The 57671-nt window shown below is 43.8% G+C and carries 55 protein-coding genes and 5 pseudogenes (1 of these 60 running past the window's edge); 44 read left to right on the top strand and 16 right to left on the bottom strand.

The window, feature by feature from the left end; all coding sequences use genetic code 11:
• The 8 genes from OO184_RS15515 to OO184_RS15480 all read right to left on the bottom strand — a co-directional run.
• Positions 1 to 413, bottom strand: the 5' portion of a protein-coding gene (locus OO184_RS15515) for a hypothetical protein (RefSeq protein WP_265379953.1). Its footprint begins 154 nt before the window's first position; 413 of the gene's 567 nt are visible here — the first part of the coding sequence; the start codon lies at positions 411 to 413; its stop codon lies off the left edge, out of view.
• 89 nt (positions 414 to 502) lie between these two features.
• The gene (locus tag OO184_RS15510; protein ID WP_265379952.1) at positions 503 to 1102 is read right to left on the bottom strand and encodes a hypothetical protein; all 600 of its coding nucleotides are present in this window, start codon (positions 1100 to 1102) and stop codon (positions 503 to 505) included.
• A gap of 11 nt (positions 1103 to 1113) precedes the next feature.
• Complete coding sequence (locus OO184_RS15505) at positions 1114 to 3222, bottom strand: peptidoglycan DD-metalloendopeptidase family protein (RefSeq protein ID WP_265379951.1); 2109 nt, start codon at positions 3220 to 3222, stop codon at positions 1114 to 1116.
• A 44-nt stretch (positions 3223 to 3266) separates the two neighbouring features.
• Positions 3267 to 5642 carry a type VI secretion system Vgr family protein gene (locus OO184_RS15500; RefSeq protein ID WP_265379950.1) on the bottom strand — a complete coding sequence of 792 codons (2376 nt, stop codon included), beginning with the start codon at positions 5640 to 5642 and terminating at the stop codon, positions 3267 to 3269.
• A gap of 178 nt (positions 5643 to 5820) precedes the next feature.
• Positions 5821 to 6273, bottom strand: a complete 453-nt coding sequence (gene tssD, locus OO184_RS15495; protein WP_265379949.1) for a type VI secretion system tube protein TssD — start codon at positions 6271 to 6273, stop codon at positions 5821 to 5823.
• A complete protein-coding gene (gene tssL, locus OO184_RS15490; RefSeq protein WP_265379948.1) occupies positions 6270 to 6926 on the bottom strand; it encodes a type VI secretion system protein TssL, short form in 657 nt (218 codons plus the stop codon). Before tssL ends, tssD begins: the two co-directional genes overlap by 4 nt.
• A gap of 3 nt (positions 6927 to 6929) precedes the next feature.
• Positions 6930 to 8201, bottom strand: a complete 1272-nt coding sequence (gene tssK / locus OO184_RS15485; protein WP_265379947.1) for a type VI secretion system baseplate subunit TssK — start codon at positions 8199 to 8201, stop codon at positions 6930 to 6932.
• A 36-nt stretch (positions 8202 to 8237) separates the two neighbouring features.
• Positions 8238 to 8363, bottom strand: a complete 126-nt coding sequence (locus OO184_RS15480; RefSeq protein ID WP_240042996.1) for a type VI secretion system contractile sheath small subunit — start codon at positions 8361 to 8363, stop codon at positions 8238 to 8240.
• 1068 nt (positions 8364 to 9431) lie between these two features.
• On the opposite strand from OO184_RS15480, the pseudogene OO184_RS25240 reads away from it, so the two are divergent.
• The 12 genes and pseudogenes from OO184_RS25240 to OO184_RS15420 all read left to right on the top strand — a co-directional run bounded on the left by OO184_RS25240 (position 9432) and on the right by OO184_RS15420 (position 19393).
• A pseudogene (locus tag OO184_RS25240) lies at positions 9432 to 10148 on the top strand (transposase).
• Positions 10149 to 11473: 1325 nt separating this feature from the next.
• Positions 11474 to 11959 carry a hypothetical protein gene (locus OO184_RS15470; RefSeq protein WP_265379946.1) on the top strand — a complete coding sequence of 162 codons (486 nt, stop codon included), beginning with the start codon at positions 11474 to 11476 and terminating at the stop codon, positions 11957 to 11959.
• 58 nt (positions 11960 to 12017) lie between these two features.
• Positions 12018 to 12320, top strand: a complete 303-nt coding sequence (locus OO184_RS15465; protein ID WP_265379945.1) for an N-6 DNA methylase — start codon at positions 12018 to 12020, stop codon at positions 12318 to 12320.
• A gap of 283 nt (positions 12321 to 12603) precedes the next feature.
• The gene (locus OO184_RS15460) at positions 12604 to 13494 is read left to right on the top strand and encodes a hypothetical protein (protein ID WP_265379944.1); all 891 of its coding nucleotides are present in this window, start codon (positions 12604 to 12606) and stop codon (positions 13492 to 13494) included.
• 476 nt (positions 13495 to 13970) lie between these two features.
• On the top strand, positions 13971 to 14159 hold the full coding sequence (locus tag OO184_RS15455) for a hypothetical protein (protein ID WP_132346976.1): 189 nt from the start codon (positions 13971 to 13973) through the stop codon (positions 14157 to 14159).
• Positions 14160 to 14346: 187 nt separating this feature from the next.
• Complete coding sequence (locus OO184_RS15450; protein ID WP_265379943.1) at positions 14347 to 14769, top strand: hypothetical protein; 423 nt, start codon at positions 14347 to 14349, stop codon at positions 14767 to 14769.
• Positions 14766 to 15512, top strand: coding sequence for a signal peptidase I (gene lepB / locus OO184_RS15445; RefSeq protein ID WP_265379942.1), 747 nt, complete (start codon positions 14766 to 14768; stop codon positions 15510 to 15512). Before OO184_RS15450 ends, lepB begins: the two co-directional genes overlap by 4 nt.
• Positions 15513 to 15714: 202 nt before the next feature.
• Positions 15715 to 16143, top strand: a complete 429-nt coding sequence (locus tag OO184_RS15440; protein ID WP_265379941.1) for a hypothetical protein — start codon at positions 15715 to 15717, stop codon at positions 16141 to 16143.
• Entirely contained in the window at positions 16143 to 16550 is a 408-nt protein-coding gene (locus OO184_RS15435) for a hypothetical protein (RefSeq protein WP_265379940.1), read from the top strand. Before OO184_RS15440 ends, OO184_RS15435 begins: the two co-directional genes overlap by 1 nt.
• Positions 16551 to 16586: 36 nt before the next feature.
• Positions 16587 to 16946, top strand: a complete 360-nt coding sequence (locus OO184_RS15430) for a hypothetical protein (RefSeq protein ID WP_265379939.1) — start codon at positions 16587 to 16589, stop codon at positions 16944 to 16946.
• A gap of 441 nt (positions 16947 to 17387) precedes the next feature.
• Positions 17388 to 18623: a hypothetical protein gene (locus OO184_RS15425; RefSeq protein ID WP_265379938.1), complete on the top strand. Its 1236-nt coding sequence runs from the start codon at positions 17388 to 17390 to the stop codon at positions 18621 to 18623.
• A 74-nt stretch (positions 18624 to 18697) separates the two neighbouring features.
• Positions 18698 to 19393, top strand: a complete 696-nt coding sequence (locus tag OO184_RS15420) for a hypothetical protein (protein WP_265379937.1) — start codon at positions 18698 to 18700, stop codon at positions 19391 to 19393.
• Between the two features lie 79 nt (positions 19394 to 19472).
• Here the strand turns inward: OO184_RS15420 and OO184_RS15415 are convergent, their stop codons facing one another.
• Positions 19473 to 19967 (bottom strand): phospholipase D-like domain-containing protein, encoded by a 495-nt coding sequence (locus OO184_RS15415; protein WP_265379936.1) that lies wholly within the window; start codon positions 19965 to 19967, stop codon positions 19473 to 19475.
• Positions 19968 to 20318: 351 nt separating this feature from the next.
• Here OO184_RS15415 and traA point away from each other — a divergent pair, with 351 nt between their 5' ends.
• Together traA and OO184_RS15405 are read left to right on the top strand one after the other, a co-directional pair.
• Entirely contained in the window at positions 20319 to 20654 is a 336-nt protein-coding gene (traA, locus tag OO184_RS15410) for a TraA family conjugative transfer protein (protein WP_265379935.1), read from the top strand.
• Positions 20655 to 21331: 677 nt separating this feature from the next.
• The gene (locus tag OO184_RS15405; RefSeq protein ID WP_132346956.1) at positions 21332 to 22807 is read left to right on the top strand and encodes a 3'-5' exonuclease; all 1476 of its coding nucleotides are present in this window, start codon (positions 21332 to 21334) and stop codon (positions 22805 to 22807) included.
• Positions 22808 to 22871: 64 nt separating this feature from the next.
• Here the strand turns inward: OO184_RS15405 and OO184_RS15400 are convergent, their stop codons facing one another.
• Positions 22872 to 23765, bottom strand: a complete 894-nt coding sequence (locus tag OO184_RS15400) for a DsbA family protein (protein ID WP_265379934.1) — start codon at positions 23763 to 23765, stop codon at positions 22872 to 22874.
• Positions 23766 to 23789: 24 nt separating this feature from the next.
• Positions 23790 to 24350 (bottom strand): hypothetical protein, encoded by a 561-nt coding sequence (locus OO184_RS15395; protein WP_265379933.1) that lies wholly within the window; start codon positions 24348 to 24350, stop codon positions 23790 to 23792.
• A 148-nt stretch (positions 24351 to 24498) separates the two neighbouring features.
• Between OO184_RS15395 and mobH the strand changes: the two genes are divergently transcribed.
• The 23 genes and pseudogenes from mobH (at position 24499) to OO184_RS15280 (ending at position 46787) form a co-directional block, all read left to right on the top strand.
• On the top strand, positions 24499 to 27165 hold the full coding sequence (gene mobH / locus OO184_RS15390; protein ID WP_265379932.1) for a MobH family relaxase: 2667 nt from the start codon (positions 24499 to 24501) through the stop codon (positions 27163 to 27165).
• Positions 27158 to 29122, top strand: coding sequence for a conjugative transfer system coupling protein TraD (traD, locus tag OO184_RS15385; protein ID WP_265379931.1), 1965 nt, complete (start codon positions 27158 to 27160; stop codon positions 29120 to 29122). The genes mobH and traD overlap by 8 nt, the downstream gene beginning before the upstream one ends.
• 3 nt (positions 29123 to 29125) lie before the next feature.
• Positions 29126 to 29332, top strand: coding sequence for a hypothetical protein (locus tag OO184_RS15380; protein ID WP_132346946.1), 207 nt, complete (start codon positions 29126 to 29128; stop codon positions 29330 to 29332).
• A gap of 12 nt (positions 29333 to 29344) precedes the next feature.
• Positions 29345 to 29488, top strand: coding sequence for a hypothetical protein (locus OO184_RS15375; RefSeq protein ID WP_192900858.1), 144 nt, complete (start codon positions 29345 to 29347; stop codon positions 29486 to 29488).
• A complete protein-coding gene (locus OO184_RS15370; RefSeq protein WP_265379930.1) occupies positions 29488 to 30138 on the top strand; it encodes an IncC plasmid conjugative DNA transfer DtrJ family protein in 651 nt (216 codons plus the stop codon). Before OO184_RS15375 ends, OO184_RS15370 begins: the two co-directional genes overlap by 1 nt.
• An 87-nt stretch (positions 30139 to 30225) precedes the next feature.
• Positions 30226 to 30516 (top strand): hypothetical protein, encoded by a 291-nt coding sequence (locus tag OO184_RS15365; RefSeq protein WP_132346942.1) that lies wholly within the window; start codon positions 30226 to 30228, stop codon positions 30514 to 30516.
• 83 nt (positions 30517 to 30599) lie between these two features.
• Positions 30600 to 31361, top strand: coding sequence for a DsbA family protein (locus tag OO184_RS15360; protein ID WP_265379929.1), 762 nt, complete (start codon positions 30600 to 30602; stop codon positions 31359 to 31361).
• Between the two features lie 73 nt (positions 31362 to 31434).
• The gene (gene traL, locus OO184_RS15355) at positions 31435 to 31722 is read left to right on the top strand and encodes a type IV conjugative transfer system protein TraL (RefSeq protein ID WP_265379928.1); all 288 of its coding nucleotides are present in this window, start codon (positions 31435 to 31437) and stop codon (positions 31720 to 31722) included.
• On the top strand, positions 31698 to 32345 hold the full coding sequence (locus OO184_RS15350) for a TraE/TraK family type IV conjugative transfer system protein (RefSeq protein WP_312023706.1): 648 nt from the start codon (positions 31698 to 31700) through the stop codon (positions 32343 to 32345). Before traL ends, OO184_RS15350 begins: the two co-directional genes overlap by 25 nt.
• A 222-nt stretch (positions 32346 to 32567) precedes the next feature.
• Positions 32568 to 33635, top strand: coding sequence for a type-F conjugative transfer system secretin TraK (locus OO184_RS15345; RefSeq protein ID WP_265379927.1), 1068 nt, complete (start codon positions 32568 to 32570; stop codon positions 33633 to 33635).
• A 5-nt stretch (positions 33636 to 33640) separates the two neighbouring features.
• Complete coding sequence (locus OO184_RS15340; protein ID WP_265379926.1) at positions 33641 to 35017, top strand: TraB/VirB10 family protein; 1377 nt, start codon at positions 33641 to 33643, stop codon at positions 35015 to 35017.
• Complete coding sequence (gene traV / locus OO184_RS15335; RefSeq protein WP_265379925.1) at positions 35014 to 35559, top strand: type IV conjugative transfer system lipoprotein TraV; 546 nt, start codon at positions 35014 to 35016, stop codon at positions 35557 to 35559. Before OO184_RS15340 ends, traV begins: the two co-directional genes overlap by 4 nt.
• Before the next feature lie 472 nt (positions 35560 to 36031).
• The gene (locus OO184_RS15330; RefSeq protein WP_265379924.1) at positions 36032 to 36214 is read left to right on the top strand and encodes a hypothetical protein; all 183 of its coding nucleotides are present in this window, start codon (positions 36032 to 36034) and stop codon (positions 36212 to 36214) included.
• Between the two features lie 678 nt (positions 36215 to 36892).
• Complete coding sequence (locus tag OO184_RS15325; protein ID WP_265379923.1) at positions 36893 to 37642, top strand: DsbC family protein; 750 nt, start codon at positions 36893 to 36895, stop codon at positions 37640 to 37642.
• A 36-nt stretch (positions 37643 to 37678) separates the two neighbouring features.
• A complete protein-coding gene (gene traC / locus OO184_RS15320; protein ID WP_265379922.1) occupies positions 37679 to 40162 on the top strand; it encodes a type IV secretion system protein TraC in 2484 nt (827 codons plus the stop codon).
• A complete protein-coding gene (locus tag OO184_RS15315; protein ID WP_265379921.1) occupies positions 40159 to 40434 on the top strand; it encodes a hypothetical protein in 276 nt (91 codons plus the stop codon). Before traC ends, OO184_RS15315 begins: the two co-directional genes overlap by 4 nt.
• On the top strand, positions 40343 to 40975 hold the full coding sequence (locus OO184_RS15310; RefSeq protein ID WP_265379920.1) for a S26 family signal peptidase: 633 nt from the start codon (positions 40343 to 40345) through the stop codon (positions 40973 to 40975). Before OO184_RS15315 ends, OO184_RS15310 begins: the two co-directional genes overlap by 92 nt.
• Complete coding sequence (locus OO184_RS15305) at positions 40969 to 42273, top strand: TrbC family F-type conjugative pilus assembly protein (protein WP_265379919.1); 1305 nt, start codon at positions 40969 to 40971, stop codon at positions 42271 to 42273. The genes OO184_RS15310 and OO184_RS15305 overlap by 7 nt, the downstream gene beginning before the upstream one ends.
• The gene (locus tag OO184_RS15300) at positions 42270 to 43349 is read left to right on the top strand and encodes a TraU family protein (protein WP_265379918.1); all 1080 of its coding nucleotides are present in this window, start codon (positions 42270 to 42272) and stop codon (positions 43347 to 43349) included. Before OO184_RS15305 ends, OO184_RS15300 begins: the two co-directional genes overlap by 4 nt.
• 118 nt (positions 43350 to 43467) lie before the next feature.
• Positions 43468 to 44358: pseudogene (locus OO184_RS15295) on the top strand (IS4 family transposase).
• A gap of 500 nt (positions 44359 to 44858) precedes the next feature.
• Positions 44859 to 45854, top strand: a complete 996-nt coding sequence (locus OO184_RS15290; RefSeq protein WP_265379917.1) for a DNA-methyltransferase — start codon at positions 44859 to 44861, stop codon at positions 45852 to 45854.
• Positions 45851 to 46222 carry a hypothetical protein gene (locus OO184_RS15285; protein ID WP_265379916.1) on the top strand — a complete coding sequence of 124 codons (372 nt, stop codon included), beginning with the start codon at positions 45851 to 45853 and terminating at the stop codon, positions 46220 to 46222. Before OO184_RS15290 ends, OO184_RS15285 begins: the two co-directional genes overlap by 4 nt.
• Positions 46200 to 46787, top strand: coding sequence for a hypothetical protein (locus tag OO184_RS15280; protein WP_265379915.1), 588 nt, complete (start codon positions 46200 to 46202; stop codon positions 46785 to 46787). Before OO184_RS15285 ends, OO184_RS15280 begins: the two co-directional genes overlap by 23 nt.
• A 145-nt stretch (positions 46788 to 46932) precedes the next feature.
• On the opposite strand, the pseudogene OO184_RS15275 reads toward OO184_RS15280, so the two are convergent.
• Positions 46933 to 47325: pseudogene (locus tag OO184_RS15275) on the bottom strand (IS5/IS1182 family transposase); the annotation flags it as partial.
• Positions 47326 to 47353: 28 nt separating this feature from the next.
• On the opposite strand from OO184_RS15275, the pseudogene OO184_RS15270 reads away from it, so the two are divergent.
• Positions 47354 to 47491 (top strand): annotated as a pseudogene (locus tag OO184_RS15270) (IS110 family transposase); the annotation flags it as partial.
• A 192-nt stretch (positions 47492 to 47683) separates the two neighbouring features.
• Here the strand turns inward: OO184_RS15270 and OO184_RS15265 are convergent.
• Positions 47684 to 48406: a hypothetical protein gene (locus tag OO184_RS15265; protein WP_265379914.1), complete on the bottom strand. Its 723-nt coding sequence runs from the start codon at positions 48404 to 48406 to the stop codon at positions 47684 to 47686.
• 502 nt (positions 48407 to 48908) lie between these two features.
• On the opposite strand from OO184_RS15265, the gene OO184_RS15260 reads away from it, so the two are divergent.
• From OO184_RS15260 to OO184_RS15240, 4 genes are all read left to right on the top strand, one after another.
• Entirely contained in the window at positions 48909 to 49505 is a 597-nt protein-coding gene (locus OO184_RS15260) for a nickase (RefSeq protein WP_265379913.1), read from the top strand.
• 89 nt (positions 49506 to 49594) lie between these two features.
• Positions 49595 to 50035 carry a hypothetical protein gene (locus OO184_RS15255; RefSeq protein WP_265379912.1) on the top strand — a complete coding sequence of 147 codons (441 nt, stop codon included), beginning with the start codon at positions 49595 to 49597 and terminating at the stop codon, positions 50033 to 50035.
• A 707-nt stretch (positions 50036 to 50742) separates the two neighbouring features.
• Positions 50743 to 51003: a type II toxin-antitoxin system ParD family antitoxin gene (locus tag OO184_RS15245; RefSeq protein WP_240043078.1), complete on the top strand. Its 261-nt coding sequence runs from the start codon at positions 50743 to 50745 to the stop codon at positions 51001 to 51003.
• Positions 50993 to 51292, top strand: a complete 300-nt coding sequence (locus OO184_RS15240) for a type II toxin-antitoxin system RelE/ParE family toxin (RefSeq protein ID WP_132348752.1) — start codon at positions 50993 to 50995, stop codon at positions 51290 to 51292. Before OO184_RS15245 ends, OO184_RS15240 begins: the two co-directional genes overlap by 11 nt.
• 309 nt (positions 51293 to 51601) lie before the next feature.
• Here OO184_RS15240 and OO184_RS15235 read toward each other — a convergent pair whose 3' ends face one another.
• The 3 genes and pseudogenes from OO184_RS15235 to OO184_RS15225 form a co-directional block, all read right to left on the bottom strand.
• On the bottom strand, positions 51602 to 51871 hold the full coding sequence (locus OO184_RS15235) for a group II intron maturase-specific domain-containing protein (RefSeq protein ID WP_265379911.1): 270 nt from the start codon (positions 51869 to 51871) through the stop codon (positions 51602 to 51604).
• A gap of 179 nt (positions 51872 to 52050) precedes the next feature.
• Positions 52051 to 52476, bottom strand: a complete 426-nt coding sequence (locus tag OO184_RS15230) for a hypothetical protein (protein ID WP_265379910.1) — start codon at positions 52474 to 52476, stop codon at positions 52051 to 52053.
• Positions 52477 to 52941: 465 nt separating this feature from the next.
• Positions 52942 to 53393: pseudogene (locus OO184_RS15225) on the bottom strand (IS982 family transposase); the annotation flags it as partial.
• Between the two features lie 566 nt (positions 53394 to 53959).
• Between OO184_RS15225 and OO184_RS15220 the strand changes: the two are divergent.
• Positions 53960 to 55624 carry a ShlB/FhaC/HecB family hemolysin secretion/activation protein gene (locus OO184_RS15220; RefSeq protein WP_265379909.1) on the top strand — a complete coding sequence of 555 codons (1665 nt, stop codon included), beginning with the start codon at positions 53960 to 53962 and terminating at the stop codon, positions 55622 to 55624.
• 58 nt (positions 55625 to 55682) lie between these two features.
• Positions 55683 to 57671: two-partner secretion domain-containing protein (locus tag OO184_RS15215; protein ID WP_265379908.1), on the top strand; the 1989-nt coding region annotated here is incomplete at its 3' end.

Here is a 57671-nt window from a genome sequence, read left to right as displayed (position 1 = left end):
ATATAAAATTTAAAATCCAAGTATTTTCTCGTATTATTTACAAAATAATCAGTGTAATTGTTATCATTTATTACATCATCACGATTCCCTTTATATATATTCATAACATCATTCGACAAAATAATATTACCATTATCATCCTCTTCTATAGAACTAGTGTAATCAACATTATAATCTTTAACATGACCTTTAGAGTCAATAAAATAAGCCCTCCCTCTCATAAGCAAAGGCCCCAATCCAGTACTATAATGGTCATATATATCCTCACTCGATACAGTGAATAACATATATTTGGACAAATAACTATCATTATCTGATCTTACACAAAAATATATATCCTCTGTCGCTGAAAACACTCTATTCACAGAAAAGCAAAGTAAAAAAAACAGTAATAAAAACATAAACCGTATCATATTCACCTCTCCTATTGACTTAGAATTACTAACTATGATTATTAAATATCTCACCATATGCTAAGCATAATTTAACACAATTTAATCTATTAGCTAAAATCGCAATTAATCTCCATTGTCATAAATAAATCTGTTACTTTATTTAAAAAATCCATTCTTTTTTTATCGGAATATTTTATTGGATCGGGGTAATACTCAGCGGCATAATTATCTTGAGAATAGAAAAACAACGTTCTCATCACGCTATAAGGCTTATCTTTCTTATCAAGAAAAATAATATCTGACATAACCATTGCACCTTTACGACGAGGAAATGTTTTTATTTTCACCTTATATCTCATATTTAATACATAGCTAAATTTATTATTTTTGCCATAAGATTCTTTCAATGTGTTATTTATTTCATCTATATCATAGCTGTATTTTTTACTCTCACCATTCCATTTTATATAACCAATCCCACCTGATGGAGATGCTGCATCAGACAAATTAAAATAATCCTTTATTCCATTGTAAACAAGAGGTACTAGATTATATCTACAATCATTTTTAGCAGAGGCTTTTTTTAGCGAATTTAAATTAAAAACACCACTATCAAATTCAACGGTATAACAGTAATCTATCTTTTCTGCATAAGCAGAAAATGAAAGTACAGTTAATATCAATGCAAATAACATATTCAGTTTCATATCATTCACCATCATTCTATAGGCCTAAAATTATTGGGTTTTACGATAGAATCATTTAATGCATATAATGCATGTTCGAAGCAAGGCCATCTGACATCATCCAGCCCATGATCACCACCATTCACACATTTAGTCACTGCTTTTACATCATCATATAAAGCTCCCTGATCGGCCCAATAATGCAAACTTAAACTTCCCCAGGGGACTCTTTTCCCATTATGTTTTTTCATCCTTTGTTTCTGTATCCAATAAAATCCGCCCGTATCACAGGCATAATAGGCATTACTGGCAAGAGTAGCAGCTCCTGCATCTATCAAGAATTTTTCAGAATCACCTTTATATTTTCCATAGAGTTCATAATTCTTCCTACCTGTCGTTTGTATAATTCCTCTTCCTTTAAACCGCTTTCCATCCCCCTTTAATTTATTTCCAAGTGTTTTTGCCAGATCATTCATTTCTTTGCCAGCATAATTCTTTTGGGACTCATATTTATCGAAGTAGCTATCTCTTCCGCGTTCAACGACTTCCTTAAACCTACCTGTTTCACAAAAAATTTGTGATAAAAAGTGGGCTGTCCTTAGTCGTGAAAGATTAAAGCCATAATTTATAATGATTATTGATAAGTTTTCTTTTATATTTTCCGGACGAATAATCACATTATCTTTATCATTTTTACTCTGAGAAATACAAGTAATAATATCCTCCTTACTTAAAAATTCTCCCTCTTTATGTGTCTTGCTATTTTTAATACTTTTCCTGATAACTCTAATTAAATCCCCTTCCCCTAACCACCCACACTTCCTGAAATGAGTAATAAATCTCCTCGGCTCAAAATGCCACACCTTACCAGATGGCAGTCCAGCCATATCAATACATAACGCCTTAACATGGGCGATAAACTTATTCCAGTCTTCTTCCGACATCGGCTCATCCAGCGCATCATTGGGTAATTTCAACCAGTTAAAACGGGACTCCACTGTCGCACCGTCCCACTCAAACGGAAAATGGCAAATTGTGTAGCTCAGGTCCGCCCGGGGTTCTGTTTCTGTGTTAAACGCGGCCAGTAACGTCGGGGAGTGACACTGGCTATTGCTGTCGCTGTCATCATCAATCAGTTGCCATCCCATCCAGTGAGGAAAATCCGCATCACTGAATTTCTTCACTTCATTCACCGCCAGATTGACCCAACCCTTTCCACCAGGATAATTCACCTCTCTCCAGTGGGGTGCATCCACAGGAGATAACGTTTCATGCTCCGTATTGATAATGCGCCCAAACCGCAACATTTCATAACCGGCACTCGGGCTGTCAGGGTAGAGTTTGACAGCCTCTTTATATAAATCGTACTCATAATTTTCACTAACCAGGGCTTCCCCTACTGTTTCATAGTGTCCGTTCCGATTCTGTCTTCGGCTCGTCATCGTACATTGACCTTTATCAAAATTCATGGTGATAAACAGCGGCTCCACGCTGGTATATTGCGCTTTTTCCCGGGTTATCATCGGGTCTCTTTTCGGAGCTTTTTCATAGAAAGCTGTACCTGACGGCAAGTAGAAATGCATATCACCATATACCACATCGGTACGGCCATTCTGAGTGATATCCAACTCTGACTTGGTACGACCAACCAGCTTCATCAGATTGGTATCATCACAAAATATCTGGAAGTGAATCGCGTTGGCCCCGTCCACCTGTCCCACCGTGCCGAGCGGATCTTTCCGATAAACGGTTTTTCCCTGAGATACCGTACTGTCTATCGTCTTCAGATGCATATACAGTGAGAAAAACGTAACTTTACCATTCTCTCCACTGCCAATTTCCGTTTCATGCTTCAACACCACGCAGCCACAATCCGTTCCGCCGTTATAGTTATATGGTGGCAAGTCCCGTTTAGAGAATTGAGGCTGCCGGACAAAATGCACCGTCCCATCCGCAACAGCCCTGATTTTTTCCGGACGATTGGTGCTATCACTGTGCGTAAGATGCACCCCGCCGTGCCAGGTATGCCAGGCATTAACCGGGAAACCACGCCTGGCATCCACCAGTATCATTCTGTCTACCCAAACTGAATCACTTTCAGTATTGGATTTATCACGCAGCATAGGCGGGCTAATAATCATTTTTTACTCCTTAATCATCAAATTAGGCTAATTTGTTAAGTCGTTCAGGAAAATAGCCAACGTTTTGGCGGATCCTCTGCTTTAACCGGCAATGTGGTCGATTCCGTTTTCTGGCTGGCAGCTCCTTTTCTGTCAAAACTGACACATTTGATCAGGTAATCCCCAGAAGTCCCCTGCTCAATTTTGTACGGATCAAGAGTGATATAAGAGCCACCCGCGTTGATGGTGATTTTCTTCTTCGCCGTGATATGAATTTCATCTTCAGTGCTGGTGATATTGATCGCATTACGGGCCAGTAACTCCATCAGACCGTTTTGAGCTTGAACAGAAATCGCTCCTTGATTCGCGATTAACCTGATGCCCAATTTACGTACAAATAGGCTGAAAGCCTGACCAACACCCACAAAGAAGTTCTTCACAACGCCGATATCCGCATGTTTACCCGCATTGGCTATCAAGTTCTCCGTCGCTGCCAGTTGCAGGTGTTTACCACTGGTCAGCGATATCCCTTGCGGGGCACTCATCAGTACTACCGCAGATTTCAGTTGTTCAATGTCCTGTCGTAACAGCGCTAACTGAGCATTGATATCTGCCGCAGATCCATTAGCCGTCTGAGCATCCGTGGATATCGTCTGCATCTGTTCGCTCGCTGCATTCAACTGGCTAAGTGCCGCCTCCATTGCTAGCACCTCACCACCCGCACGGGCCTGTTTATCCGCACTGATAAACAACCCTTTGCCGGCCCGAATCGCGCCCCAGTCGTCGGTTCGCAACTCAAAACCTTCTCCCCGTTTATCCGGGTGTGGGCGCTGGCTATCGACCAGATGACCGAGATTCAACTGGCTTTTACCGCCGTATTCGGTACTCAGTTTGATATGTTCCCGACCACGCTCGTCATCCATCCGCAGTTTGTTATTCGCCGGGGTGCGCAGGACGTTGCGTTTATAGTTGTAGAGATTGACGTGATCCGGGTGCATTGAATCGTGCAACGCGTGAGCGATATAGGGCCGGTCCGGATCGCCCCCTTCAAAGGCAATCGCCACTTCGGTGCCTTCCAGCAACGGCCAGTGAAAGCCATATTTTTCCCCCGCATACGGGCGGGCCAAACGCACCCACAGGCTTTCGCCCCCTTGCGGCCATTTCTCCCGGTCAAAGTCAAATGACACCCGATACAAGCCGTTTTCGTCGATATCGCCATAGGTATCATTCACTTTCGTGCTGCTCACGCGCGCGGGTATCGTGCCGGCCATCACCGGTTTCGGTACCCGTTCCGGGCGAAAGCACACGGTTTCGGAATAGGGAATGGCGGTGAACGCCATTTCAAAACTGCTGTCCCGGCGGGCGCTGTTGGTGATCTGGGTGATTATCGCCCCTTTGCGAAACGCTTCCGGGGCGTCACCCTTCACTTTCAACTCCTGCCCCGGCACCAGCGTGGCGGAGGTGGTCATCCCCCGCAGGCGGATGCGTTGATTCAGGTAACGCTCGTGATGCAGGCGGGCATAAAACACCCCACTTTCCGTCTCCGGTTGATAGGCGTAACGATCGCCGGGTATCCGGTAGTCATCGCGGTAATGGTACGCTTCGCCATAGGTCGTTCGGTCGTCCCGCGCCACATCCGCCCCGGTGTTCAGGCCGGGATACGGCCGGGCATCGTGGTAGTCATAATTCCGGGTCGTAATTTTTCCTTCCACCACCTGATACGCGGTCTCCATTCCCCAGACCACCGCGTCCTCTTCGCCGTGCATGCCTGACGGATTGCGGGCTGGCAGGTAGACGTTGAACTGGTAGTCACGCTGGTCGTCGTAAAACTCCACCACGTCGATCTTTAACCGGTCATCCGCCGTCACTTTGTACCAGATCCCTACTTCCGCCAGCAGGCGTTGTATAAAACGCAGGTCATCTTCGCCATACTGCATCACCTGTTCCCGTCTCGGGTAGTCGTAGGCCAGACTGAACAGGAAGTCCTGCCCGCGAAAACCATGCCGTTCCCGCAGGATTTTCTCCACAATCTCCGGCACCGACAGTTTTTGGTAAATAGCGTATTGATGGCTTCTCGCCAGCAGCGCCAGCCGGGGCTCCAGCGTCACTTCATAACGGCTTTCGTCCCGCGAAGTGGAGAGCAGTTTAAAGCCGCTGATCACCCCGTAAACTGAGCGCAGCGGTGCCGGGGGCACAATCGGCATCCACCGTATCCCCGGATTGATCGCAGGCGAGGTCAGGGTAAATGCGGCGTGCTGCATCAGCATCTGGGCCGGTTCAATCCCTTTCTCCGCACTGGTGAATTCAATGGCGTAGCGAAACGGCTGGCTTAAGGCTTCCTGCCCGGTAAAGGCCAGCACATCCAGCGGCGCTTTATTGCCCCGCACTTTTATTTTGTAGCGGCTGTGATCAAAGATGATCATCGGGGTTGAATTTGTCATATTTTCTTCCGATTATTCCTCAGTCGTGCGGGTACGCTACCGCCCATAGCCGTATACCGAGGCCCATAAGGTTATGATTTATCTAGATTCGTATTTTTTTTACAGCGGGGCCTCCCGCCCCCGCTATCACGCAAAAAATGAAAAAGCAGCAGACGGATTAAACCGTCTGCCATGCTCGTTACGCCGTCGTGCGCTCATTCCACGCATCTGCGTGAATAATGTTGCCGTTTTTGTAGGTCCAGGTGATTTTTTCGTAACGCAACTCAATGCGTTCCAGATGGTTGTGCTTTTCTTTGGCAGGGTCTTTGATGTCATACATCAGCGGTGCCACTCTCACCACCTTCACGTTGTCCAGTTGGGTGATGAAGTACTCCTTCTCCTGACCTGCGTCATCAATGCTGTACCATTTGATTTCAGCGGATTTCAGTGTCTGGCCGATGGTGACCACTTTATACAAATAGGGTGATGCATCCACCTCTTTGGTGAATACCAATGGGGCATGCACATGGGTCCCCATCAGGCCAATATTGTTGTCTGTCTGGATGTACAACGCATGTTCCTGCACTACAATTTCAATACTGCCTTCCCTACCCTGTATATCTACAAAACCCTTATTGCAGCATGCACTCACCGCCCTAACCCCAAAAACAACGTTGACAGATACTGGCCCAGCCCCCACCAGACGCCAGACAATCCTACTATCATCATACTCAGCCGAACTCCAGTGGAGCGCAGCCAGGGGCTACCAAGTCTTGACATGACTAACACAGATGATGACTGAGCATCGACTAAATGAACAATCTGTTGACTTAAACGGATGATTAGTTGTTCACGTATATCCTTCTGGCATGCCCCCTGGAATCCCAGTAGCAACACCCGGTGAAAACAGATCAAGACCGCCTGATCGGGAGTCGATTCATCCAAAACCGCACGTATCCGCTCATACAACTTGTCACCTGCCTCAGCGGTATCAAAAAAATGCCCTTGCAGTGATGTTGTCTGCCATGCTGCATAACCTTCGTCCGGTGCCCATTCCAGTATGATTTCATCCAACAAGGCACACTGAGCGTAGCTGATATGGTTAATCGCAGATTCATCGACACCCGCGTCACGCAGTACCTGTTGAGTCCGCTCTATCTCAGCGGTACAGCGTTGCCATACCATCTTCCACTGCTTCACCACCCTCACGCCTCGACACAGTTCTATTACCAACAGATAGCTGTCCTGCAATAGAGCATCGATATCCAATGTAGATTTTTCAGTTAATAAGTGTGATTGATTCATGCTCTATGCCCTCAATACCGCAAATAGTTCAAGTTGAATATCGCCCAGTACACCGGGTACGTAGAAGGCACAGGTTCCCGTCGCCAGCATGGACTTAGCCGCCGGATGGGCCAAGTCAAGAGCAAAATATTGGTTCTCCAGCCGCAATGAGCGTGCGACCGGAACATGGCTCAAAGCCACCAAAGGGATGCCAGTCAGCACCTGGCTAATCATTTTATTAATTTCATTTGCAGCTCCAGCTTTACACAACAACGGAAACTGAATCTGCAACTGATGCGCCGGTATGGAAGAATGAACAGAAAGATAAAAATCCGCCGCATCACACAAGCGGGCATCATGGAATACCCCTGTCCACTTCTGTTGTTGTGCTGATTTCTTCAATTCAATTGCCACTATTTGTGACGGCAAGCTGATTTCTAGTAACTCACTCAGCAAATCAAACAGCGGCGGAAAAACCGCCGTTAAATTATCGTGTTGATAAAGAGGAATCTCTCCAGCGTCATGGTCCAGTGAAAAAGTCAGCAGACTGCCCGCCAGCTTGATCGCTTCACGGTAAAACAACTCTGGGTGTACATCTGTGTGCATCAAAAAATTACGGAATACCGGCTCATAACTGTTCAACACATTTAACAACCAGAACAGAGAAATATCCTCACTCTCACGGCGCATCCTCATCAACCTAGCCTGTTTGGCCCGCAACTGCGTCAGCAACCGATTGAGCCGCTCTATCAGTCCCGCATTCGCCCTCAGCCGCAGTAATGGCGGCACAAACTGCTCGTCGAAGGCCCAGTTCCCCTGATCATCACGCAACAAACGAGCAACGGGACAGGTGAGATACTGCCCGTTTTCCATGCTGTCAAAACGCAGCGATACCGCATAACGAGCAACTGCCATAGACTCACTGCAATCGCTGAATTTATTCTGATTAAGACAGTTACTGGCATTAGCGTAAGTGTGCGGCAATGCCAGCAAGACCGTGGCCTGTTGTGCGTCTGCTGGCAAAACGGTAGCCAATTCCAGCACTGGCGGTAATCGCTCCTCCCGATCAGCGTCAATTAGCAATCCATCGGCAAAACGAACACACAAGTGATTGGCTTTCAATTGTCCCAGGGCCAAAGTATCTTTATCAAAGACCGCTGTTAGTACCCCCCAAAGATGCGCTAGTCCCAAAGGGGCAATACATTCATTAGTATAGGCTTCCCAACGGGCCTGTAGCTGAAACTGTTGGGAAGACAAGATGGTCCCCGTCCCCCATAGTGAACGATCAATTTTCATGTTACCTATTACTCCTTAGTTTTCAGCCAAGGTCTTTTAAATCGTTAGATTAACTGCGTGGTTGAATTCATCCATCACATTGTCAAAATTGTTTTTGTGAATAGAAACCTTTTCGCACTCTGTCAGTAGACGATTATCTTGGCTATGACTGTAATTTCTCATCATCAATAACTTCAAAGGAAGCTCAACTTTTTCTGTCTGCCAACAGTATGCAAATCCAATTTAATATTCACCCGATATTTGGTGATCTTATTTTGAAAACTCTGGGCCACAATCAGTTCCTCAACAATAGAAAACGATCCAAGGTATGAAAGCCATACCATATAAATTTCAGGAACAAAAAATGGATTCAGATATTTCAGAGCAGGCAGTTAACCGAGCAGTAAATAAGAGAATACCGACAAGCACCGTCTCAATAAATAAATGCATTCACTGGACAGCTCATTTCCCAATCAAGGTGATTTTCTAAACAGACTTATACAAAATCAAGACATTTTTTGTTCTATAGCACTTTTTGCACAAGACAATTCAGATGTAAAAACCGTCCTATAACATAAAAAAAACATAATATATAAACCTAATCTAAACGAATTAACGTTTTTTATAAAAAAGATTGCGATAGTTTTTATAAAATGATAGCGACTTATCTTCCCTGCTATAATTAGGGTAATTTAGTATGATGTAGCCCTGTTATCTTTTTTTAATTTATACTATTTTTCAATTAGCTAAATAATAAATAAACAGCGCTTAGGTGTATTGGTAAAAAAGATAATAATTATCAGTCATATTATGAGAATGAGAATAAATTCAGTTAATCGCAGTCATATCCACTATATCATGAGATAATACTCAACCTTCTTAATGATAGTTTTTCTGTGATAATAGTGATAAGTATGAAGATAAAAATTCCTATCTTGTGAGACGAAATAGGGATCTCTTTTTTAGCTTCGTTTGATGACATTAAAGTTATTGAAAAAGGGTATTCAGATTTAGCTGTTGAGCTGTGCTAAGTGTATTTTAATCGGTAAATCAGATTATAGTGTTGATGATTAAGTCCAAGCCTATCATGCAAGTTGAAGTGGAATAACACAGAGGGCATTCCCTCTCCTCCCAACTTTTCAAAGATCTAAATAGCTACGCCAAATAGTAGATCAGTTGAGGGAACTCAATCCAGTTTTAGCCATCTGCTCAATCGCCAAAAAGAAAAAATCTACCCAACCAGACTGAATGATGCCAACCATAGCGCCTATACCCCGTGATGAACAACGAATGATGCAAAAACTTATTCAGAAAACTCAGGATAAAAACCACACCCGACATCTGGCCGCCCGATCTTCTGTCAGATGTTGCCACCAGTTTACCCTAGACGGGATTGACAGGCTAAGAAGTCGGCTTGCCGAGCATAAGCGTTTGTTACCCATGAAGGAAATCTCTCCATCTCGTTGAGCGTTCTCCCCGTGATTACGGATGGCTACATTCCCGCTTCATGACCCTCATAATTAATCATCTATTCTGGCTCACGCTTCATCCGGCAACCTTGTGAAAATGGCTGTCAGATTGGCCTGGCAGAGAGCGGTTCTGACACTGCACTTGCCCCAAAATCGGGGCTGACTGGTAGATAAAAGGGCTAACAGAAACGGATAGCCAAGCCGAGTAGGAATGAAAAACACTCCCTAAATGGTGCCTTTACATGCCGGAAGTCGATAATTTTATTATTCACAAAAGCTGTCAGGTCCAGTTATGGCTGGCAAAAAACCGAAGTTCACATTGCTTTACCAGCCAATTTATTCTCCGTAGGTGAATAAAATTGAAATCGAGTTACTGTAGTTAGCTCCGCATGAAACACTGACTCGCAATCATCAACAAAGATATCTCTGGCGGTAACTACAGAACGTCCGTCAGTTTATAGCAGTTGCCGGGGCAAAACATGGACTGGCAACAGTATAGCGATATTAAGCGCACTTATTTAGAACTTTCCAGGAATTTATATGCACACACGATAATGATTGAGATGACCTAACAACTGTAATTTCAGGGTATTGTATAGAAGTAAGGAATCATCTGAATAAATCCGTGGCCACGCAATAGTTAATTTGTATCTTATCAGCATGAAAATCTCTTTACTAATTGTCAAAAGTCTAATCTGTTTCGCGTAATTATATGGTTCCAGATTCCAGCAATATGCACCCAAGTTAATAGTTAAAAATGGATGCTACCATGAGAAAAAATCTCCAGTTATGGTGATTGGTTTCGTTATATCCATATCCATTCTATGAGAAAGAAGCCTGGTGACGAAGAAAATTACTTGATTATCTCTTTATTATTAGAAGGTTATTTTTCGAGCACATATGTAACTTCGATTGAATATATATGCTACTTATAACTGCCGGAAATATCTTAGACTTTCTTTGAGTAACTCGCAACCTACTGTAATTATGTAAAAAATTCTTTATTATAGAAATAATAACATGTATGATTTATACTGATTCACCTAAATTATTGTAGTCTGGGTGGGGATCCAGCGCGGAAGGGTGGTCTGTAATAGAGCCACCCTTTCTTACTATTCGAATTGCTTCTTTCGATTGATTCGTGTCCTTACACCTTTTTGGTTGTTTTTTGTCCATCAAATAAATACCACCTTCCTTTAATGGCACATTGACTAAATGATCTGTATATCCACATTTTTATCTACTACCTTATCCACAGAAAATGTGGACAAAATACGGTCCTTTCTTATTTCGATACCTATTGTACAAGGGATAAAATTATGCCGATTTGGACTAATGAAAAGTATAAATACGAAGAAATAACTTTCTACACAATTATCTACCGATGAATTTAAGCTGATAAAAAGCCTTATAATTATTCCTATTTCGCTTTATCAGCGGTTCTGAGTAAAAGTGAGGATGAAATTCAGAGAAAGAGAAAATGTATCGCTCTGGATTTATATTACCTTGTTTGCGAAGACATATCGAATTTGTCCAAGTGACTCTTTACCCTAGTCGCTACATCAATCTCAGCTGTATTGTTAAAAGTCAGTCATTGCCCCATAAACCAATGCCGAGAATGGGCCGGGTTTTGCGGATTCAGAAAAGGCAACAACATCCTGTACTCACCCGACTGGTGGACCGAACGTCAGCCGGTAACTTTTGTTACGGGCAATGAAGAACCACAATCGTAGTCGCGTAGACCTGCCTATCCCCTAAACCAAACAAAAGCTGTGGGCGTCAAAGATACCGCCTTGCTGCTGCCCATTTTGGCGAACGGCACAGTTGACCCAGAGAGTGTTGCGAAACGTTGCCTCCATTATTCAGCATTTATTAGACATCAGGGTAGCTCGGATCGGAAGCACTGAAGAATTAGATGATTCTGAAACATGGTTACGCCAGACAGTACACCCTCGTTATTTTGGCAAAATATGTTTTTACTATGTCCTTCCCTTTATCCAACACGACTGGCAGAACCATAAATTTTCACCGTTAACCATTGATTGGAGGCAAGTCGGGTATGAAATCAATGATATCATTACCAACGCGGAGGTAGTTGCAGAACAGCTAACCGCTCCGGTGACATCAAATAATGAGTCTATTGCTGACCTAAACTGTAAAAACACGGTATTGAGCCAGCTTGCCACAAACCGGAACATAGAAAACAGCTCAATTCCACCAGCACAACCGCAACAAATACCTTTTCATGTACTAACAGCATTTTATACTCAATACAATCTCACATTCTTTTACCTAGGCCAACGATGCTAATAGGCAACTGCTGCCTGAGGCTGGAAGAATCAGAGAATAACCTACGTATATAAGGTAGATGATAATAAAGTTTAAAGCAGATCAAACCACCCAAAAGCTAAGAGGTGTCTACTACACACCACAAAATCTAGCTGACTATGTTACGAATTGGGTTTTGAGCAAAAATCCTAAATCTGTATTAGAGCCAAGCTGCGGTGATGAATCTTTTGTTCAAGCACTTAGTAACAATAACTGTGACAAAAATATCAAACTATCATATTTTAAGCTTTTTAATACCCAAGCAAAAAAAGCAGCAGGATGTTGCCACAACCTTAATATTCATATATACCAGAGAAATCATAATTATCAGCTTGCTCTCTAAGCAGAAAATCAACCAGTGTATAAATCTTCTTCCTCGATTCATATTTTCACAATATCTTGGGATATATTGATCGTCAGAAACACTATAATATAAAAGACAGTTGAAAATATATTAATTCTTTATTATGCTTTCAGTCATTCTAGTAGTATTAGATGTAATATTTACAAAAAATAGTAACCATAAATATATTTTTCATGTAAGATTATTTATTTACCAACAATAACTTGAGGTATAAAAAATTAAAATAAATAGAAATATTATAATGTAAAAATTTGGTTGATTAATGAAAACCCATCTGTATTTAAATTTTTCAATGAGGCTTGATATGAGTTTGGTGATGGATATTTATTTTAATTGCAATTGTGGGGAAATTATAGAAGAACAAATACGTGTTCCATACCCTGATTTCTCCGCCGAAAAACTGAGATATAGTCAAGTTGAATCAGAAGAAGAGGTTACATGCCCATATTGCGAAAGAATACACACAATAAACATCATCAACGATTTCTATCAAGCAACAGCCACAACAGACAACGGAGGAAAGGAAGTCACATGTACGACGCCTTACGACGAAGACGATTTACTCTGGTATGTAGATAGTCAGACACATTTTTCTATCCTACAAAACAATTTAAGTAGTGTTCGTTCCATATTAAATGTTGATGTTCCTCAAGATGCAAAATTTAACCTACTCGTTATGCTTCATGGTCACATAATATCTTCCGTTGAAGGGTACCTTGCTGGTACGTTCATAAATAAGGTAACAAATTCTGATAGTCTAAGTAGAAAGCTAATAGAGTCAGACCCAGAACTATCAAAGCAAACTATTTCTCTAAAAAAACTATTCGAAACACAATCAAATTTAAAGATAATAGTAGCTGATTATTTGAAAAACATTATTTTTCACGACATGTCAAAAGTCCGGTTAATGTACAAAAGTGTTTTAGGTCACGAGTTCGGTAATATTCAATGGCTGTTTTTGGACATAAAAAAACGACATGACTGCGCACATCGAGCTGGTCACACTAAGGACGGTGAGCGTATTGACGTAACAAGAGATTCAATTCTAAAAACACTTGAAAATGTAGAACATCTAGCTGATTCATTGGAGAATACATTACGGCAAATTAAAGATTCGGAAGCATCGTTAAAACTTGAACACTCTGACTTCTAAGGAGGAAATTTATGAAAATTGTTTTAATTTTCAGGGGTGGTTATTTTTGCCCTGTCATATAGTCCTTCTGATGTTAGGCAATTACTGAATCGGTGAAAAAATAGTACACTGAAATTGGCAAGTGATTGGAGAAAGGTCAAAAAGAAAAAGATTATATTTTGGTATTAAAAAACACGAACTGGTCTGCTAATTAACCCGAATATATGGACACCGACTTAATTCAAGTTGGTGTCCATATATTCGGGTCACTTACTATTAGATCAATGAAAACCAACACCTTGTCAATCATCCATCTGAGCTCACTATAAGTAAGCCGTTCAAAGTGCAACCATGAGGTCATACCTTAACATTACGTGATACTGCCATATATCCGCCTTTTTTACCCCCTATTTTGTCCCCTTTTCTACTCTGTCGGCCCAATTTGCATCACTATACTTCAGATAAGTTTATCCTTAAAACCAACCGGAGATTCCTATATGTTTGAGTTCGATAAACTCGATCTCGTCCTTATCGTGGCTGGCGTGCTGGCATTTGTTACGCATTATGTATGGAAGAACTTTTTCAATAATGAAGATAGCAAAGGAAGTCAGTATAAAGAACCACCACCAATCATGTCTCGGCAGTCAGACGAAACATTCAGTAATGAAGAGAACAAAGAAAATTAGTACAAGTAACCTTCACTTATGATATCCCGGCAACAAAATGAAGAAAGAACGGCTAGACATCACCAGTAACAATAAGCCCTAGAATATATATTGAGCTTATTTTTTTGCTCGCATTTTGTCGTTGAAAAAAGCATAGAGAAAAATACCTTTGAGTATGATGAGCTCATTTCTGTGAGTGGGGGGGCTTATGTTTCGATTTATATTGACCATGATTCTTGCTGGACGTTTACGCCATAACAGGGCTCTTGTCCTCTGCATTGATGCAGTCACAACTCTGGCTATATGGAGTACAATCGGTGGTTTAAATAACTGGTATGTACCAGTATGTATTTTCGTAGCAAGCATGCTTGTATTTGCTGTGATCGGTTATCGTAATTACTTCTTACCCGTCAGACAGCATAAAGTCGAAAGCGTGAGAATCCTTCGCGATTCTCCGTTCATCTACCTCACACTCATGATCAACCAGCAAGGTGAACTACACGCCTATCCCCTTCCCGTAAAGACCCCGTTCGGTACTGCTTATCAGTTCTATGCACTATATGTCTATATGAAACTGGCTGATTGTCTGAGTCAATATGCGCGTAAACTCAAACAGGGAAAAGCCCAATGACAGGTATTCCAGTACTGTTAGTCTTTCTGGTAATTCTGCTTATACGTGATGGCTTTAAACGCAGAAAACCCCAGCCGTGGTTAACACTTTCACTATCCCTCTGTGTATGTTTACTGGTGAGCAACCGCTGGTTCGGTGCGATTTATAGAGTTCCTACTGCTTCAATGGAGCCTACGCTTCACCCCGGGGATTATGTCTCTGGGGTACGTTTTAATGGTTTGTTGGACGATGGAAAAATACAGCGGGGCGACATTGTTGTATTTAAAGCACCAGTTGCCCCCCGTACACTGTACATCAAACGCGTCATTGGGATTCCCGGTGATGTGATCGAGTTTGACAAAAATAAAACCTATAGAGTGAATGGGAAACCGCTCGGTACATTGGTCAAAACAGTCTGGCAGTATTCTATCTATTCAGCTACCAGTGATCGGTCAAACACCCCCTATCACTTCGTTATTGACAACAAGACTACTTATGTACCGACTAAAGGTTTATGGCAAATACCGAAAGACTATTACTTCATGGCCGGGGATAACCGGGATCATTCGTGGGACTCCCGATATTGGGAAAACCCACAAGGCACCCCGAAACATCTGCGAGGACTAGTACCTTATGAACGAATTGAAGCTCGTTTCATCACCAGTCTCTTCAATTTCCTACCTTTTTCACATTACGACACAATGGACGGTGCAATGCAGGTGGTTCGAAAAAATGTAGATGAGGTAATAAGTAATGATCATTGATATTTTCTACCGAACCCAGAATTCTGAAGCTATCACGAAATACAAACAGGCGGTACAGCTTTATAACGACTGGTTTACTACAACACTTACCCTCTGCATACAGGACGGTTTTGAGAGATTTGTTGGAAGCGACTTCTGTGTACCTCAGTATTTTCTACGCTCATCGGCCGAACACATTCAAAGAGTAAGTGGTTTTCGTCAGTTGAGAGATTCAACTCTAGTTACCCCGCCTCATTACATTCCTTTTGCTATACGTACCGACCATGTACATGGCAATGAGGTTTACCGACAACTAGCTGACATATCCGCAGAAGCTATTGCTGGATTAGGCATCTCTGGAGATGAATATGGAACTCCTCGGTTTCACGGTTTTGAAAAAGCGACTTGTATGAATTTGGGGATATATCAAGAGGTCATGATTAATGGTGTGCAGGGTGTAAGTCAGATCTGGGCTATCGAAAATGAGCGCGAAAGTCTCTCATTAATTTGCTCTCTGCCGGTTGGCGGGAGCGGCCCCTGTCCGATATACGACAAACCAGACATTCCTGCTTATTGGAAGCCGCTAAACTCTCTACAGGTCATTGAACAATTCAACATTCACAATGTGCGTCTGAAGAAGAAGTGGTCATAATGAAATACCCGTTATTGATTGCGTTTTTACTGACAGGAGGGTGTGCAGGTAATGATCAGGGAAAGACACCAACGAGCCCTGCATTACAACCGAAGTCAGTACCAGCCACACAGCTAACGTGGAAGCAGTCGGATGCGTGGCAGACTTTGATTGATGTAGGACTTGCTCAGGATTCAGATTACGAAGATGTTTCGTTCATTGCTAATAGCAACCGAACCATGATCGTTGCCACAGTAAAAAGTGCCCCATGCAAAATGGTGTTTAAGCACGTTTCTACCCACAACGAAGATTTCTGGATGCCACAGCAAATCAGCTGTAAAAATCATAATGATATGACCGACTTTATATCAGCAGAAGAGTTATCAGGACATTCGTTACCTAGAGCACCAGTGGTAGACTCACTTTAATGAGTTTTTACAACGATTGTATCGGGACGAAAAAATATGATGTTCAGACTATTTCTTTACGCTGTATTAACGGTAACTATAGGTGTTTATGCTGCTCTATATGGACATCCTTTGGAAGGTATTAGCCGTATCAATACTATCGGTTTCGCTAACATACTAGCCCTGGGAGTGACAGCGGGTATCCTTGTCCGCCCGATGTTTTTTTATATCTGGGCTGCATATCTGGCTTTAATTTCGATTTACTTTGCTGCATTGCATCCGCATTTCCCACTCGTAAAAGAGTGCATCGTTTACGGCTTTGCGGCGTTTGTAGTTTTAACCATGATTTACGACATCATCCTTAGAAACTGTAAGGATGTCATTCGTCGCTCATACCTACGGACAAACGCAGAATAGTGAACATAAAGGTATTTTCGAATGACATCTGAAGTCAAACCCGATTATCCAATTTGCGTCGCAAAAATAGTGTTTCGCCGCACCAATAAAAATATCTTTTATGGCTGCTCACTCTATTCAGATTGCCGGGGAACACGAGAGTTATAACCCTTCTTAAATGTCAGCACAACGCTGGCATTTTTCTTCATATCCCCCTGCCAGAAAATGCCCACAAAACGTGGCCTTTTTCGGCCTCCAGAATTTCAGCGTCGTCTGAGCAGGCGCTATAATCGGCATGTAATTCTGAAAGTAACGGGAGTCATAACACACTGCCACACTTGGGGGCTTGAAAGGTAGTGTGTTATCGCTTTCAAAAGTAGTTTTAGTAGCGAACTCTACAGCACGTTATAAGCCGTGAGTGTAGGCTTCGTCCAAATGATTTTTCAATCAATGAGGTTTTAAATGATGACTGAAAAACGCGGAACGGGTGCCGAATACTGGCAGGAAAAATTACGTGAGCGTTCGGGGCAGTCAGAAGTAAATACTGACAAAAACCATGACAATAAGAAAGTTACCACAAAAAAAATGCTGGGCATTATTATTGCTGCCATTCTCGCGGGGGGAATGATTGGTACTATTATGCTAACCGGCGATAAAACACTGAACCAAAAGATAGATGATGCCATTATTGAGCTCAATAAATACGGTGTCAACGTAGATGACGTACCGAATCTACATAATGAGCAAGCGACTCAGCTGTCTATTACAGATGGCCTCAATGCGTCGGTTAGCGTCGATCAGGACAAAAAGACATCTGCTGACGAACCTGCTTCTGCAAGTACCAATGCGAATGAGAAAGCCGAAGATAACTCTGAATCTCAACTAGTGAGGCCGGAAGAGAAAACGAACAATACCAATGTTGATGAGAACCTGCAAATTAAACCTTCTGACGCGCCAATTTTGGCAGATGATGCTAACACAGTTAAACCGGGTTACACAGATGGCAGTGAAGAAACTATCACCACTAACACAACGACTCCGGTAACTAATGTGGTACCGCCCAACGAAGTGGTTAAGTCTACAATTCAACCCAAATCTGAACCCACAGAGTCCACTGGCGGTCTAAGGCTTTCTGATAACAGTAAAACTGAATCTGGTGCCGCGACACCCAATGGACCTACCAGGGGGCACAACTACGATCCCGCCAAATTTGGCAGTATCGAAGCTCCTCAAGCCACAACGAAATCAAATGTAAAACCGACCGAACAGACTCCAGTATTGTCATTCCAGCGTACCGAATCTCTTCCTAAACCGTTTTATGGTCAGATGCAGGATAAACTCACGGGCGCAGACCTCAATTACACAGGGAAATCTGTTAAAGTCGAATATAATCAGCAACAACAAAACACTGTGTATATTTATTCAACTTTTGCGGCCAAGCTCTTCCTACTGCCGCTGGATAAAAACGACAGCGTCAACGCCTACCTTTCCGATGAAAACGGCTGGACGCTCTCAATGCTGCCGGGCAATATCATTCGGGTTCAGCGTGCTAAAAACAAAGGTTCGTGGAGTCAAGCTACTGATCTCTTCATTGTGGCCGGTGACCGCACCTACTCACTTATTCTTCAGGCCGTAGGCGATCCGGAAAAACGTACTGATACCCTTCGTTTCTTCACTCCGGAAACGATAAGACAATAATTAAGAAGAAAAAGACTGATATCTGACGCTGAAAAAGACGTATACAGTGATACGCCTTTTTTATCGGAGTTGCTATGAATAAATCTATTATTGAAGAATTACAACTCATTTCAACGAGTTACTACATAGGGATCCCTTATACAGAATGGTCTGCCCAAAATTCCTATCTGGTTTGCCGAGCTTTGGTTGATGAGTGTGTTATCTCTAGGGGTGTACCCCTGATAGGAACACGTCGTGAACTCAAAAAAGAGGCCTCTAAGGATGGAGATTATGGTGTATACACGTTAGGTAACACCCAGTATGGATGGATTAGTTTGCCCGACGGCACCGTTATCGATCCTTGTGAATTCACGCGATGCACTGTTGAAGAAGATGAACCTCACTTCAGTATCCGGGAGAACCAGGGATGCTATATGTGGGGAGTCGATCCGACACGTTGTTCCCGCAGTGAATTGCCGCAACATCATATTGCTGATGAAATTTTCAATGTGAAACGCGGCGTGATGCGTGAACTGTGCTCTCGTATTTTGGGATACACCCTTCAGGTTGAAGGACTGACAGTGGCCGAGGCAGCTTATATTGCATCCCAGCCACTCAGCGCATTTGATAGACACTCACGACTCATTTATGAACATTTTATGATGCTTGGTTTGAATAAGCTCCTTCCCCTGACTCAGGTCAGCAAAGTACATCCCCTTATTGCCCGGAAGTCATGGCGTTCATTTTTATGTGACACAGACTCTGACGGACTGAAGCTCATACTTCAGTGATAAATGAAAAGGCCGCAAGATTAGCGGTCTTTAATTTAGTAGGAAGACTGAATCGCCGTTCCCCAGCCCAGCGTGGCACCTAAGTTTTCCAAATGACATCTGCAAATTGTGGAATATTATAAAGCACAATTACAGTTTCAGTGTTGCTCTTGTTCACCACTGAACTGTAGCTGAATGACCTAGTTTCCACTGTATTCCGATCTACCACAATGAATTTATCGTAATAAATTGCATATTGACCACTCACCCAGAGAGGAGTTTTCGTATTAACGAGAATATTCATTTCGGCATTAACCACCTTATCGGTGATATCTACGCCTCGTTTCTTAGCAGCCACCAGCGTCTTCAATGTAGAGACGCGAATTGCTTTCTGAACAGAATTGATGAGTCCAGTATTGCTTTCAATGCAATCACCCGATAACGATTTTGTACTGCCAGTAACGGAATTCCGAATTTCTTTTTGGGTGGTACTTCCTTTGTGTTTACTTTCTTGCTGAATTTTAAAAACGCCCAGTAAATCATCAGAGTTAAGAGTGTTGACAGATACAGTGCCAAACAAGACCAATAGTGACAATGTAGCATAAAGCAGTTTTTTCTCTGTTTCATACAGACTCCTAATGAGTCATCGAAATCCTTTTCATTTAATCATAGAAGCAAAAGTTAAAATCCATCATTTTGTTACATTTTTATATTAAAAAACATTTAAAAACAAAAGATTAAATTATAAAAATACTTTTTTAAAAACACACGGATAAATGTCACCTTTTTAGTGCTATTAACCTCTATTTTTGCATGCCTTTTACCGTGATTAAACGCCACCGAGTATATATATTTAACTACATTCCCTGCTGAGAACCGTTGAATTGTCAGGTGAAAATACGAATTAAATTAGATTTATATAATTTTCCTCTGAAGGATGTTAAAGATGAAAACTCTCTCTCTGCGAAATGTAAAATCTGCAATGGCTGCCAGCGCTATTCTGGCTCTGGGTGTAGTTGCTGTTTACGCAAAAGGTACTACTCAGACTGGTTTTAGCGACGTCTGGCAGACCATAACTGAATACATGCAGGGTTCTCTGGGGCGCGTGTTGGTTGGTCTGATCGTTATAGTCGGTGTTGCCGCTGCGGTAGTGCGTCAGTCCCTCATGGTATTCGCTGTAGCTGTTGGCGCAGCTATCGGTCTGTACTACTCTCCGTCCATTATCGATGGCATGATGGCTTCCAGCGTTGCGATAACCACTTCTCTACCGGTTGGCATATAAGCCCTATATGAAGAAAAAATCCGGCGATGGCCGGTTTTTTTATGCCTAATTATTGAGCCTAACCTAAATTAACTTCCCAACTCACAGGAAATACCACAAAGATACGTAACCCAGTATCTAGTAAAAACTAATACTCAAAAGCGGCGCTGATAGGCGCTGTACGATTGGTCATCCCCCCCCAAAGTTCAATATCAGCTCTTCAACCCGGAGTTGATACACAATAGCCTGCTTTTTATCTTTGGATAATCTTATATAATTAACCCAAATATGTAACGGCTTTTATCAAAGGAGGCAACCATGAGTCGTACCCGTTACGAAACTGATGTAGTTGTTTGGACGAATGAGCCATCGGTTAGTGCATTTTTTGAAAGTGGTTATTTGAGCTTTCCGTAGTAAAACTAACCGCAAGGTACCATCATCCATCTAATCTAGAAATCTCACACCGGTACAATTTCCTTAATTCTTCGACAACATCAGTATTATCAGTTTCACCTTTTACGACATCGCAGTTATTTCAATTGCATCATCATGTCCCGGGTAAAATTTAGTAGGCCCTGCATCCAGTGATTTGTAAGGTGCGTACAAGAAAAGCACCGCGAAATGTGGTCTTTTTTTAACCCTATAAAGTTGCCTGTAAAGGTATCATTTGTCCTATTCAGTTCAAAAAAGGTACTATCATGCCAGCTACTGACGAACAGCAGATTATTATTGACTATAAAGCTACCCCAGGCAGCATGGCTTGCGTGCAGGCTTATGCCGGTTCCGGGAAAACTTATACGTTGAAGTCCTATGCTGAAGCTCATCCAGAAATGAGAATACTGTATCTTGTGTTCAACAAATCTATCAGGGAAGAAGCTCAGAAAAAATTCCCGAAGAATGTGGACTGCAAAACCTCACACGCACTGGCCGCAGCCAAATTCAAACATTACAGCCACAAGTCGAAGCTCAACATAGCTGTGAAAGAATACAAGGATCTGATGGGCGAGGAGGATTGGCGAGTTGTGAAGCTGGCAATTAATGGCCTCACCCACTTCATGAACTCCACAGACTATGAAATTACCGTCCCCCACGTTCTGAAGGATATCGGTGATCCAGATAAAATCCCATCTTCCCGGATTGATGCCGCATTACGAGCCGCTCGTCAAATATGGAAACAGCAAATCGACCCTAAATCCGATGTACCCTGTACCAGCAATACCTTGTTAAAGCTCTTTCAGATGTCAAACCCGTCCCTAGATCAGGTCTATGACACAATATTGTTTGACGAAGCTCAGGATGCAAACCCTGTAACACTCGATATTGTCCTGAATAATAAATGCAGCAAAATCTTTGGTGGTGATGTTCACCAGATGATTAACCGCTGGCGTGGGGCAGAAAACGCTTTAGGTATCGTTGAAGAGAAAGGCGCTACGGTAATGCGCCTGACAAAATCGTTCCGATTCGGGCCAATGGTCGCAGCACTGGCGAATATTGTGCTTTCAATGAAAGGTGAGATCCATCCTCTCGTCGGTCTTGGCCCTTTGGATGAAATAACACAGCCCGAGGAAATCGCACAAAATGGATTCCATGCGGTCATATCCCGAACGTACATGGGTGTTATCCAGTCGGCCTATGAAGCAATAATGAGGGGTAAACGGGTCATGTGGAACGGTGGTATTGGCAAATACAACCTTGATGAATTGCTTGACCTCCATGCAATGAAAACCAGCAACTACCAGGCTATTAAAAACCCCCGTGTACTCAGTGATTATGGAAACTGGGTCAACTATCAGGAAATCGCTGAGACGACCAAAGACGTCAATATGATTCGAGCCATACGGCTAATAGAAAGCTATGCCGATATTCCTGGCATGGTTGATACGATGCGTGCAAATGAAGCCCGAACAGAGAAGGATGCGGATCTTATCGTCACCACGGCTCATACATCTAAAGGTATGGAGTGGAATAATGTTATTCTGAATAATGACTACCCCAGCATTCTGGAAGCCTTAATAATGAAAAAGCCTAAACAGGCCATTATTGATGAAATGAACCTGCTGTATGTTGCAATAACCCGAACTCAGGAATCAATCAATATTAACTATGCCCTTATAGAGCTACTAGAAGAATACAAGCAACGGAGAGAACGAAATGTTTCAATAGTTTTGCTCTAAAAATAAGCCCGGTAATTTAGCCGGGCTGTAATAGGTATTACTTGTCGTCGTTTGTGACGTCTGTTTATTTAACTGGTGGGATTTCATCGCTTTCAGAATTGGCTTTACCTTCATTGACCATGCCTTGAATGACTTCGACAAACTTGGCAAACGGCTGAGCGCCGACAACAGCGACTTCTTTACCAGTCACGTTGTCGCGGACAATTGTGGTCGGCGTACCAGTCACGTCACTTTTTGCCCCCAAATCCATATCTGTCTTGATACGCTGAATGACTGCCTTATCAGTCAAACAAACATCATATTTGGCTTTATCGATCTGAAACAAAGCGGCCATCTGCTCAGCACCGGCAAACCCTTTACCATTGGTTTCGGTATTCATAAACCAGTAGTTGGTTGCAGCCCAGAAGCCCTGCGCGCCTTTTTGCTGGCCGATACATTCAACAATAAGCGCCCCTTTAGTTGACATCGGCTCATGGAACGACAGCGGGAAATGACGCCATTCCCAGTTAACAGCGCCGTTATTCGCTGTATCAACGAGGTATTTCGGTGTCTGGTGGAAACGCCGGCAGAAAGGACACTCCATATCTTCATAGTTGATCAACGTGAAGCGTGCTTTTGGATTACCGTAGATATAGCGACCTTCTTCGTCCACACTGGTATTCTCCCAGCCTTTAAAAAGATCTTTACGCTGTTTTGCTAACTTATCTTCTTCCAGCCCGACCAACACCTGCTGTACTGCCGATTTAAAATCCCCTCCAGAAGTGGCCATCCCAACCTGCGCTGATGTCAGTTTTGCGGATACGTCAGACAATTGCCCCTGAACAGCATTGATTTTGCTATCGAGAGTAAACATTTTAATTGCCGTATAGACGGAAAATCCGGCCGCAACCAATACCAAACCGCCAATAATTATCGGCCCCAATACCACAGCTTTATTTACCTTAGTTTCACTTTGCACTATTCCCCCCCAGAAATGCATTAGTTACTTAAACTTGGTTGTCTGGTTATCGACATGCATCTTAATGCGATACTGTCGCAGCTCTTCCGGCTCCCCCTTCGTCAACACGTTAATTTCATGCTGGGAAAGCCGGTACCCCGGTGTAGAGCAATAACGTTCTTTGATCTGCAAATACTCAGCCCGGGAAGCGTTCTGCTTGTTGTTGGGAAGCAGGAAAGAGTTTTCATCACAAAAGCGTGGAGCCTGGCGAGGATCATTTGCATATTGAGTTCTGGAAACGCTAGTGAGCAAAATCTGAGTGTAGGCATCACGAGCTACATATCGAGTGCCACCCAGATCGTGAACCGCATACGGACTGACAAGAGTATGCTCATAAGCCGGATAACGCAGCGCTGCACCACCTTGCTCAGTCCCATGCCAACTTTCGGAAAACTGATAGCCCTGTGGGTACTCTGCTTTAGCCTCAGTCACTTGAGTTTCATCAACATAGGTGAGTTTTTGTTTTTCAATACCGGAACAGCCTGCGAGAACCATTCCGACAATCACTACCAGAAGAAGCCGCGCATAACGTTTGGTCTCTTTCATCGCTAAGTCTCCGGTTAGAAAGTAAAGCCATTATCCGAATTTTTCACATTGGACGTTATGGTTAATAGGGACAAAACGCGGCCCTTTTCCTTACACACAGCCAAACCTTTTCAGTTAACGTATTTACATCTAACTGGAGAACCCTCTGATGCTTAAATTCATTAAAAACCTGTTATCTGGCAATGCAGGCAAACACAATGAAGCTAACATGCTGCATACAGACGTCGAAGAAATTGACTCTCTGCTAGATGACACGATGCGAAAATTAGTGTTGCCTCCGGATGTATTGCGTTATCCACCAGCGGAAATCGGTTTTCCGGCTATGGTACCGGGTGAATCCATTCTGAAACGTTATCAGGATGATATGATCATGGCGATCAAACGTGAGTTGAATATTCGTGACAGCGAATTCAACCAGCTGATGATGCCCATGCTTATTAATTTCGCAAACTTTGTTCAGTTTTTCCCTGCTTCTGAGCACCACCACCATCGTGCGGCCAGTGGGCTGCTGCGCCACTCTCTCGAAGTTTGTTTCCAGTGTATTCGTCGTGCAAAGAACTTCGAGTTCGATTCAATGGAAGTGCCGGTTGTAAAATCAAACCGTGTCTTAGCATGGCGTTTAGCTATTGCTGCTGGCGGACTGCTTCACGACATTGGTAAGCCTTTCACTGACTTTGAAGTCTGGGATAAAACTGGAGAACATCACTGGCCCCCTGGTCGTATACCAGTACATAAGTGGGCAAAGAAAAACAAAATCGACCGTTTTTTTTTGGTCTGGAAATCCGGTCGCCACCAACAACATCATTCCAGCACTAACGCAATGCTAATGATGATCATGCCTCAGGAATTGCATAACTTCTTACTCAAAGAAAGTAATGACATTTACAACGAGTTGACGAGTGCTTTAGCCGTGAACTCTGTCCGAGCAGAAGGGGCCGAAGAGAATGTACCGGATAAGAAAAACAAGATTTTGAGAATCATCAAAGAGGCTGATTCACTTTCAGTACGTTATGATATGCAACGCTATAACGGTGATGCCATCCGTGCAACACAGTCTGGTGTACCAGCTGTTCAACGTGTGGTGGATGCAATGCGTTACCTGCTTAAAAAAGGTACTTGGCAACCGAACAAGCCGGGGAGTCCAGTTTGGGTAACATCTCATGGTGTATTCATAGTTTGGGGTACTGCCGTAAAAGACATTACTTCCACAGTAAAAAAATCAGGCGCTATCATCCCTCAGTCCGCCGGTAGTTTGGCGGACCTCATGATGAGTTATAGATTATGCATCCCGAACGTCAATAGCAAAGAGAATACCGCTTACTGGCGTGTAGCCCCTCACATCATAAACGACAAAGACTCCCGTAACAGCAAAGAACCGAAAGTTGCTTTGAGCTGTTTGCGGCTGATCTCGCCTGAAGTTCTGTTTGTGGACACAATGGAGCCCCTGCCTCTCTCTTGCCGCATCCGTATTGAAGGTGAATGGCGAGAGTTTCTCTCCAATAAAGGCCGCAACGTTCCTACTCTTAAGGAAGGCTTCCCCTATGTTGGTACCAATCCACCTGCCGGAAACAGTATTCCACCAAATGTTAACCCTGAGATCCTTAAAGAAAACACGCTAATTCCTGACATTGATAAATCACCGTTAGATCAGATGTTCGGTCCAAATAACCCGGTTACGCCTGAGAATGCTCACCAACTTCTTCGCAAGCTGAATCTACTATCTGAAGAAGACTACCAGCGCGTTAACACTCGCCGTAAAGCAAAGGCTAACAAAAAGCCCGAGGAAGCGTCTGAACTTATTACTCAGGAAAAAGAAGAATCCATATCCAAACCAGAAGCCAGTAAACAAAGCGAAAACAATTCTAACGAAAAGAAATTGAGTCTTACTGAGATTTTGAGCTCGGCTCAAACCGAAATTGAATTTGATGAAGGTGATAAAACGTCAGAAGTAACTCACACTGGTAATGAAGGCCCTTGTAGCCTAAAAAAAACACTCGCCCGCTTTAACATTGCTGACCAATATGAAGAAGATGAAAAACATCTTTCTTCTGCACCTGTCGCACCAGTTGATCCAACAAAAGAAGCTCGCAAAGCCCTCCAAAAGAAACAGGATGAAGTAGATAGTGGAGATTTTGCGAATAACTACGATGATACCACCCATTATCAGGAAGAGAATGACTTTGGATACAGTGAATACGCTACGCAAATTGCTGTACTGGCAGATGGAGTGACATTTCATGCCGCACCAAGTTTGCTGTTCCGGAACGGTACTGATGAAGCAAAAAAAATGTTGGTGGAATACGTGGCCGCGAACGTGGATAACCTTTTTCATGAATCCGGCCATTGCTGCATCATCATGGAAAAAGGGTTGGAAAACAACTATTTCATCCCAATGCAAAACTCCAATTGGATCTGGCACCCCTTTATGGAGTCCCCTTCGGATTTCTATACGCATCGTTCACAAATGTGTTTCTATCTGCGCCGCGAGCTTAACGAAGATATCGCACAGATGTCCAATGGACGCTATCGCAAAACCATCAGTCCTATCGACCTATCTCAGGTATCAGTCAATATGAATGACCTTTGCCGGGCTATTGTACTGAAAGGGACTCAAAAACAGGCCTACAACGGCAATCCCGTGATTTCATTATCCGCAATCATGAAACGCCGTGTCGCAACGGAGCTAAATATTAACTTCAATCAGCTTCAGCAAATCATGATTGATCAATTCGATTTCACTACCCGAACTGGCGTTGATTACATCCTCGCTACTGATGAACGTATTCAGAATTTTATGGTGAGTAAAGATGAGTGAATGGAATTATAACATTCGCTGGAGACCTAATTTCGAAGCAATGGAGGTCGCGGGATGGACAACCGGCATTGTTGCTGCGTTAGGCGTTAATACTTACTTAAACATGCCGTCTATGCCCTGCTATCTGGCCGTAGCGGTTCAAGCTGCATATGGTATCCGTACATTGCCCAGTGCATGGGATATTTATACCCATAAGCGCAGACTAAAACGCAAACCGAGTGTACTGAAACTGAATATGGATAGCTTCATTGATGCCATGATCAAACATCCGGACAGTTATCTGCTCGGCTATGGATTTGAATGGAGCCAGAATGAAGGTCAGTTAGCCTTCGAACTAATTAAAAGAGATATCAAAAAATTCGTTGGCAAAACTCCAGAAAACTTCATGGGCCTCGGCTGGATTCATGCATTGGGCAAAACACAAGACTGGATCAGGGTTTCCGAAGACCTCCTTTCTCTGCACACGTTGATCACAGGAACCACGGGTTCGGGGAAAACAACCTATTTTAAACTCATGATCCTGCAAGCAGCATTGAAAAAACAACCACTCATTCTCATCGACCCGAAAAACGATGAAGAATTGGCCGATTGGATGCACTTTTGCCTGAAGCTGGTGGGATGTAGTGAGAAATTTAACTACATGTCTCTAGCTCACCCTGAAAAATCAGCGCGTATCTCGCCAATTACCAACTACACCCGCGCTGGAGAAGTGGCAAACCGTATTACTTCTGTTATCCAACGTTCAGATGGTACCAGTGACCCATTCGTGTCATTCGGTACCATGTCACTAACAACGGTAGTTGAGCTGATGAAGATCTGCGAAATCAAGCCTACGCTCAAGAATGTAAAAAGCCAGCTTGGTTCCGATATTTCTTCTCTCGCAGAGCTACTGGTCAAAGCCATCACCAAAGAAGGCCGAAAAGTGCTAGGTGAAAATGACTTTGACCTCCTGTTTACATTGCGAATGGAACGTTACGCCAACAAGGTTAAAGGTCCGAAAGAAGTCGCTGAAATTTGCGCTGAAATCTATCGCAATGATATTAAACCAAACCGCAGTAACCCTTCATTGGAAGCCGGTCTAAATATGCTGAGCCACCAGCGTGAACACTTCCAGAAAATGATTCTGAACGTGATGCCAATCCTGAGCCAGCTGACTCAAGGCTTTATGACAGAACTGCTATCTCCTGATAGCGAAGATGAAGATCAGCTGAATGACACACGCCCTATTTCGAACGTGCGCGACATTATCACTACGGGCGGTATGTTATATCTCGGCCTCGACTCACTGGCCGATGCCGAAACAGGTTCAGCTACCGGGTCAATTTTCCTGTCAGATATCACGTCTGTGTCTGCTGACGTATACAACTTCATGAAGCCACGTGGAGATGACCTATCTCCTGTGATGGTGCTTATTGATGAGGCCGCTGAAGTCATTAATGATCAGGTTATCAAAATGTTGAACAAAACCCGTGGCGCAGGATTCCGCCTCTTCATTTCTTCTCAGTCAACGTCTGACTTTGAAGCCCGTCTGGGTTCTGAGGCCAAAATGAAACAGGTTATTACCAACACTAACCATTTTACTGCCCTTCGCACCCCTGATCCTGACGCACAAGAAGCTGTGATGAAACGTGTACCACCTACGAAATTCCGTTATCTGATGCGTGGACATGGCTCAAACGCCGGTGCTGACCCGGAGATGATTTCTGGTAACGTAGCTGAACGCCTTATGGAAGAAGAAGGTGAGCTGTTCCAATCCCAGCTTTTAGGCTGGTTACCCAATCTGGAATTCATGGCAATCAATCAGGCAAATAAGATTGTCAAAGGTAAGGTACCGATCATTATTCCCCCCAAATCCAACGCTGAATTCAATCGGGTATCCCAAAAGGCCAAAAAATATCTGGCACTCTATGAGAAAAAAGTTCGTGGAGAAAAATCCCGTATCGCTCCTGGAGGTTAATCCATGCAGAAAACCAAGTCCTTATTCATGCGCAAAGAAGAATATGCCGCTTATGATGGACTGATTTTCATCTGGCCGTGTATTGAGAACATCACACTCAGCATGATTGCTCTATTACCAGAGCCAACACCTAGCTGGCGAATTGCTGATGCTATTCAACGGGCGGTTGCTGCATATCATCGCCCCACTTCAGAGCCGTTGAGCGACTAGGAACGTCTCGCTATGTACTGCCTTGAGCTAGCCGGTTTTACCGCCAGTGAGTTCAATTGTCTTCTGTCACCACAAGAATGCAGGCGACCACGTCGTTTGACGATGGAGCTGTTGGCAGATACCCGCAAGAAACTTAATAAAAAGGGGGAGAAGTAATGCTTGATCAACTGACTGAAGAAAAGTGGCCCCAAACAATAAAGATGACCATCATCTGGAGTACCGCAATTCTTTTCGTTATCTCCATGTTTTTCCCGGTTGAGTATGTCTACAGCAATGTGAAAAAAGAAATTGGCTGGGGTCATAAAATGATCGGAAATGAGGATTTCAACATCGTTTTGGGCCACGCAACCGAAAACTACCATTCCATATTCGTTGAAACGGGTATAGACGGTGGTCTGCGTGAATTCTACCGGTTGTCTCCTCAGGATATCGCGAGTCAGGGTGGTCCTCTAAATATGATCGCGACCATATTCCTCAATATGGCCGAAAACCTGAACTACTGGTTTTATATGATCGTGTACCGAATCACGCTGAACTTGTACTGGTTGCCGTATATGGCCGTGGTGATTTTCCCGTCCATTTTTGCTGGAACCATGAGATGGTTATCGAAACGCTATAACTTTGGTTATGCCTCTCCGTTCCTTAACCGTCGCAGTATGGTCCTGATTGGCTGGGGTATTTACAGTATTCTGTTGTCCCTATTTGTGCCTCTGCCTGTGCCACCAATGATAGGCGCAATCATCATGATAGTGATGATCCCGATAGGCACTTCTCTGCTTATCGCCAATCTTCCAAAGCGAATTTAAAGCTACCTGAAAAGCGCCGCATTTTGCGGTGCTTTTCCTTATCGGCCCCTTGTTTTTGTTTGATAAATTAGCCCTGCGAGGTGAAGCATGGCTAAGAAAACGTTATTCACGCTGTCTGCTGTTTTCAGCCTGACAGCCACAGCAACATTAATCTCTGCCTTTTTAGTGTTTGATAAATCGGCTCAGATTAATGCGATGCAGAAAAAAATTTCCAGCAATTCATACCTCAGTAGCCGCGACGTTATGGATAAAGAAATGGCAAAAGTATTACTGCCATATCTCCAGAGACAGAAAGCAAAAGAGAAATTGCGAGGCACAGTGAAAAAACCGGACACGGTTTATGTGCCCAGGCAATTACAACAATCGCGAGGGTATTAATGAAAAACACAACGTCTTTGAAATGGGTATTTGGCCTCCCGTTTGCCATGCTGATGGGCGCACTGGTGGGCACGGCATCCTTCATGGCCTACACGCTACATAATCAGGAACGTTTGTTAAATGACCTTGCGGTAGTAGCTGACACTCACAAAACGGTTGTTAATAACCGCACTGAGCTAGAGCAAGCCTTCAGCCAGTATATAAATGCGTCCGGTTTAAAAGTGTCTGGGCTGGATACGACTGGCAACGCCGGTGGTTCAGTGGAGTACAGAACCGGATATCAATCAGAAACTGCCTATACGCCTTCAACTGACAATGAGCGTATCTATGGCAATCCGGATGCGCAGTTTTTCGTACTCGAATATTCCGACTACGAATGTACGTATTGCAAAGAACATTTCCCACAGATATTGGATCTCGTCGATTCCTCTTCCGGGAATATTGCTCTGGTTTTCAAACATGTTCCTGTTCACGGTCAGGCTTCACGAACTGAAGCATTAGCTGCTGAATGTGCTGCTGAGCAAGGTGGCAATCCTGCATTCTTCAACATGTCCCGTGCAATTTTCCGTTATACGCAATCTGACGGGCGTGGCATGAGTGTACCGCTTGATCAGGTTGCTCGCGAAACTGGGCTGGACGACAAACGCCTGTTGGAATGCGTCAACGCCGCAAAACCTTCGGCAAAAATAGCCGAGGATGTTCAAGAAGCTGGCCGACTGAACATTCAGAAAACTCCAACTAACATCGTGGCTTATGGGGATAAATCCGCGATGGTTCAGGGTGCAGTAAGCGGTACTGGACTTATGCAAATGATGGTTCAGTTAGCTGAGGGGGACAGTAAATAGTTTTCGCTGACGAACATCCGCGATAAAGGTGCCCTTGCGAAAGGGGTATGGTTAATTTGGGGGTTATTGAATCATGAGTGAACCAGTCTACATATCACATTCTGTAGATGATCCACTGAAGTTCTTCTTCTGGTCAGTTGACGAAGCAATGCCTTTTTTCGTCATGCTAGGTATTGGGGTTTTTACCGGGCGCATTTTTACGATGGCACTTCTCGGTATCGTAACCACCCGATTCTATGGTGGATTTCTGCAAAAGGCATCAGAAAAGTATTTTCTGCACCTTTGTTACTGGAAATTCGGGGTGTCATTTGGGAAGAGCACCATTGTACCTAACGCATTCGACCGGGAGTTTATCGTCTGAACAGCCAGAATTTTGAAAAAGGGCTTTTAAGTCTCAAGGGGGAAAACAAAACCCTTAAATTTTCCCTTCTCATTGCTATGTTCATTGCTGGCATTCTTGCCATAACCATTATGAACCGCTCGCAAATTGTGACTATTGTTCCTCCGAACCTGACGCAAACCGCCTGGTTGGACAAGAACGCAGCCAGCGCTCCGTACATGCGAGCGTGGGCAGTTTACATTGCTCACTCTCTCGGTAACGCGACTCCTGCATCGGTTGATATGCTGAAAGAAGCAATCGGTCCTTTTTTAGACGCAAACATTTACACACCAGTAATGAAGCGTATTGACGATCAGATTGACCAGATCAAACGTGACCGTATCAGTCTGTCTTTTACGCCGATTCGCGTGATCACTGATCCGGTCGCTCCCGGTACCTTCTATGTCGAAGGTAATCAGGGGCTGGAAGGTATTACCGGTAAGCCTGTTACTACGCCGGTTAACTTCCAAATCTCTATTGATATTCAGGGTTACCGCCCTATCGTTACTTACATCAATATCAACCAGGGTCGCTCAGAACTCCCTAGTGATGCTGCGAAAAGAAAGGACAAAAATCAACAGGTCAAACAAGGTAACAAAAGTTAACAATGACGAAAACAACGGTGGGAAATTTCGTTAGTTGTTACAGCTCCGTTACAACCGAAAAGATGGGTCAAAAGTTCCCATTCCCGCACCTGCGGTAAACAAAGTGAACAGATGGGGTTAACTACTCATTTTTGTTGGCCGCATCGCTTTAAATGTAAATCCAGTGTCTTTAATTAGGTGCTCTAAATCCAGTAATGCGTCTGCCACTATTCGGGGGGCTAAATGTTGAACAGCAAACACTTAAGTATTTTGACGCTGGCGGTGGCGTCTATAATTGCGAATCCACTGTATGCGAATAGCAACGCTTTGACTGTTGATCAAGGCATTGTTCTCAAGCGTTCCGGCCAGTCACAGGCTGCGAAGTTTTCAGAGCGAGGTAACTTTACTGCAATTGCCGATGAGTCCGATAACGCACAGGCAAGTGATAACCTAACCGTCGACGGGCGCAATATCCAGCCGGTTCCTGACTCTATCATCAAACCAATCCCGTTGACCAATGACGTAATTCCTTCTCGTCAGGATATCATCATTGAGCCCGGCGTTAACACTCTGATCCCAATTTCTATTAATCAGATCAACCGTATTGTTACGCCTTTCGAGCACCCAACTGTTCAGCGTTTGAAGCTCAACAACGTGATAGTGAACGTACATGGTAACGTGGTCTATGTATCCACTTCCAATACTAATCCAGTTGCGCTGTATATCAGCGAAAAAGGTGACGAAAGTGTGGCTATCTCGCTGTCTCTGGTACCCCAGAAAATTGCACCTATCCAAGCAACGCTGATGCTTTCTCGTAAGCTGAATAATGCAGGTACAACTGTTGGCGTCGGCCCGGCGGGTTCTTTTTCCTATGGTGGGAGCGAAGTAAAAGCACGTCGCTGGGAACAGAAAGACAACTACGTTGAAACTATCCGCAACATTATGCGCACAATTGCTCTGGGAGACATTCCTCCCGGATACTCGATGGGAAATCTCTCTCGTGGTATCAACGTGCCGAACTGTAATTTCCATACCGGTACTGTTCAGGACGATATTAAATATACCTTCAGCAGCGGTCAGCACATGCAAGGCAGCCTGTTTAGCGTGATTATCGGAGTAGCCCAAAATACAGGTTCATCAACTGTAACTATTGATGAATCCCTGTGTACTCACCCGAATCTGGCTGCACGGGCTTTGTGGAGTCGAAACACACTTCAACCCGGCAAAAAAACTGAAGCCTTTTTTGTGATTCGTAATACGCAGCCAAGTGAGCAAGCTATTGAATCAATGCGTCCGAAGCTTGCGGAGTAATATTCATGATTAATGTGTCAGAAAAATGGGCATTCATGTCGGCCAAGAAAAAAAGATTATTGGTTTGGGGTGGCGGATTGGCTGTACTGATCCCGATTCTGTTATTGCTAATGCCGGATGTGCCAGCACCACGCTCCCGCGTCAATGATGATAAGGTCATTTCCAGCATTCTGACGGACTCCGATACCACCGGGGTCAGCCAAAACGCTATCGCAGCTCGTTTACGTGCTCTGGATGAATCCATGATGAAAAACAATCAGCAGATCGAAATGCTGGCTAAAAACAGCAATATAGATGAAATCAAAAAGCGACTTACTGCACTAGAAACCCAGCAACGCAATGCTTCCCTGGAACAAGCTGCACTGAAAAAACGTTTGGAAAACAGCACAAATGCAATGCCATACCCAGCCTCTTCCACATTACAAACCAAGAGTCGTGAAGATTATAACGTTCCGAAATCCAACAATTTTGGAACGGTTATTAAATTAATACGGCCAAACGACTATAACAACGGTAACACTCTCCAACGCGTTTATCAGACTGTAGAACAGCCGGATCCAGCTGATTTCGGCTCTGATACTGTCCGTAACAAAGATAAAACCGGGAAATCTGTTGAACCTGTTGTTCCAGACATTGTTACCGTCCAGGAAAATACAAAAGAGGAAGCCGCTGCCAATCAGGAAGAAAACCCTGAATTCCAAACTTACCTTCCGGCTACCTCGATCATCAGCACGGTATTGATCTCAGGTATGGATGCTCCAACCGAACGCAATGCTCGCAAAGATCCTTATCCGACACTGGCTCGTGTGAAGAAAGACGCTATTTTGCCAAACCGTTTCCGTGCAGATATCCGTGAATGTGGTCTGCTAGCTGCGGGCTTTGGCGATCTTTCTTCCGAACGTGCCTATTTCCGCACTGAAGTGATCACCTGTATCCGCGATGATGGCACCGTATTTGAAGCACCAATTGACGCCTATGCGGTAGGTGAAGATGGTAAATCCGGCGTGCGCGGTCGTCTGGTGACTAAACAAGGGCAGTATCTTGCGAAAGCACTGACCGCAGGCTTCCTACAAGCAGCATCACAACTCTTTAGTGTGCAAAACATCCCTACTATCAACGTGCGTCGTGATGGTGATGACAAAAATGGCTCCCCTTACCAACAGGTTATGAGCAGCACCGCATTTCAGGGTGCCGCGATTGCTGGCGTAGGTGGTGCATTGGATCGTCTGGCTGACTTCTACATGCAAATGGCCGGTGACCTATTCCCTGTCATCGAAATCGACCCGGGTCGTAGCGTGGATTTTATCGTTCAGAAAGGCGTGACACTCAACTTTACCCGTATCGCACCAAAATCTATCAATTCCACTGGGAGTAATAAATGATGCTGAAATGCCTTGCTGCATTATTAATCGTATCTGCCGGGACGCTGGGCACAACTGGCTGTACTCTGGTTGAAAGTAATTCTGAGTATGGATGCAAAGGTATGCCAAATTCAGTAGCCTGTATGAGCGTTCGTGATGTTTACGACCTCACTGATGGAGATGACTACCAAGAACAAATTGACGACGCATCGGAAAAGCAACTTTCGGGAAAGCCTGTGGAGCTCAAACGCCGTGGTAACGTAAGCGCTCCTGGATACGTTGGTAGTCGCTATGTTCCCGTCCCTGCTTCTGCTGCAAATCCTCAGCCCATTCGTACACCTTCTGTCATCATGCGCGTATTAATTGACCCGTATGAAAGTACAGACGGCGACTTAAATGTACCAGGGTATGTGTACACCGAAATTGAACCTCGCCGCTGGGAAGTAGGAGCGCGTAACACCACAACATCAACCGCAGTGATACGCCCTATGGCTTCATTCTCTGCTAATTCTACGCCTGCCGAGGCAACTGAGCAAAACAATAACGGCACGAAACGAAAGTAATTTTCACAGGACGTCACCCATTACCCGGCTATTGAACTAAGTAGCCGTGTATATCTAAAACTTTGACCAAGATACATGACCATATTACATCCACGGACTTTTTATGCTCCAAATACATAAAATTTATATAGGATTAGATAAATGAAATTAACTCTGAATAAATTAAGCACAGCAACTACTGCCTTCTTTCGCATTTGTAGCAAACACGATTACCCCCAATATTATCAATGTTGATATTATTGCAGGAGACGAAAATAAAATTTCCTATGACATTAATTACGACAGAAATAATACCTGCACAGGCAGAATGAAAACAAATTATCGGCTCGAAAAATAATATTCACAATTCATCCAATCTCGTTTTAACCAGTAGTGAAAATACACTATAAGCAGGAACAAACCATTAACTCTCGTACAGACAAACTAATTAGCGATTCCAGTGCTGAACAAATAACCATTAATAATCGTACCAATGACCCGGATTAACCATAAACGCGATGTACGTATCGAAGAAGATCGCCAAACGTTGGCTTCGGCCAACAGTTATACCAATAAACGGTTTAGCGAACTGAAAGACCATGTTGACCGCAATGAGAAGCTTACAAATGCAAGTACGACTTCTGCAATTGTTAGTATCTCGTATCTGAACGCTTAGTCTAGTTTCTGTGTAGCGCTCGGCATTTACCATGATCAATCCACTATTGCAGTTGGTACAATTTACTCAATTAACAGCAATACTAATGTTCACTTGAACATTTCATGAAATTCTTCTGCTAGTTTAGAAACTGGTGCCAGTATTGCTTTCGGATTCCGATAACAGTAATTGCAAATATAATAAGCAAAGGAGCTTCAGCCCCTTTTTTAATTACTAAAAAAATGCGGTCTTATATATTTTTTACAATTTGGAATAATTCACTGGTTTTAACCAAACAAGACGCTATCAAACTCAAAATGTTATATAAAATCACAGTATTTCGTCTTTCAGTATCATTGAATGGAGTAGTTTGTTAATCGTGTTCTAGTACATGATCATAACCGCTGATTGAAACCTGGGATTTTTCATACTAATATTGCTTTGCGTGAACGCCATACCGCAAAGTCTATTGCGCAAAGTCGCTCAGTATCACAAACCCCCGTGAGCTGAATCCCCACCCGGCTTATGCATAGACAGGAGTTTATGTAACAGGCCCACTCCCCAAGTGGGCCTGACTCTTTATCTAACTTCTACCAACTCTCAAAACGTCTTTTTTTGGAGACGTTTTGCGGTCATTTTTCCTGCTAAACGACTTTCCCACGTGTGAAAATGCACGTTCCTACAACTGGAGTGCATTCTATGAAGCTAAGCAAGAAAGTCCTCTCTATAATCCTTTTCTCGGCGCTTTCAGCATCTACTTTTGCTGCAAACGAAGCTGATAATGTTGATACCATTTTCAACGATAAGGAGTTCCAAAACGTCCCGAAAAACGGTCTGGACGTGAAGCGTTTCGTTGTTCCGACAAACGGCATTATCGCATTGGAAGTGGATGGCAAAGTCAACCTGCTTTCCTCCAATGGCCGTTTTGTCTTTCAAGGCACAATGTATGACACTTGGGCCAAGAAAAGCCTAGCGACGATGGAAGATATCGGCAAATACGCCAGTATCATTCCGATCAATGAGTTAAAACTCAATGTCGCTGATCTGCACCCAGCCATTTGGGGGAATGGCCCGAAAAAAGTGCTGATGTTCACCGATCCGAACTGTGCGCACTGCGTCAACGCACTTAATCAACTCGCTGATCTAGACCCTAAAGAGTACACTGTAAACGTGCTCTCTCTCAGTGCGCTCGGCCAGAAAAGTCAAGAGCGTAACAAAGAACTTTTCTGTGCTTCTGATCGCTACCGTGCTGACCGGGCCATTATCGGCCACGACACTAAGCAAAAATTTGAACAGATAAAAGACTGCGACCTTCAGCCGCTGGCTCGTCGTCAAGTCACTGCTCAAGTACTCGGCGTCAGTATGATCCCATTCATCATTCGTGATGATGGTACATACAGCATTGGCGTGCCCAAACAGGGACTGAAAAATTTTCTAGAAGGCAAATAGCTACCTGCGTGGGACAGGTGTTTTTCAGGGGTTATAATGAGTGAATCTATCATCATGCAACGATTGAAATCGCTGCGTCGATTCTCTGATGTCTGCCCGGTCAGGGCATATGATGAACAATACCAATTATTCCTGTGTGATAATAAATACATAGGTTTCGGTTTTGTATGCCGTCCGCTCAGTGGCACAACGGGCAAAGAAATACAGCAATTTCAGACCTTGCTATCTTCAAACTTTCCGGTAAAAACCATCGTCCAATTTGACCTGATTGCCAGCCCAAACATCGTCAGCAAAATTAACTATATGGATTATTTACGAATGGATTGTCAGGATCTAGTGCTTCGCAATGCAATCTACAATCGTTCTAAATTCCTGTTGCACAGTACCGACTACCCGATGAAAGGTATCGGTACCCGCGTTCGCAACTGCCTGTTGCTTATCACGATTAAGATCCCGATTAAATCAGAGTATGAAGTTCGTAACGATGAGTTAAACCTCATCAATGAATTCCGCAACACGTTCGATACAACGCTGAATATTACCGGCTTATGCCCAATACCTCTAACGCGTGAAAAATACGTAGAAATTCTCACATCCGTTTTCAATCAGGGTGAAAATGCATCATGGCGTGATCGTAGCCCTGTTCAGATTCAAGAAGATCTGATGATCTCTGAACAGTTGGTGGACCCTGATCGTATGTTCTTTGTTCGTAATAAATACTGCGGATTCGGGGCCCCGACTGACGCAAATCATCGTGGTGAAAAGCCAACCAATACAACGTTTGTCAGCACCCTAAGTGCGAGAAAGCTACCTAAGCGTTTCTTTCCAGGACAGGCTCAGTATTTCCTCGGTGACATGATGAGTGGTGCAACGGGTATTAAATCGTCCTGCATCATTTCCATGAGCCTGATCTTCTTTGACCAGCAGAACAGCAAGACTAAGTTCACTCAAAAACGAAACTGGGTTGTGCAACAAACTGATGGTCCGATTGTTAAGTGGATCCCTTCCCTGAAGCAAATCCGCGAGGGATATGACCTGCTTAGCGATAAGCTGGATAATGGTGAACCTATCTGTAAGGCCAAGTTCACTGTAACCATCTTTTCTAACTCTAAAGACGGTGTTTTCCGTGCCACTCAAGAAGCGGCGAGTTATCTCAATCCCTATCAGTTCAAAATGATCCCTGATAGCTATTTCGTGGCTCCAGTCTTCCTGTCCGCTCTACCACTGTTCAATGAAGCCGCGGCTGAAAAATCAATGGGCCGCTATCGTACTCTGGCGCTCAGTGAAGCGCTGGTGCTCTCACCCCTATACGCAGATTGGCAGGGTACGCAAAGACCAGCGCTGATGTTGACATCGCGTTCCGGGCAAATCCAGTCGTTAGATCTTTTCGACTCGGACACGAACTACAACGCTTGCATCGCGGCAGAATCAGGCTCCGGTAAATCGTTCCTGACGAACTACATCATTACCGCTTACCGTAGTTTGGGCGCAAAGGTCTGGTGTATTGACGTAGGTGATTCGTACAAAAACATCTGCGAAACCTACAGCGGTGATTATCTCGACTTCCATCCGGATAAAAAACCATGCCTCAACTTCTTCGAACTCATTGAAGATTATTTCGGTGAGAAAGCTGATAACGAAGACGGTGGAGAAGAAGACCTGATTATTGGTCTTCTCTCCGTGATGGCTGCACCTAAGGCGGGGTTAACGGACTACGAAGAAGCTCGCATGAAAGAACATGTAGCTACTCTTGTCCGAACACATGGCAAACAGACAACTGTTGATATGGTCTCGGAGTCACTGTTAAAAGATGAGGATCAGGACATTCGCCGTTTGGGCCACCAACTTTATCCGTTCACCAGCCGAGGGCAGTACGGAAAGTATTTCGTTGGTAAAAACAACATTGACTTCCGAAACCCGTTCACTGTGTTGGAACTCTCCCGCCTTGAGAGATCCGAACACTTAAAACAAGTTGTGTTGCTTCAACTGATCTACCAGATCCAGCAAGACATGTTCCTCGGTGACCGTAGTCAGATGAAAATTGTGATTATCGATGAAGCATGGGCACTGCTCAAAGGTAACATCGGAGCATTCATTGAGAAAGGCTACCGGCGCTTCCGTAAATATCACGGTGCTGCTATCACAATTACTCAGTCTATCAACGATATTTACAAAGACTCTGTTGGTAAATCCATCGCTGATAACTCAGCGTTCATGCTGCTTCTAGGTCAGAGTGAATCTGCTGTCAACGAAGCTGAGCATCACAAGCGCCTTGCGCTGGATGAGTCCGGATATCGCTTCCTTAGAACAGTTCGCTCCAGTAAAGGGGTATACTCGGAAATCTACGTCATTTCCAAATCCGGTCAGGGTATTAGCCGCTTGATTGTAGATCCATTCTCAATGCTTCTCTATTCCACTGCTCCGCAAGACGTCGCGGACATTCGCGAGAAGAAAGCGCAAGGATTTAAGACTGAACAAGCTATTAATCAAATCCTGCATGAGAGAGGTATTACCACATGATCAAACTCGGAGCCGTCGCCTTGGCCTGTGGATTCCTCGGAGCCGCCATTTATGGACGGTTATTTCCACCCGCATCGCCATACGATTACATCGCTGTAGCGAACTATATGGATGCATCTGGCAATTCTTTATCATCAGCTCAGATAAAGTTGGTTCAACACCGAGCCACTGAAATGGCTAATGCCGGATACATCATCTTCAACGCTTCATCCCTGTACAGCTATCCACAATCCCTTCAGATCCCTCAAACGGTATTTGTATCGGAAAAATAACGGGGGCTATGTGTTTTCTGTAACATTACAGTTTATTTGGAAGAACGTATACCGACAGAAACGTCCGTGGAAAAAACATATTTTTTTACTGTTTCTGGTAGGGGCTGTATCAGCCCCTATTAGCTATTACCTACTCCACCGTTTTGAAATCGGCATTGATCCACAAAATAATCAATGCCTCCCTCCCTATCGCATATATCTTGTCGATAAATACGACAAGGCACCTATAAAAGGCAAGCCCTTTGCGTTCGTTTCCGAATACATTCGTCCCTACAGCAAAGGAATTAAAATGATAGACGGCGTGGCGGGCGACACGATTACTGTAACGCCTGAGGAAACCACCGTTAACGGTTTCATGATAGGTGAAGGGCTGGAACTCGCTAAAGAGTCCGGTCATACGAAAGAAGAGTTAACGCGTACTGGTGTTATCCCTGAAGGCCGAATCTGGCTGATGGGAAGAACGAAAATCAGTTTCGATTCAAGATACTGGGGAACTATACCTGAATCCCAAATTCTCGGAAGAGCGTACCCGATATGGTAATTCATAAAAAAATCGCCACATTACGACTCACCACCATTGCATTGGCCGTACTTACCAGCACGGCTGTTTGTTCTACTATAGAGCGTAACATCGACCCTAAAATTATGGAATCACTACCTACGCGTCCAGTCAACCCTTCTACTGATTCATCTCTTCCCTCTCACTTGGTCGAATTGAGCGAAGCTGAGCGCAATGACATCGACCATCTGATCAAAGCTGCATACGAGAGCCAGAAAAAAGAAGAAACTGAAGCAAAAGAAGTTCATCGTTTGAATCGTGAAAAAATGAGCACAATGCCGGTTGCAAAAATGGCTGACGAACTGATTAACGACACGGTCACCGGCGCAATTGCCGATTCCGATATTATTGACGCCAATCAGAATAAAGTGGCCGGTGATTTTTACTATGTGCTGGTATCATCTACATTAGGCGATGACGAACTCAAGAACATGATGCATGACTATGATGGGCGTAATGATGTGGCACTTGTCATTCGTGGCGTCAAAGAGAAGAAAAACCTGCTCCAAGAACTGACCCTCTGGCAACAATTAGTACTGGATTCCGGCGCTAAGGTTACCGTATACCTTGATCCGGTGATCTTTAAAAGTTACAACGTTATATCCATCCCAACCATTATCCATGAAAAAAACGGCGAATTTGTTGCCCGGATTACAGGTATCACCAACATCGACTACCTGAAAGGTAAGAAAGGTGATTTAGGTACCGCAGGACCGGCTAAAGACGTCGTTGAAAAAAATCTAATGGATATGATCGAAGAAGGAATTAAAAATCTAGACTTCGAGAAAATGAAGCTACACGCCATAGATAACTACTGGCCTCGTCAGAAGTTTCAAGATTTTCCTGAAGCAAAGTCCCGAGCAACTCACCATATCGATCCCACGGTTATCATTCCACAAAACATTACCGCACCTAACGGTAACGTTATTACCGAAAAAGGGAGAATGAATCCACTTGATATCATGCCATTCTACAACAAACTCATTTTCTTTGATGCTCGTGTTGAATGGCAGCGTAAGTTTGCCAAGATGCAATTCGAGAATACTGAGCCGGGTATTACTCCGATACTCATTACCACCAACATCTACGGCAATGGATGGCAAACCTTCAAAGATACGACGCTCCATTACGGTGAAAAAGCTCGCCTTTACATGATTCAACCAGATATGGCTGATAGATTCGGTGTTGTGACTGTTCCCAGTATTGTTACCTCTAATAAAAAAGTTTTCATCGTTGATGAATACTCAAAAACTGATTTCAAAGAGGAAGAGAAAAAATGAAAAATCCTTTCTCATTAGTAACCAAAACTCTACTATCGATCTTATCAATCAGCCTATTCCTGTCCGGTGCAGCTATCGCTACTGATATATCTGCTATATCTGCGCCTGCGGTAAACAAAGTGTGCAGGGATAACAAACTACTTTCGTCAAAACTCTTCTCTGACGTTTGCTGGTCATGCATCTTTCCAATTAAAGTAGCAGGAATAACACTGGGGCCGTCCGGTAAAGTGCCGAACAATGCCGCATCGGGTACCGCATGTGCCTGTAAAGACGGGCTTGATGTTTATCATCCGGGTGTGCTGACAGCAATGTGGGAACCTCGACGCATCATCGAGCTCACTCGCACCCCGGGCTGCATGTCATCACTGGGTGGAGTGACAATGAACCTGGGGAACCAGTTGCAATACGGTACACAAACAGATGGTGCGTCAGAAGAACAACGAAAGCTCTTCTCAATTAGTTTCTACAATGCCCATATGTATGCACTGCCATTATTAAGGATGCTGAACCTGTATCTGCCCGGCCAATGTAACGCCGACCCATATAGTGATTTCGATATCATCAATTTCACAGAGATAGATCCGACATGGAATAACTCAGCGTTAGCTTTCTTCCAAAACCCAGAGTCAGCTGCCGTTGCGAACGTGGTAGCCCAGCAAGCCTGTGCGCTGGAAGCCACAGCCCAATTTGCTGGAAAACAGCCGATGGATTCACTTTGGTGGTGTGCAGGATCATGGGGAGGCCAATACCCTCTTACCGGCTCGGTTCGCAGTATGGATGCCTCACGCACAACAAGTCTGGCCGGTATCCGTCAGTTGGCTGCGGAACATCGTCGTGGGCTTGCGTATCGCTCAATGGGTAATGACGTGGTCTGTCGTTCTAAGATTTACCCGACATTACCAAAACAGCAATACAAACTGAACATGTTCAGTCCTACTCCGGAAACGAAAAAAGGTCATGAAATCGGTCAGTCACCATACCAATGGCAAGGTGGTATGTTCCGTTACCCTACAGGTATGGGGCAAGACTCTACTTACATGATTTACCAGTGGATGGATTGCTGTCGTATCCTCTAACTCTCCCCTGAATAGCTGTCTCTTATACAGAAATTCCTCACTTAATGTGAGATTTTTTTGAACTAAATATTTTTTTCACGATCAGATCTTCAAGGTATTCAATTTGAGGGTTTCTGAGATGATTAAAAACAATAATGAATGGGCTAAAGAGCAATTTGGTCACACTAAACTTGGTGACCCAAGAAGAACGGCCAGGCTAGTAAAAATGTTGAGCGATACCCACGACTACTTGCTTTGGAAGACACGACAACGTTGAGTTATAAACATCATTCGATACGAAATGAATTAGGACATGTCAACCAAGGCAACCGTTGGCGAGGACTTCTCGCTCACAGTATTAATTGTATCAATTTACCTCAGAACTTAAGCCTGTTGGACAACGTCAGATACAAGTCGCCCAAAGAGGAGGACGGAAATCAAAGGTAGTCACGCTTGATGTGAAATATGCCCCTGTGACGCTAAAAACCCCCGCGAATAAAACAGGTGATTCTATTCCGCTCTATTATGTTGGGTGTTCAGGGATAAGCAATGAGGATAAGCAGCTCAATTGGCATATCCTGACTAATGAACCGATAAATAATAAAGAGGATGCCCTTACAATTATCGGTTATTACGAAAAACGCGGGCTTGTAGAGGAGTACCATAAAATTTGGAAGAGTGAAGGAACAGACAGTTCAAAGCAAAGATAATCTCGATAGGTTAGCAAGCATTTATGCCTTCTTAGCTGTCAGGATATTTCAATTAAAATTTGCTAGTGAGCAACTTGAAGATATTAGCTGTGAAAAAATGTTGTCTCCAAAAGCATGGAAGTTACTCTGGCTGAAGAGCATAAAAACAGCACTCCCTGAAACGCATCCCACCGCTAAATGGGCATACGAACATCTTGCAAGACTCGGAGAGCAAACGAAATGGCAGAGCATCAGTAAAAACCTTGTGGGAAGGATGGCTAAAATTACAGTCCATCCTTGAAGGCTATGAACTCGCACTGTCTCTTGAACAAGACTTGTGATCAAGAGACAGCCCTAGGAGGTGGTTTAAGGATGACAAATCAACAGGCACATACTTCTCTCTATGAATACTAGCCGGAGCTATTTTTGACTGTCCCATATCTGAAGATATCTGATACCAGCCAAAAGACAGCACGGAAACAGGTGTCATAAATCGTGTCTAATGCATTATGATACCTGATAGTATCATAAACAATAAGTGAGACTAAAAATGGCTTTACTAAGGTATACAAGGATATATAAAAAATGAAGCCAAAACTGAACGCGTTTCTATCTATAATTCAATATCATATCTCATAAAGGTGAGACTTTTGGCGTAAATGTGCACGCTCCCCCATTCTGGGACATTTTTATGGACAATACAGGATTTTTACGCCTCAGGGGTTAAAAACGCCGCAATGGTGTTTCAGGCCGTTCATACAACGGGGGTTATGGTAAATTAACATATGCCAAAGATAGTGTTCGAACCTTAAAGTGGCAATAGACAAAATTGAAAGGTTGGGTGTTTGTAATAGGCAGAACAACGGAAAAGCTGCGTAAAGGCGCAGATGGAAGTCTTAATTTAGCAGTTATTCCAACAGAAGCTCGTCCTGTTGAGAATGGACGAGATTTTAAGCCAGTAACTGAAACTGAAGGATTTCGGCTCCAATATGAGTGTCCCAATGGACGTTTGTATCAAGGTAACTCATTTGCTTGGCTTGAATCTTTCAATGATGCCAGTGTTGATCTTATTTTTGCTGATCCGCCATACAACATCAAAAAGGCAGATTGGGATAATTTCGAAAGCCAAGAAAAATACATTGAATGGTCCATCAAATGGATCAAACAAGCTTCTCGTATTTTGAAACCTACAGGGTCACTGTATGTATGTGGGTTTTCTGAAACTCTAGCTGATCTTAAACATCCAGTTTCAAAATATTTCAAACATTGTCGTTGGCTGATTTGGCATTACAAAAATAAGGCCAACTTAGGTAGTGATTGGGGGCGTTCACATGAGAGCATCATCCATTTTAGGAAGTCTGATACCGCTAAATTAAATATTGACGATGTTCGTACTCCGTATGGGGCGCATACACTTAAGTACCCGTCACATCCACAAGCGGAATCTAGTGCCTATGGCAAAGGTACAAACAAGAAACGTGATAATTGGACTCCACATCCTCAAGGGGCAAAACCGAAGGATGTTTTTGATATTCCGACTACTTGCAATGGTATGGGGGAGAAAACGCCACATCCTACTCAGAAGCCAGAAGAGTTGGTGCGCAAGTTTGTTCTGGCTTCATCAAATGAGGGTGATCTAGTGATTGATCCATTTTCCGGTTCTGGAACGACAGCGGTTGTGGCAGAACAGCTTAACAGGCAGTGGATGGCGTGCGACCTTGATCCACTGTACAACGAATGGGCGATAAAACGGCTTGAAAGCGTTCGACGTATGACGAAGGAAGAGTGGATAGAATATGATAGAAAAACAGCAGAAAGAAGGAAATCTATCCGATGAATCTTTCTAAGTTAGTTGACCATGCCACAGACAAAGAACGGTTTCATACCGTCGAAGATTATATTGATTTTTGCTCTCGTTACTTGGAATACGTAGATACAGGATTGCAGGCACGTATCGTTTCTCAAAATGAGAGACACTACCTATTTTTCCAGTACAAACAGGATGGAAATTTCAATATAACGCGCCCACTAAATTCAAGGCTGATATATGATGCGGTAGGCTTTGCGCAACAATTCCGTTTGACGCTAGAGCAATTGCGCGATATGGGTAACAGCCATCTAGCTACTTACGCGAAAACCTTATCGCACCATCTATACACTTCAACAATCAGTTGGTACCGCTTTGGATGGCCTGCCTGCTGGTAAATCTAATCAAGCGAGAAAAGTAAATGGTGATCTGTTCGAGAGACTTATTAGATTGCTAATTGTTTCGTTCAATGTTGATTGTGTTTCTGGAACTATGCAGGCTCCTATCAAAGGTGTAGATGAAACAGAACTTTTCAAATCGAACTATCAACATGATTTGTTATTGAGCAAAGATGATGAGCTGAAAATAATTGGTTCTGTTAAAACATCAAGTAAAGACAGAATAGATAAAGTCTTTATGGATAAATTTCTTTATAACCGTCTTACTGATACTAAGCTTCCGCATATTGCAATTTTCTTGAATGACGTACAGCGCAAGAAAACTAAACGTGAGAATGAATATGGTGTTAGCGCAACGTTCCTGCCAGGGCATTTCAAAGCGTATACGGTCAAATTAAATCCACTTGATGGAGTTTATTACTGCGACATTCGTCCTAATATGGCGGATGATGCTTTGCTTTCTCAGCATATTAAGACCATTGATCACTTTTTCTTTTCTGATTTGTGGGAATTACTAAAACAACAAGGGCAGGATGTTAACGAAGTTGCAATTAAAGAAGATTAGACAATAACTGCCTATTATAGGGAGTGGCGAAGATCGCATCCCGCCAACACCAGTAGTCATAGATTGACTTCGGAACCCCAACCTGCCAGCTTATGAGCCTCGCTGGCATGACCGACTATGGAACACATGTGGAGTGATTGTAGCAAACAGCAAGGAGGCGGAGACAGAAGCGGCTAAACTGGCGCTTCAACCGTGCAATGAAAGGCTGGCTGTCGTGGACATAGCCCGGTGTGGCGTAAGTATCGGTGATAATCCCGACTTGCCCATACAGTGGTCAAGGTAAAAAAATCCCCTGGGTTTGTTGGTCCGGTGCATAAATCCGCTTTCCGGATCAGGGGTACTGACCTTCGTCTTTCTCTGCCGTTCCTTAAGGGCTGGCTTCAGACTTTTTTCCGGCTGCGGCTCGGTCTTCATTGACAGCGTTATCTAGTGCGTCAAAATAGGTGCCAAGGGGTACTGCACGTTGTTCGTTCCTGGATTTATGCAGATTGGCACTGGCTTTCAGGTAAGTGCTGTCAGTATAGAGTATCCGTCCCCCCCCTCTGGAGCTGTCTCTTGATCATATTTCATACTACAAGAGGCTGATAGTTGCAGGCAAACCCAATAAAGTTGCCATCGTTGCTTGTATGCGTAAATTATTGGTCATCCTCAATGCAATGGTAAAAACAAATAAACCGTGGGACGAATCACTCCACACGGTTTAAAGTGAAAGACAGTTGCTCATTAAATCCCCCGATTTTTTATCAGGGGATTTGTGTATGAAAGACAGCCTGAATAGGGGGTTTTTCCTATATTCCTTCTGTCTACCCCCCTGTGCAATCAAAAACAACAAACAATAAAAAACCCTATGTAGAGCGCAGGGTTTTATTGTGAGGGAGATTTTATGCAGTCAAGTATTACGCGTTGGTCGCAGCTTCCTGCTGATTATCGCTCGGATAAATGGGCAGCAAGGCTGCTTTCTTCTCTTGCTCTTCGTTGTTTTCATTTAGCTCATCAACGATAGACAATGCATGACGCTCCAGTAAAGACGCCATATTGCGGATCGTGTCACGCAAACGAGTTTTATAATCGTCAACTTCGTCCTGATTGAATTTGTTATTCAACCATAAACGGTCAATCAGCATATGTAAGCAGTCGAAGTTTTTAAATATTTCGACCAAACGCATTGCTTCCGGCGTTCTGACCTTAATATTGTAGGTTCGGGGAGCAGTATACGACACTTCAGAAATGTTACCGTTTTTAGATGCGTCATCAAGCGTCCGCTGAAGCGCATTAATACCTGAACGGATTTCTTTCTCCGGACCCGCTAGCACGTCGTTTATGGCTTTTTTGGTGCGTTCAATTGAGCCTTTAAATTTCCCATCCAGACGCTCAAGGTGCGTGCTATTAATGGTCAGAGTAAACAAAGAGCGAGACGTATTATTGTAGTGACGCTGCTGAAGACGAATTGCCTCCTGAGAATGTAGTGTATAGTTCACTTCAATTTCCGGGTTAGAAAACTCAACACGCTCGCGGGATGTTGATGCCTGTTTATCACCAGTTTGACGATTACGACGGCGCTGATGCCCCTTAGAATTTTGCTCAGTGGAAGTTACATTTTTTTGTTGCTCAGTTACCATATTTAATCCTCACATTTAAGCGCTAAGGCCATGTTATTAAGTCATACAGCAACAGGTATGTCATGAGAAAAGGGCTACGTATTGCTCTCAAAAACGGCGCTTGCAAAAATGCCCTCATATGATTTAAGCTACTTCAAACCGAGCTGACGGCGCTTCAGCATAACTTCCTTTAACTCATAACTTCGCGTGACCATACCGTATCTTGGAAAAGCCCGATCTTTTCCTCACAGGTTCCCTTCGCCTTAAATCAGGCCCGAGCATTTCTGATGTGTTATTGGCTTCGCCTTAACATGTCACTTTGTAACCCTTTACAGGGTATTTTTGGATCTCAATCCAAACCAAAAAATTGTTAACTTCCCTCTTTTTTAACTTCCTGCGTTTCCGCCACTGTGTTTTAAAGTCAATTTTTATCGACGCATTTCCATTTTATTTATTCACGCTACTTTCAGTAGCGTGTAGGTCCGTGGCCGGACTTCGCTATATAAATTTACAGGTGATTCTTATGTCCGAACCAATCTACATCATCATTGGCATTCCCATGTTCATTTCCCTGTTTTATCGGGTTGACTATGTACGCTTTTTAGCTCCTTTGTGGCTTGCTATTTATATTATCGAGCAAGGCTTCCTCTGGACTGCACACGGTTTCATTATCGCTGTTGCTTGTTTGGTAGTTGCTGCCCTTATATTTTATAAGTATCACGCAAAACGGTTCTTTAAGCAGGAAGACAAAAACTCAGACGAAGCGGATTCTTCTGAGGAACCTTCTGACAACGTTTCCAAAGCTGTATCCTCTCCCCATAACATCAAACGTTACGAAGGACAGTTACTTGCTTTTGGTATTGCCAATTGGAAACACAACCCGGATAACGATCTGTCGTTTTACGTTAACGTTAATGGAAAGGAAGTATGGGCTATCGGTCTGAAAGATGCCCTTAAAGCATGTGGAGCTAATGTTGGTGACCATATCGCTTTCTGGAAAGAAAACGAAGTTAAAACCAATAAAGCTCAAGTGTTGGATCGGAACGGTAAAGTTATAGGTTATCGTGAATTAAATTCTGAAACACACCGAGGTATCTGGCGCATGGTAATTATCGACTAATAATCAACCTAAATTTTTAAATCTTAGCCCAACTATTGTTGGGCTTTTAACTTTCTTAATTCTTCTAACTTTATATAATAAGGTGAAGCATGTATACTAATAATTACAGTAAAGAGAAATGTCCTTCCTGTCGTGTTGGATCCCTTATTTCTCAGGAAGATGAATATGGGATTATTACGGTGATGAACTGTAACCATTGTAGTTGGCATTTCTGCTGTGAAAACAACTGCCCTCTATGTATAAAATGTGCCGATGATATCGCTTATAAAAATCTCGGTATCAAGGATAGAACTGACGCTTTCTATAAGATGGCAGCTCTTAGGAAAGAGTTATGCTCTATGTCTAAATTAACTCCTTGCGTAATTACTCGCAGATTTCGAGTTAAGCAACTTGATCGTATTTTTATGGATTACATTCAACTAATCGGAACATCCTATTCCAATGGGGCTATGTACCAAATAATGCTTGAATATATTTATTCTCAGTATATTGAACTTAGCCTTCAATTTGATCCACACAGTTTTATGTAACCTCCTCTTCACTGATATATTTATGTTTCACTAGAAAAGAAAACCCGGCCTCTAACTGGGACCAGACCGCTGACAAACCTCGTTATTTTTAACGAGGTTTGTTTATTTCATTAAGAATAATAATGTAACTCAGTTTAATCACCCGCCTAGGCGTTATACCAGAGACACTCGATAATATGCAAACACTGTGGTCATCGATGTGACAGTACATTAACGGAGAGATTGGCATCTCTACGACGAGATATTCACGGTATACACCTCTTTACCGAATATCGTGTGATGTCGCTGATGTAGTAGTTACAAAGTACGACAGCTACAAAAAAAGACAAATTACGTGAAAATATCGTGATCAAGATTGATCGCAAGATTTATAAGTAACTTGAATTCTGTTTAAGCCGTCACTAATAAATCCTTTTCCAAATAGGAATTACTCAGTGACGGTTTATTCTTTTTAAGGTAATAAGCAATGAATCCGCCTAAAACCATTAATATGAATCCCTTTATACTACAGTGACGCGAGTACTCTATCTGAGAAATATTCTTTAACTTATCATTAATGGGGTTTAGGTTGAGTAGACCTGCCGGTTACCCGGACAGGCCCCTCCTCAGAACCGGACTTGCGGAACTACCTCTGGACAAAACTTTCGGAGTGTAAGAATATGTCTTATACTATGGAATGTTAATTAATTATCTGAATGAGGTGTATTATGGTATCGCGTACAATGACAGTAGATACCGGCGAAGAATTACGTGGTTTTGTAGAAAGCTTGGTTGAATCAGGTTATTACAAAACTAATAGTGAAGTCGTTCGGGAAGGATTACGGTTATTACAGGAAAAACAGGCTAAGTCCAAACTTGAAGCACTTCGTCAGCTAATTGATGAAGGTGATAACAGTGGAGAAGTTGTAGCTTGGGATCTCAATACTTTCCTTACACGTATGAAAAATAAAACACACAATGTCCAGTAAAACATTTTTTCTAAAGCCTAAAGCAGAACAAGATTTAGAGGCTATTTTTGAATACAGTTATCAAGAATTTGGCCTGGAAAAAACGTATCAATATATCAAGAATCTCGACAGGGCTTTTCATACACTTGCTGAAGCCCCCGAGCTGGCCCGGAATTACAGCCATGTTCGACCTGGGCTAAAGGCATTCCCGGTTGCTTCACACATTATCTTTTTTCGTTTAATGGCAAATGGGATCACTATTGTAAGAGTCTTACACCAATCTATGGATTATCAACGGCACATCGAATGATGTACTGAGGTTTCGCAAAAACTAGCTTAGCAACAAGAGGGAAGCTCAGGAGCAGTGGATGTGAGCATTCCATCACTGGTGTCTGAGGTTCAGGCAATACAGCTTTAACCTTATTACGCGGGTCTTGCACAACAACCGATTCGGTATGTTCGTCGGGCCTGTGCTTTTCAGTCATGCTTATGTCCCTTAAGATTTTCACCATCCGGTAAGACTGATGACCCAGCAGTATTTCTTCCAACTCCTCCTGCCTAAGGCAGGGATTCGATTCGCCGCTTTCACGGCGCACCCTCTCGACTCATACCGCTCCCATCAGGCAAACACGCCTGTCATTCCTGCCCGCCAATGGGCAAACAGCCCCTTATGCTGCTTTGCGATCCTTTGAAGCAGTTTTGAGGCTTGGGTTTTGTGTCTGCTCAGTGCCTTGAACTTTCGCCTGGCCCCGCGCACCAGCGCTTTGTTGAGTTGCCTGAAGACCTTATACAGTTCCGACCGGCAAAATTGACCATAATAATTCAACCCGCCATTGATTATGAAGTTTAGCCAATTTGCTATTTGTATCAGGTTCAGTTCTGTCCGCATTCGGATCTTCAACTTGCGGATTTTGAGTCTCATAGCTTTTTTGGGCCGCTTTGTTGACTGCCGGTGTAAAACTCACAAACAAACTGTTTCTTTTACGGTTCTTGACCAGCCTTGGCCTGAACGTATATCCAAGAAAATCAAAACAGGTATGTTCATATTTTCCTTTTCGTTCTACATCCTTATAGTAAGCAATCCGGGTTTTGTCCGGATAATGAAGCCTGACCACCATTTGCGCCACGCGATCCGCAACCCGCAACCGTGGGAATTCCCAGCAGACGTTCACCTCCCGTCTTCTTGGCAATAGCGACACCTTTCACCAGGGGCGGATAATAACTGCCCGATGATAAGCGGTTCCAGAGTTTGTACAGATTATCTTTCAGATTGGTTTCAAAATCCGCGAGGGTTTGACCCTCCACGCCTGCCGCACCTTGATTGGTTTTAACCCATAACCAGGCACGGTACACATCCCTTTTCTCAATGACAAATGGTTTTGCCTTAACCTCCGTATCTCCTCCTGCCTGACAGTTGGATACCGGGTAAGGTTGTCTGACGTGACCCCTTCGCTCCACATTCATTACAAATATTTCCTCACTACTACGAGTCACTCCGCCCCCGTATCACCCATCGGTACTCTCATACTTGTCAATTTAGTGACTTGCATTTCTCCCTTGACATCGTGATGACGGGTTCCCGCAGTTCCCAGAAAGAACCCGATACAAAGTCACGCCCACTCTACGTCGGACACCACCTGCGCAGCATTCGGAATTTACTCACAGATTTTCTCCCGGAAGATAGAAACGCCCCCGGTTTTGATGTCAAATCTCTTCTTTACGACGCGACGACGCGTCCACATGGGTTCAGTTTTACTCGTCTCTTTGTACCCTACCCTGCCGAACTATTGTTCGCGCTTTAACCTCAACGCTCACGACCACCGCTCTTTACGGCAGCCGCTTGAGGGGGTTTGAAGCCAGCTTCCGACAGAGGACTTCGGTGGGCCTGCCACCCTCTCCTCCTGAGCTTATGCTACATACTGGCTGCGTTCCCTACGCGGCTAGTTTGTATGCCTGCGGCACACTTTCGATGATAAAACGCCTTGATAACATGATCTTATCCCATTCAGCCAGCCAGCGTGCTTTCATATTTCGGCGCTTTTGGGTGACGAAAGTGACACCGGTTTTGCCTAAATCGTCTGCCAGTTCCTGACTGAGATAACCTTTATCGCCGTAAAGCGAACCCGTTAATGTTGTTATTAATTCGCGAACAGGTTCCCGAATCTACATTACCGGCAGTGACTTTAAGCGCCAGAATTTCACCCAAATGGTTAACAATCAAGTGTAACTTGAAGCCGTAAAACCCTCCCATCGAGGTTTTTCCTCGTTTTGCGCTCCCCTCAAAAACCTTATGATGGGGAATGCGGATGTTATGACAAATGCGCAAACTTGTGGAATCAATAAAAGCAATGCCAGTCGGTTTCCCTTTTAAGTGAGAGAAAGCGGGAATAAACGGAAGAGGCGACACTGATGATATCTATTTTCGCGACAAAATTGTTATCATTGAGAACGAAAGCGCGACAAAAATCGTCAACATCACAAAAAAGTTCAACTAATTTGTCCATGCCTGTTCCTTAATTGATATTGGTTTTTATCTTGGTGGAAAATTCCGATCTTGAAACAGGTACTGAGTTCAATTTTTTATCCAAGACTCAGGTTAATTAATAGAAAATCATTAATTTTAACTTAAAGAAACAGTTTTTCCATTATTTAATACCAAAAATAAATAGTTTCATTCATTATTTTAACCATAATTAAATAATAATATTCTTAGTGACACATATCACATATTCATCAATATATATAATTAAATCAAATACATCTAACCCAAGATATATAACCCATTAATTAATAAAGTATTTTTTCATTATCGCTCATTTTCCAATAAATCATATCCAATTGTTTTTTCTGAAAATTTATAATAACCCCTATTTCTCAATCATATCAGTAAGTAATATCTACATATTGATTGTTAAGTCAAATTCATGATTAATAGCGCCAAAAAAATTATATGACGCGTGCGGGATGCCAAAGAATAATGAAAAAAAAGGTTATTATTTTTACTAGTTTTCTTATTGTTACTACCAATGTTAAAGCCGCCGAAATTGCAGACCAGCAACTCATTCATCAACAAGAACGACAGAAAGCACTGGAAGCCCAATTAACACCGCCACCGGCGGACATTCGGCTGTCTGTTCCTGAAACAGCAGTCCCTTCTCAATTCCCTGACGATACGCCCTGTTTTCCCATTACGCGTGTCGTTCTTGAAGGCACGGAACATTTTCCTCACTGGTTACCGTTAAAGCGTTTAGCCCAACAGGGAGAAAACCAATGTCTGGGCACCCAGGGGATTAATATATTAATGACTCGGATACAAAACCGGTTAATTAATCATGGCTATGTCACTAGCAGAGTATTAGCGCCCAGCCAGAATCTGAATGCCAAAACATTAAAACTCATGATCATACCGGGCAAAATCGGGCATATTCGCTATACCGCTGAAAGCGGCAATTATATTCAACGGATAACCACATTCCCTCCCCGCGAAGGAGAGCTGCTTGACTTACGGGATATCGAGCAAGGATTAGAAAATTTACAACGTTTTCCTACCGTTCAAGCCAGCATGGAAATTGTACCGAATGAACAGTTAGGCGAAAGCGACATTGTGCTGGACTGGCGTCAGTCAAGACATTGGCGACTGGCTAGCTACCTGGACGATTCAGGTTCTAAAAGTACCGGGCGTTACCAGGGCGGATTAACTTTATATCTGGATAATCCTCTTGCGTTGAGTGATCTATTTTATATCTCCGGCGGACGCGATATTCGCTCCCCTTCCGGTCGCAGCAGCAAAAACTACACCCTCCATTACTCCCTACCGGTGGGATACTGGATGGCGGGCATCACTGCCAGTAATTATGATTACTACCAAAAGGTAGCCAGTCCAAATAAAGACAACAAATACAGCGGCGAAAGCAAAAACCTGAATATCCAACTCAGCCGACTCTTGCATCGTAACGCCAATCAGAGAACCTCGATTAACGGTGAAATTTATCGTCGCACATCCAGGAGCTTTATTAATGACCAGAAAATCGACGTACAGAGCCGGGAAACGGCTGGCTGGAAATTAGGATTATCTCATCGTCACTACATGGGTAGAGCGACCCTGGATGCCGGAGTAACTTACCAACAGGGAACCCGCTGGTTTGGCGCTCAGCCCGCGCCAGAAGAGGTCCGGGGCGAAGCAACCGCCCTACTTAAAACAACCCAGTTTTCTGCGGCGCTGGCGGCACCATTTACCCTATTTTCTCAGCCCTTCATCTACAAAACCCAATACCTGCGCCAAATAAGCGCCAGAACGTTGACAACACAGGATCAATTTTCAATTGGCAACCGCTGGACAGTACGCGGGTTTGACGGTGAACGCACATTAAATGGAGATCATGGTTGGTACAGCCGTAACGAACTGGAATGGCAAACGCCACTGAATGGTCACTCCCTGTATATGGGCATGGATTATGGCGAAATTGGTGGACCGGGAAATGAGCGGCGCCTGGGAAAACATCTGGCGGGCGGCGTTTTGGGCTGTCGCGGCAGTCTGAAAAGCGTGAGCTATGACCTGTTTGCCGGTATCCCTCTATCCAAACCGGATGGCTTTCAAACCTCATCAGTCACAACCGGATTCAGTGTGTACTGGCAGTACTAATTCAGAATAACCACGTTGCCAAAGCGTAGTAGATAAAAAGTGTTAGCGGAGAGAAACAATGAACAAGCATCTGTATCGTATCATCTTTAACAAAGCCCGGAACATGCTGATGGTCGTGGCCGATATTGCAGCTTCTGGACAAGGTAGTACGGTACGCCGTCGCAGTCGTCGGCAATCATCACAATGCCTGTGCAGGTTAACAGCGTTACGACTGAGTTTGTTATTGGCAACCGGCTGCATCTCCCTAACAGCGCAAGCCAATATTGTGGCTGACGGACAAGCGCCGGGTAATCAGCAACCGACTATCCTGAACAGCGCAAACGGTACGCCCCAAATCGATATTCAAACCCCTAACGCCGCGGGTATCTCACGTAATACCTACAGTCAATTTGATATTGATGAACGAGGCGTCATCCTTAACAACAGTCACAATGCGGTCCAAACGCAACTGGGCGGTATGGTGGCAGGAAATCCGTGGCTTGCCAAAGCGGAAGCCAAAATCATTCTCAATGAAGTGAACAGCATTAACGCCAGTAAACTTAATGGCTGGATAGAAGTCGCCGGACAAAAAGCCGACGTGATTATTGCCAACCCGGCAGGTATCACCTGCAACGGCTGTGGATTCATTAACGCCCATCGCGCAACACTCACCACAGGACAGGCCATGATGGAACAAGGCCGACTGAAAGGCTTTGATATTGAGCGGGGAGAAGTCCGCATTGAAGATCTGGGACTGGACAGCTCACAACAAAATTACACCGAAATTATTGCCCGCTCGGTGGTCATCAACGGCAAACTGCACGCGAAAGATCTGAAAGTCACCACCGGACGTAATATCGTTGATGCGGCTCACCAGAACATTGAGAAAAAATCTGCTGACGGCAGCAAGAATCCCTCATTTACGCTGGATGTAGCAGCGTTGGGTGGCATGTACGCCAATAAAATCGTGCTGGTGGGCACCGAATTTGGCGTAGGGGTACGTAACGCCGGCCACATCGGCGCCACCGCCGGTGAAGTCCGTCTCACGGTTGATGGGCAGATTGAGAATAGCGGCACGATTGCTGCGCGAAGTCATACCACAATCAAGGCGGACTCGATACAGAGCGCCAAAGGCAGTATTCTGGCCGCTGGCATTGATAGTAAAGGAAAAGCCTCTCTGCCTGGTTCACTAACTCTGGCCGCTAAACAACACATTCAGGCCAATGGACAAAACCTAGCGACCAATACGATAGCAGTACAGAGTAAAAAGATTGATCTCAGCGACAGCCAAACTTCGGCCAACAACATTCAACTCACTGCCAGCCAGCAAGAAGTTAGCACTGCCAACGCTACAGTCACCGCTGACCGCTTTACAGCTAAAACACCCGGCCAATTTAACAATGACGGCGGCACACTGGTCGCACGGGAAATCAACTTAACGACTCCAGACTTATCCAACAAGCAAGGGAAAATTAATCAAACCGGCAACGGCGAGCTGGTACTGAACACCCAAAAACTGAATAACCACAGCGGGACCCTTCTCAATGAGGGGAAACGTCTGGTTATCACTACAAGCAATCTGGACAACCGTCATGGAAAAATCGCCAATAATGGGGATGATCTGAACCTAACCGTCCACAAGGAAGCGAACAACACGGAAGGCGGGACAATTCAACTCGCCGGCAAAGGTAAACTGTCACTCAACGCCCATCAGTGGATAGGTGACGGAGGCGAACTGCTCTCCAACGGTGCACTGGATATACAAGCCCACAACCTGCAACTGAACAAAAAAGCAGTCACTACCGCCGATAAGATTACAATAAAAACAGACACATTAAGCCATCATAGTGGAGTAATGCAGCAACAGGGCACGGACAAAATGTCCCTTACTGCCAATATGCTGAATAACCAAAATGGCGAGATTAAAGGTAATGGCAACCTGAAAATCGATGCCGCCACCTTGGATAACAGCCGGGGTAAAATCGCTGCAACCGGTGGCAGTACAGAACTGATCATTGGGAAAAACATTGAAAACGTTGACGGACGAATCGAAGCCAAAACAAAGCTC

The organism is Photorhabdus aballayi, assembly GCF_026153155.1.
GTDB lineage: Bacteria > Pseudomonadota > Gammaproteobacteria > Enterobacterales > Enterobacteriaceae > Photorhabdus > Photorhabdus luminescens.
Note: the sequence above shows the minus strand (reverse complement) of the source record. Positions and strands in the feature narration are given on the sequence as shown.

Excerpts from the sequence above, each read along its gene's own strand:
- OO184_RS15380 (WP_132346946.1), top strand. The coding sequence starts at position 29,126 with ATGCAGAAAACCAAGTCCTTATTCATGCGCAAAGAAGAATATGCCGCT.
- OO184_RS15220 (WP_265379909.1), top strand. The coding sequence starts at position 53,960 with ATGAAAAAAAAGGTTATTATTTTTACTAGTTTTCTTATTGTTACTACC.
- OO184_RS15285 (WP_265379916.1), top strand. The coding sequence starts at position 45,851 with ATGAATCTTTCTAAGTTAGTTGACCATGCCACAGACAAAGAACGGTTT.
- OO184_RS15365 (WP_132346942.1), top strand. The coding sequence starts at position 30,226 with ATGGCTAAGAAAACGTTATTCACGCTGTCTGCTGTTTTCAGCCTGACA.
- OO184_RS15315 (WP_265379921.1), top strand. The coding sequence starts at position 40,159 with ATGATCAAACTCGGAGCCGTCGCCTTGGCCTGTGGATTCCTCGGAGCC.
- lepB (WP_265379942.1), top strand. The coding sequence starts at position 14,766 with ATGACAGGTATTCCAGTACTGTTAGTCTTTCTGGTAATTCTGCTTATA.
- traV (WP_265379925.1), top strand. The coding sequence starts at position 35,014 with ATGATGCTGAAATGCCTTGCTGCATTATTAATCGTATCTGCCGGGACG.
- OO184_RS15395 (WP_265379933.1), bottom strand. The coding sequence starts at position 24,350 with ATGAAAGAGACCAAACGTTATGCGCGGCTTCTTCTGGTAGTGATTGTC.
- OO184_RS15375 (WP_192900858.1), top strand. The coding sequence starts at position 29,345 with ATGTACTGCCTTGAGCTAGCCGGTTTTACCGCCAGTGAGTTCAATTGT.
- OO184_RS15480 (WP_240042996.1), bottom strand. The coding sequence starts at position 8,363 with ATGAGAAATTACAGTCATAGCCAAGATAATCGTCTACTGACAGAGTGC.
- OO184_RS15435 (WP_265379940.1), top strand. The coding sequence starts at position 16,143 with ATGAAATACCCGTTATTGATTGCGTTTTTACTGACAGGAGGGTGTGCA.
- traC (WP_265379922.1), top strand. The coding sequence starts at position 37,679 with ATGAGTGAATCTATCATCATGCAACGATTGAAATCGCTGCGTCGATTC.
- OO184_RS15240 (WP_132348752.1), top strand. The coding sequence starts at position 50,993 with ATGTCCAGTAAAACATTTTTTCTAAAGCCTAAAGCAGAACAAGATTTA.
- OO184_RS15255 (WP_265379912.1), top strand. The coding sequence starts at position 49,595 with ATGTATACTAATAATTACAGTAAAGAGAAATGTCCTTCCTGTCGTGTT.
- mobH (WP_265379932.1), top strand. The coding sequence starts at position 24,499 with ATGCTTAAATTCATTAAAAACCTGTTATCTGGCAATGCAGGCAAACAC.
- OO184_RS15265 (WP_265379914.1), bottom strand. The coding sequence starts at position 48,406 with ATGGTAACTGAGCAACAAAAAAATGTAACTTCCACTGAGCAAAATTCT.
- OO184_RS15345 (WP_265379927.1), top strand. The coding sequence starts at position 32,568 with ATGTTGAACAGCAAACACTTAAGTATTTTGACGCTGGCGGTGGCGTCT.
- OO184_RS15340 (WP_265379926.1), top strand. The coding sequence starts at position 33,641 with ATGATTAATGTGTCAGAAAAATGGGCATTCATGTCGGCCAAGAAAAAA.
- OO184_RS15310 (WP_265379920.1), top strand. The coding sequence starts at position 40,343 with ATGCCGGATACATCATCTTCAACGCTTCATCCCTGTACAGCTATCCAC.
- OO184_RS15330 (WP_265379924.1), top strand. The coding sequence starts at position 36,032 with ATGACCCGGATTAACCATAAACGCGATGTACGTATCGAAGAAGATCGC.
- OO184_RS15510 (WP_265379952.1), bottom strand. The coding sequence starts at position 1,102 with ATGAAACTGAATATGTTATTTGCATTGATATTAACTGTACTTTCATTT.
- OO184_RS15505 (WP_265379951.1), bottom strand. The coding sequence starts at position 3,222 with ATGATTATTAGCCCGCCTATGCTGCGTGATAAATCCAATACTGAAAGT.
- OO184_RS15500 (WP_265379950.1), bottom strand. The coding sequence starts at position 5,642 with ATGACAAATTCAACCCCGATGATCATCTTTGATCACAGCCGCTACAAA.
- OO184_RS15305 (WP_265379919.1), top strand. The coding sequence starts at position 40,969 with ATGGTAATTCATAAAAAAATCGCCACATTACGACTCACCACCATTGCA.
- OO184_RS15460 (WP_265379944.1), top strand. The coding sequence starts at position 12,604 with ATGAAAACCCATCTGTATTTAAATTTTTCAATGAGGCTTGATATGAGT.
- traA (WP_265379935.1), top strand. The coding sequence starts at position 20,319 with ATGAAAACTCTCTCTCTGCGAAATGTAAAATCTGCAATGGCTGCCAGC.
- tssL (WP_265379948.1), bottom strand. The coding sequence starts at position 6,926 with ATGAATCAATCACACTTATTAACTGAAAAATCTACATTGGATATCGAT.
- OO184_RS15245 (WP_240043078.1), top strand. The coding sequence starts at position 50,743 with ATGGTATCGCGTACAATGACAGTAGATACCGGCGAAGAATTACGTGGT.
- OO184_RS15260 (WP_265379913.1), top strand. The coding sequence starts at position 48,909 with ATGTCCGAACCAATCTACATCATCATTGGCATTCCCATGTTCATTTCC.
- OO184_RS15325 (WP_265379923.1), top strand. The coding sequence starts at position 36,893 with ATGAAGCTAAGCAAGAAAGTCCTCTCTATAATCCTTTTCTCGGCGCTT.
- tssK (WP_265379947.1), bottom strand. The coding sequence starts at position 8,201 with ATGAAAATTGATCGTTCACTATGGGGGACGGGGACCATCTTGTCTTCC.
- OO184_RS15405 (WP_132346956.1), top strand. The coding sequence starts at position 21,332 with ATGCCAGCTACTGACGAACAGCAGATTATTATTGACTATAAAGCTACC.
- OO184_RS15430 (WP_265379939.1), top strand. The coding sequence starts at position 16,587 with ATGATGTTCAGACTATTTCTTTACGCTGTATTAACGGTAACTATAGGT.
- traD (WP_265379931.1), top strand. The coding sequence starts at position 27,158 with ATGAGTGAATGGAATTATAACATTCGCTGGAGACCTAATTTCGAAGCA.
- OO184_RS15370 (WP_265379930.1), top strand. The coding sequence starts at position 29,488 with ATGCTTGATCAACTGACTGAAGAAAAGTGGCCCCAAACAATAAAGATG.
- OO184_RS15425 (WP_265379938.1), top strand. The coding sequence starts at position 17,388 with ATGATGACTGAAAAACGCGGAACGGGTGCCGAATACTGGCAGGAAAAA.
- OO184_RS15465 (WP_265379945.1), top strand. The coding sequence starts at position 12,018 with ATGATAATAAAGTTTAAAGCAGATCAAACCACCCAAAAGCTAAGAGGT.
- OO184_RS15450 (WP_265379943.1), top strand. The coding sequence starts at position 14,347 with ATGTTTCGATTTATATTGACCATGATTCTTGCTGGACGTTTACGCCAT.
- OO184_RS15235 (WP_265379911.1), bottom strand. The coding sequence starts at position 51,871 with ATGCGGACAGAACTGAACCTGATACAAATAGCAAATTGGCTAAACTTC.
- OO184_RS15420 (WP_265379937.1), top strand. The coding sequence starts at position 18,698 with ATGAATAAATCTATTATTGAAGAATTACAACTCATTTCAACGAGTTAC.
- OO184_RS15455 (WP_132346976.1), top strand. The coding sequence starts at position 13,971 with ATGTTTGAGTTCGATAAACTCGATCTCGTCCTTATCGTGGCTGGCGTG.
- traL (WP_265379928.1), top strand. The coding sequence starts at position 31,435 with ATGAGTGAACCAGTCTACATATCACATTCTGTAGATGATCCACTGAAG.
- OO184_RS15300 (WP_265379918.1), top strand. The coding sequence starts at position 42,270 with ATGAAAAATCCTTTCTCATTAGTAACCAAAACTCTACTATCGATCTTA.
- OO184_RS15360 (WP_265379929.1), top strand. The coding sequence starts at position 30,600 with ATGGCCTACACGCTACATAATCAGGAACGTTTGTTAAATGACCTTGCG.